We start from the raw sequence: 54971 nt of genomic DNA, 5'->3' as shown, positions 1-54971 counted from the left end.
CGACCTGCGCGTTGGTTTCGTTCTGCAGAACCAGAAGGTCCCCGGTATTGGCAGATGCCAGCGCCTGCCCGACCTGCGACACCTCAAGCGCATGGTTGGATCCAGGGAAGAGGACAATCAGGTTCTCACCCTGCGCATCCACGGCCACGATGGCATGGCCGGTGGGCACATCGACCTCGGCAATGAACCTTGTGTCGACGCCATATTCGGTCAGCCGATCCTTCGCCCAGCGCCCGTCGGCCCCGACCGCGCCAATATGGCTGACCTGCGACCCGGCCCGCGCCGCCGCGACCGACATATTGGCCCCTTTGCCGCCAAGAAACCGTTCCAGTCCACTGGCCGCCAGCGTCTCCCCCGGCGCGGGCAGATGCGGCAGGGCATAGACCATATCCGCATTGATCGAGCCGAGGTTCCAGATCGTCATGGCTTATCCAATATCGCAAGAGGCCAGAATGGCCATGTTCAGAATGTCATTCGCCGTCGAAACGGTCGAGCAGATCTGGATCGGCTTGTCGACACCGGACAGGATCGGGCCGATCACGGTGGCGCCGCCCATTTCCTGCATCAGCTTGGTCGAGATGCTGGCCGAATGGCGTGCAGGCACGATCAGGATATTTGCCGGGCCGGTCAGGCGCGAGAAGGGGTACGCCTCTTGCTGATCGAGGTTCAGCGCCACATCGACGGTCATCTCGCCTTCGTATTCGAAATCGACGCCGCGACGGTCCAGAACCTCGGGCGCGACATGCATCTTCTCGGCCCGCTCCGATACCGGATAGCCGAAGGTCGAGAAGCTGACGAAGGCCACGCGCGGCTCCAGACCCATGTGACGCGCCACAGCGGCCGAGCGTTCTGCGATATTGGCCAGATCGTTTTCGTCCGGCCATTCATGCACCAGCGTATCACCGATCAGCACGATCCGACCCTTGTGCAGCAACGCAGTCACACCTGCCGCGCCATGGGCGGCATCGGCGTCGAATACATGGTTGATCCGGTCCATCACATGCGCCGATTTGCGCGTGGCACCGGTAACCAGCCCGTCCCCATGCCCATGCGCCAGCATCAGCGACGAGAACACGTGCCGGTCGCGGGCCGCAAGGCGGTGGATGTCCTTGCGGTCGAACCCTTTGCGCTGCAAACGCTTGTAAAGAAAGTCCTTATAGGTCTCGAGATGCGTGGTGTTCGCAGCGTTGACCACGTCAAGTTCGCGCACGGCGTCGCCCAGACCTGCCTCTTCCAGCTTGGTTTTCACCTCGTCGGGCCGACCCACAACCAACGCCTTGCCAAAGCCCGAGCGCTGATACATCACCGCCGCTCGCAACACGCGGGGATCGTCGCCCTCGGCAAAGATCATTCGGCTTTGCGCCTGACGGGCACGGGCGTTCAGGCCACGCAGAATGCTGGCCGTCGGATCCATGCGAGATTTCAGGCTCAGCTCATAGGCGTCCATGTCGATGATCGGACGGCGGGCCGCGCCGGTATCCATCCCGGCCTTGGCGACCGCAGGTGGAATGCGGTGGATCAGGCGCGGATCGAACGGCGTCGGGATGATGTAATCGCGGCCAAAGGTCAGCGACTTGCCATAGGCCATTGCGACTTCATCCGGCACATCCTCGCGCGCCAGACGGGCCAGCGCATGGGCACAGGCGATCTTCATCTCGTCGTTGATGGCGCGGGCATGGATGTCCAGCGCGCCGCGGAACAGGTAGGGAAAGCCCAGAACGTTGTTCACCTGGTTCGGGTAGTCGCTGCGCCCGGTGGCGACGATGGCGTCAACGCGGACCTCGTGCGCCTCTTCCGGCGTAATCTCGGGATCAGGGTTGGCCATGGCGAAAATCACCGGGTTGTCGGCCATGCTGGCGACCATATCCTGCGTCACCGCACCTTTGACCGACACGCCCAGGAACACATCCGCGCCCTTCATGGCCTCTTCCAGCGTGCGCAATTCGGTGGTGATCGCGTGGGCCGACTTCCACTGGTTCATGCCCTCGGTCCGACCCTGATAGATCACGCCCTTGGTGTCACAAACGATGCAGTTTTCGTGCTTTGCACCCATCGCCTTGAGCAGTTCGATACAGGCAATCCCCGCAGCGCCGGCCCCGTTCAGAACGATCTTCACATCCTCAATCTTCTTGCCCGAGATATGCAGCGCATTCAGCAGACCCGCCGCACAGATCACCGCCGTACCGTGCTGGTCGTCATGGAAGACGGGAATGTCCATCTCTTCCTTCAGGCGCTGTTCGATGATGAAACACTCCGGCGCTTTGATGTCTTCCAGGTTGATCCCGCCGAATGTCGGCCCCATCAGCTTCACCGCGCGGCAGAATTCATCCGGGTCCTCGGTGTCCAGTTCGATATCGATCGAGTTCACGTCAGCAAACCGTTTGAACAGGACGGATTTCCCCTCCATCACCGGTTTCGAGCCCAGCGCGCCCAGATTACCCAGACCCAATACGGCGGTCCCGTTCGAGATCACGGCGACCAGATTGCCCTTGTTGGTATAGTCATACGCCGTCTCGGGCGCTTCGGCGATGGCTTCGCAGGGAACCGCCACGCCGGGGCTGTAGGCCAGCGACAGATCGCGCTGGGTGGTCATGGGAACGGTGGCCTGCACCTCCCACTTGCCGGGGGTGGGGTCCAGGTGAAAGGCCAGCGCCTCTTCTTTGGTGATCTTCGCTTTGGGCATTTTAAACGTCGGTTCCATGACTTCAGGGCTGATGCCTCATAGCGCAGGCGGGGCTGCGCCTCAACGGGAATACGTTTTCACCTTTCGTCGCGGGGGCCGCGTTTGTAAGGTCGCGCCCGGAATACGCCAGAAGGGGGCCGCTTTTGTCCACAGTCACGCCGATGATGGCGCAATATCTCGAGATCAAAGAGGCCCATGCCGATGCCCTGCTGTTCTACCGCATGGGCGATTTCTACGAGATGTTCTTCGAGGATGCGGTGAATGCCGCCGAGGCGCTGGATATCGCCCTGACCAAACGCGGCAAGCACAACGGCACCGATATTCCGATGTGCGGCGTGCCAGTTCATGCCGCAGAGGGCTATCTGCTGACCCTGATCCGCAAGGGGTTCCGCGTGGCCGTCTGCGAACAGATGGAAAGCCCGGCTGAGGCAAAGAAAAGAGGCTCTAAATCAGTGGTAAAGCGCGATGTCGTGCGTCTGGTGACGCCCGGCACCCTGACCGAAGATGCGCTGCTTGAGGCCCGCCGCCACAATTTTCTGGCCGCTTATGCCGAGGTCCGGGATGAGGCCGCGCTGGCCTGGGCCGACATCTCGACAGGCGCGTTTCACGTGATGCCTTTGACGTCCATACGCCTCAGCCCCGAACTGGCCCGGCTTGCCCCGTCCGAGTTGGTCGTGGCGGACGGATCGGAACAGCCCCTGCACGAACCCGTCCGCGATCTGGGCATTTCACTCACCCCCATCGGGCGCGCCAGTTTCGACAGCGCCGCGGCAGAAAAACGCATCTGCGGGTTGTTTCACGTGGGCGCTTTGGACGCGTTCGGAAATTTTGGGCGCGCCGAAGTTTCGGCCATGGGCGCACTGATCGACTATTTGGAAATCACGCAGAAGGGCAAATTGCCCTTACTGCAAACGCCCTTGAAGGAATCCGAGGACCGTGTGGTGCAAATCGACGCCGCCACGCGCCGCAATCTGGAGCTGACGCGATCCCTGTCCGGCGGTCGCGCCGGCTCTCTGTTGTCCGTTGTCGACCGGACCGTCACCCCCGGTGGCGCTCGGCTGCTGGAACAGCGCCTCTCCAGCCCGTCGCGAAATCTGGACTTGATCCACGCCCGTCTAGACGCGGTGAGTTTCGCCGCGGAGGACAGTTTGACTGCCTCGGACCTGCGCGAGGCGTTGCGCAAAACCCCCGATCTGGACCGCGCCCTGTCGCGGCTTTCGCTGGAACGCGGTGGCCCCCGCGATCTCGCCGCCATCCGCAACGGTCTGGCGCAGGCGGCGACCATCGCCGAACTCTGCGCCCCGCAAGACCTACCCGTCCTTCTGGCCACCGCCGTGCAGAACCTGACCGGTTTCGACGACCTGCTGACCCTGCTGGACGACGCCCTTGTCGCCGAACCACCCTTGCTGGCCCGCGACGGCGGCTTCATCGCCCCCGGTTTCGACACCGAACTGGACGAGGCCCGCACCCTGCGCGACGAAGGCCGATCCGTCATTGCAGGGTTTCAGCAGAAATACGCGGAACATACCGGCATCACCTCGCTGAAGATCAAGCACAACAACGTGCTGGGTTATTTCATCGAAACCACGGCCACCCATGCCGAAAAGATGCTGAACCCGCCGTTCTCCGAGACCTATATCCACCGCCAAACCACCGCCAATCAGGTCCGGTTCACGACCGTCGAACTCTCCGAGATCGAAACCCGCATCCTGAACGCCGGAAATCTGGCGTTGGAGATCGAAAAGCGGCTCTATCAAAGACTTTCTGGCGAGATTCTGACCAAAGCCGCGCGCTTGAACCAAGCAGCCCGAGGGCTGGCCGAACTCGACCTCACCACTGCTCTGGCCGATCTCGCGCGCGGAGAAGACTGGTGCCGCCCACAGGTCGACACCTCCCGCGCGTTCAACGTGCAGGGCGGCCGCCACCCGGTCGTCGAACACGCCCTGCGCCAGCAAGGCGGCGATGCCTTCATCGCTAATGACTGCAACCTCAGCGCCGACAAGGGTGCCGCCATCTGGCTGTTGACCGGCCCCAACATGGCGGGTAAATCAACCTTCCTGCGCCAGAACGCCCTGATCGCCCTGCTAGCACAAATGGGCAGCTATGTTCCGGCAGAGCAGGCCCATATCGGCGTCGTCAGCCAGTTGTTCAGCCGCGTCGGAGCTTCGGACGATCTGGCCCGAGGCCGCTCGACCTTCATGGTCGAAATGGTCGAAACCGCCGCCATCCTGAATCAGGCCGACGACCGCGCGCTGGTGATCCTCGATGAGATTGGCCGCGGCACCGCCACTTATGACGGGTTGTCGATCGCCTGGGCCACGCTGGAACATCTGCACGCCGCCAACCAATGCCGCGCCCTCTTTGCGACCCACTACCACGAACTCACCGCGCTGGCCGGTAAACTCGAAGGCGTCGACAACGCCACCGTTGCGGTCAAGGAATGGGAAGGCGAGGTCATCTTCCTGCACGAGGTCCACAAAGGCGCCGCCGACCGGTCCTACGGCGTGCAGGTCGCCCAGCTTGCAGGCCTGCCCGCCTCGGTGGTGGACCGGGCGCGTATCGTACTGGACCAGCTGGAAAAAACCGAACGCGAAGGCGGCAAGCAAAAGGCGCTGATCGATGACCTGCCCCTGTTCTCCGCCGCGCCGCCCCCGCCGCCGCCAGCCCCCAAGGCTTCCCCTGTCACCGACATGCTGGCCGAGATCCTACCGGACGAGCTTACCCCGCGCGAAGCGCTCGACCTGATCTACAAACTGAAAGAGGCGGCCAAATCCTAACCGCCCCTTCATCTTTTCAAAAATACTCTCGCCGAAGGCTTGGCCTCGCAGAGGCCAATCAGCTTGCCGGTGTCGAAGACACCCCAACCTGTGCAGGTCGCAGCAAACGGTCATGCAGCATGAACCCCTCGGCCGACACCTGAATGATATCGCCTGCGCGGGTTCCCGGCACCGGGGCCTCGAACATCGCCTCATGCACATTCGGATCGAAGCGGTCGCCTACTTCGGGCGTGATTACCTCGATCCCGTGCTTCTGGAACACGTCTTTAAGCGCGCGCATGGTAAGTTCAACACCTTCCAACAAACCGGCAGCCACTTCTTTCTGCTCATCGGTCGCCGCCTCAAGCGCGCGTTTCATGTTGTCGTAAACCGGCAGCATGTCGCGCGCCAATTTCGATCCACCATATTGCTCGGCATCACGGCGCGCCTTGTCGCCACGCTTGCGCGCGTTCTCGGCATCCGCCAGCGCGCGCATGAACTTGTCCTTGTAATCGTCCCGCTCGGCACGCAGCGCGTCGATCTCCAGCGCCTCTTCGCTGATATCCATCAGCTCTTCGGCCAGCTCTTCCGCCTCGGCGGTTGCGATATCGTCCAGAAAATCTTCGTTCTTGGGCTCTGCCATCTCTTACCCTCTAGCTCCGGTCGGATATCAGCTTGCCGACCAGTTGCGCCGTATAATCCACGATCGGCACGATCCGTCCATAGTTCAGACGCGTTGGCCCGATGACCCCGACCGCACCGATAATCTTTCGATCAGCGTTCATATATGGAGACACCACCAAAGAGGAACCCGAAAGTGAGAAAAGTTTGTTCTCGGACCCGATAAAAATGCGCACACCGTCGCCTTCTTCGGTCAATTCCAGAAATTCCGCGATGTCCCGCTTGCGTTCCAGATCGTCAAACAGGGTGCGGATACGGTCCAGCTCCTCGGCCTCGCCCGAGTCACCCAGCAGATTCGCCCGCCCCCGCACGATCAAACGGGCCGAGTCGCCCCCATCCCCGTCCCAGGCGGCCATGCCGCTTTCGACCATCTCGCGCGCCAGCACGTCTATTTCCTGTTTGCGCGCGTCAATCTGGCTTTGCATCTGACGGCGCACTTCGCTCAGCGTGCGCCCCTCGATCAGCGCGTTCAGGAAATTCGCCGCCTCGCGCATCGAACTGGGCGTCTGCCCCGGAGGCGGTGTGAACAGGCGGTTTTCCACATGCCCGTCCGAGAACACCAGGACCACCAGCGCGCGATCATGCGCCAGTGAGACAAACTCGATGTGTTTGATCTCGGTCTCATGTTTGGGGGTCAGAACCAGCGAGGCGCCATGTGTCACGTGTGACAAGACCGACCCCACTCGGTCCAGCATCCCGCCCACATCGCCCGCGTTAGAGCCTAATGTCTCATCCAGCTTCTGCCGGTCATCAGCCCCCAGATCGCCAACTTCAAGCAAGCCATCCACAAACATCCGCAGACCCTGCTGGGTCGGAATCCGCCCGGCGCTGACATGAGGACTGTCAAGCAGGCCGAGATATTCCAGATCCTGCATCACGTTGCGCACGGTTGCGGCGCTGACTTTTTCCGACAGGGTGCGGGTCAGCGTCCGACTGCCAACGGGCTCACCGCTGTCCAGATAGCTTTCGACGATCAGCCGAAACACCTCGCGCGACCGGTCGTTCATCTCGCTCAGAATTTTGCTTGCTTCGCTCATCCGCGTTCCTTTGCTGGATCGCCATTAAATCGCAGGCAAATGAAAGGTCAATCGGGGTTGCATCGTAACGCTGCGGGGCGTTATCCCCAACCCAGCAAACAAAGGATTTTCCATGCGACCCTCAGGACGTGATCTAAACGAAATGCGCGCGGTTTCAATCGAGACCGGCTTTACCAAACATGCCGAAGGTTCCTGCCTGATCAAGATGGGCGATACCCATGTACTGTGCACCGCCACCATCGAGGACCGCGTGCCGCCGTTCATCAAAGGCTCAGGCCTGGGTTGGGTCACTGCCGAATACGGTATGCTGCCCCGCGCGACCAACACAAGGATGCGACGTGAGGCGGCAAGCGGCAAGCAAGGCGGGCGCACCGTGGAAATCCAGCGCCTGATCGGCCGCGCCCTGCGTGCCGGTGTGGATCGGGTTGCCTTGGGTGAACGTCAGATCACAATAGACTGTGATGTGATCCAGGCCGATGGCGGCACCCGTTGCGCCTCGATCACCGGCGGTTGGGTGGCGCTGCGTCTGGCGGTGAACAAGCTGATGAAGGCGGGCGATGTGATTTCCGATCCGCTGGTGGACCCTGTTGCCGCCGTGTCCTGCGGGATTTACGCTGGTCAGCCGGTTCTGGATCTGGACTACCCCGAGGACAGCGAAGCGGGCGTCGATGGAAACTTCATCATGACCGGCTCGGGCAAACTGATCGAAGTGCAGATGAGCGCCGAAGGCTCGGTCTTCAGTCGCGCGCAGATGGATCAGCTGATGGATTTGGCCGAAAAAGGCGTCGGTGAACTGGCCGCCGCACAGAAAGCCGCCACCGCATGACCCGCAAGTTCGACGGCGACAGGCTTCTGGTCGCCACCCATAACACAGGCAAGCTTGAGGAGATGGCGCATCTGCTTGAGCCCTTTGGTGTGACCGTCGTGGGCGCAGGCGAGATGAACCTGCCGGAACCGGAAGAGACCGAGGATACCTTTGTCGGCAACGCCCGGATCAAAGCTCATGCCGCGGCAAAGGCCACCGGCCTGCCTGCCCTGTCGGACGATTCCGGGATCACCATCGACGCGCTGGACGGTGCGCCGGGCGTTTACACCGCCGATTGGGCCGAAACCGGCGAGGGCCGCGATTTCCTGATGGCGATGACCCGCGCCCATAACGAACTCGAGGCGAAAAACGCCCCTCATCCGCGCACCGCGCAATTCCGCTGCACGCTGGTTCTTGCCTGGCCCGACGGGCATGATGAGGTGTTCGAAGGCATCGCCCCCGGCCATCTGACCTGGCCAATCCGTGGCAAGGACGGGTTCGGCTATGATCCGATGTTTGTCCCCGAGGGCCATGACATTACCTTTGCCGAAATGGATCGCTGGGAAAAGAACAAGATCAGCCATCGCGGCCGCGCGGTGGAGATGTTCGTGAAAGGCTGCTTTGGCGGATGATTGGCGCAACGGGGGCTTTGGCCTGTATGTGCATTGGCCCTTTTGCGAGGCCAAATGCCCCTATTGCGACTTCAACAGTCACGTTTCCAGAAATATTGATCAAAAACAATGGCTTGTTGCGTATCTGGGCGAGTTGCACCGCAGCGCCGCCGAAACCCCGGATCGTGTCCTTGATACGATTTTCTTTGGCGGCGGCACGCCTTCCCTGATGGACCCCGAAACGGTCGCGGCGGTAATAGATACGGCCCGCGCCCTGTGGCGCCCGTCGAACGATATGGAAATCACGCTTGAGGCCAATCCCGGCTCGGTCGAGGCTGGCCGGTTCGCCGCTTATCGCGACGCGGGTGTGAACCGCATCTCGATGGGCGTGCAGGCGCTGAATGACGACGACCTGCGCCGGTTGGGCCGCATCCATACCGTGGCCGAGGCCCGCGCCGCCTATGACATCGCGCGCAATTGCTTTGACCGGGTCAGTTTCGATCTAATCTATGCCCGCCAACACCAGACGCTGGACGCGTGGCGCGCGGAACTGTCTGATGCATTGTCGATGGCTGTCGACCACCTGTCGCTGTACCAACTGACCATCGAGGACGGCACCGCCTTTGGCGACCGTTACGCCGTCGGCAAACTGCGCGGCCTGCCCGAAGATGACAGCGCCGCCGATATGTACTTGGCCACGCAGGACATCTGCGACGCCCACGGCCTGCCTGCCTATGAGGTCTCCAACCATGCCCGCCCCGGTGCGGAATCCCGGCACAATCTGATCTATTGGCGCTATGGCGATTACGTGGGGATCGGTCCCGGTGCCCATGGGCGGGTCACGTTGAACGGCCAGAAACACGCAACCGAGACCTACCTGAACCCGGACCGCTGGCTGAAAGCGGCCACACAAGGCAACGGGGAAAAAGAGCGCACAACGTTATCCCCGACGGATCAAGCCAAAGAATACCTTATGATGGGTATGCGCGTAGCTGAAGGACTAGATATTGATCGATACAGTCGGTTATCTGGCCTACCCCTGCCCTCGGACGCACTGGATCACCTGACCGATATTGGCATGATCTGCCATCAGAACGGGCGGCTTAGTGCAACAGCAGATGGGCGCGCGGTTTTGAATGCCGTGATCCGAGAGCTTTTGGAGTAGCGAATGCAGTTTCTCTGGGCCGGGCTGGGACTTGTTTGCGTTGCGCTTGCAATGGTCGGCGTCGTTCTGCCGTTGCTGCCTACGGTGCCTTTTCTGCTGCTGGCTGCGTTTTTCTTCGCCCGATCCTCCTCCCGCCTACATAACTGGCTGATCACGCACAGGCTGTTCGGGCCAATGATCCTGGACTGGCAGCGATCCGGCGCTATCCGCCCGGCTGCAAAAAAGGCGGCCACCTTGTCGGTCGCCGCCGTATTCAGCCTCGCAGTCATGTTATCTGCGCCGCCCCATGTCTTGATCATTCAAGCCGTCGTTCTGGGCGGCGTCATGGTCTTTATCTGGACCCGCCCTAACGGCTGAGTTTCGCACACAGATCGTCCAGCTGATCCAGATTCTCATAGGTCAGAACAACCTGCCCGGTCTCGGTTCCCGGCTTGTGATTAATCGACACTTTCATCGCCAGAATAGCCGAAAGATCCTTCTCAAGCGCCCGCGTATCCGCATCCTTGCCTGCATTCAGGTTTCGCGACTTCGGCGCGGGGCGGTCAGTATCACCCCGCTGTTGCTTCTTCACCAAAGCCTCGGTGGCGCGGACGGACAGACCTTCCTTAACAACCTGTTTGGCAAGTTCCGACGGATTCTCGGCCGTGATCAGCGCCCGCGCATGCCCTGCGGACAGTTTGCCTTCGATCACCAATGTCTGCACGTCCAACGGCAGGGACAAAAGACGCAGAAGGTTTGCAATATGGCTGCGGCTTTTGCCCAAGGCCTCGGCCAGTTTTTCCTGCGTGTGACCAAACCGGTCCATCAACTGTTTATATCCGGCGGCTTCTTCCACCGCGTTCAGATCGGCCCGCTGAATGTTTTCAATGATTGCAACTTCCAGAACCTCGGTATCGTCGAAATCCCGAACTATGACTGGAATATCATGTAGTTGCGCCATCTGAGCAGCGCGCCAGCGGCGCTCACCCGCGACGATTTCATAGGCGCCTTCGCCAATGGACCGCACGATCAGGGGCTGGATGATGCCCTTTTCCTTGACCGAGGCCGCGAGCTCATCCAACTGCTCTGGCGAAAACGTCCGGCGCGGCTGATTTGGGTTGGCTTGCAGCTTTTCAATCGGAACCGTCAGGTCAGGTCGACGCGGCTGAGTCGGTGCCAGACCATCAGCTTCCTGAGTTACATCCGCCATCAGGGCAGACAACCCGCGTCCCAGCCCCCTTGGTTTTGCTTTCTTGGCGCTCACGTCGCCCTCCTCACTCCCGCTTAAGCGGCGACTTTATTGTTCTTGTGCATGACTTCGCGGGCCAGATGCCGATACGCCATCGCCCCAAGCGAACCTGAATCATATTGCAAAACAGGCAACGCATAAGACGGGGCCTCACTGACCCGGACATTCCGCGGTATCTTGGTTTTAAAAACCATCTCACCCAGATTGTCACGCGCATCTTTTTCGACCTGACGGGACAAGTTGTTGCGGTTGTCATACATGGTCAACACAACACCTTCGATTCTCAGGTCCGGATTCGCGGTTTGCCGAACCTCTCTGATCGTCAGCATAAGCTGCGAAAGACCTTCCAGCGCGAAGAATTCGCTTTGCAATGGAACCAGCACCGAATGGGCGGCAACCATGGCGTTCACAGTCAACAAATTCAGGGATGGGGGACAGTCGATCAGAACAAAATCAAGCTCAAAACTGTCGATCGAGGTCTGACGCAGCGCATCATGCAACAGATAGCTGCGTTTTTCGTTGGAAATCAGTTCGATATCGGCAGAACTCAGGTCAACAGTGGCCGGAACGACAAACAGCCCATCAATCTCGGTCTCCTGCACAACCGCTTCCAAGGGCGCATCGTCAAGAATGAGGTCGTAGGTGGTCCAATCCCGATCTTCGACACCCAGCCCGGTTGAAGCATTACCCTGAGGATCCAAGTCAACCACCAAAACGCGGCATCCGGCCTCGGCCAACCCTGCTGCCAGATTGATCGCCGTGGTTGTCTTTCCAACTCCGCCCTTCTGATTGGCAACCGCAATTATCCGGGGCCCGGAAGGACGAGACAGATCAACCACGTGATACTCCTTTGATCTTAAGGATGACAGCCTGGGGTTCTGTTAAACTTGTAATCGGCTCGGCTTCGAATTTCCATTCTTCCTGTGCCTCGACCAGTTCTTTTTTCCAGTTCGCGCCTTTCGGCAACAAGGCCGTGCCGAACTCGCTTAAATGCCTGTCACAAAATGACAAAAGCGTATTCAAGTCTGCCAGGGCCCGGGCTGATAGGATGTCAGCGCCCAATGGATCAATCGCTTCGATCCTTTTGGAGATCACCTGGCAGGAAACTCCGCATTCCCGCGCAACATTCCGCAGAAAAGCGGATTTCCTTTGATCACTTTCGACAAACTGAAAATGAGCGCTCGGCGCCTCTTCCACCGCAATGATCGCACAGACCATCCCGGGGAAACCACCACCGCTACCCAGATCAGACCAGGTTTCAAAGGGTTCAGCGCACCGGAACACCTGTACTGAATCCAGAATGTGCCGATTCCAGATGTCATTCATGCTGTTACGCGATACCAGGTTGATCCTTGGATTCCAGCGCTTCACCAGGTCAACATAGAGGCTCAGCCGCTCGAATGTTTCACGTGAAACATCGAGCGCATCGAGTTTTGAATGGTCCAGAGTCATGCTTTTCGCGCTTTTTCGTCCCGACGCAACTTGGCCAGCACCAGTGTCAAAGCCGCCGGAGTCACGCCTTCAACCCTGCTGGCTTGGGCGATATTTGCTGGTTTGGCTTGCGAGAGTTTCTGTTTCATCTCTGATGACAACCCATCGAGCGAAAAGAAATCGAATTCGCGCGGAATAACATAGGATTCATCGCGCTTCATGGCTTCGACGTCACGCTGCTGTCGTGCGATGTAATTCGCATAGAGCGCATCTCGCGCAATCTGAAGCCGAATGTCAGGTTCGACCGAGGTCAACTGAGGGATGAGCGGCAACATATCTTCAAAAGAGACGTCAGGAAACGCCAGAATCGCCATCCCATTCCGGCGATTTCCGTCCTGATTGACGTTGATTCCAGCCTCTCGGACCTGTTTTGGGGTGTATGTCTGCTGGGTCAGCAGTGACTTGGCGGCATCCAACTTGTCCATTTTGGCTTCAAATTGCGCACGGCGTTCCTGACCAACACATCCAGTCTGCACCCCCAGCGGGGTCAAGCGTTGGTCCGCATTGTCCGCCCGCAGAGACAACCGAAACTCGGCGCGCGAGGTGAACATACGGTACGGCTCAGCCACCCCTCGGGTCGTCAGATCATCAATCATGACGCCGATATAGCTGTCGGCCCGCGTGAAATGCAGCGGATCTTTGCCCTGTACGTCCAATGCCGCGTTGAGGCCCGCGACCATGCCTTGGGCTGCGGCCTCCTCATATCCTGTGGTGCCATTAATCTGACCCGCAAGATATAGGCCGGGAACATCCGGCAGAGACAGTCTTGCCGTCAGCACACGCGGATCGACGTAATCATATTCAATCGCATATCCAGGCTGAAGAATCTCGGCCTGTTCCAACCCTTTGATCGACCGGACATAGTCCAGCTGCACGTCTTGCGGCAGCGAGGTTGAGATTCCGTTGGGGTAGATTGTATGATCATTCACGCCTTCCGGTTCCAGGAAGATCTGATGCGAGTCCTTATCCGCGAACCGAACAATCTTATCTTCGATTGACGGGCAATACCGAGGCCCAACACCGTCGATATGACCGCCATACATCGCCGACTTACTTAGGTTTTTCTCAATAATCTCATGCGTCCGCGCGTTCGTATGCGTGATCCCGCAAGAGATTTGGGGCGCGACAACCGAATTCGACAAGAACGAAAACAGGGTCGGTTCATCATCCCCGTCCTGCCGCTCTAACCCGGTCCAGTCGATGGTTCGCCCGTTCAGCCGAGGTGGCGTACCTGTTTTCAGGCGTCCGGTCGGCAGCTTGTAGCTATCCAGCCGCTCTGCCAGTTTGACAGAGGGGCGGTCGCCCATGCGACCTCCGGGCTTGGACACGTCACCGATATGAATAACGCCGCGCAGGAAGGTGCCGGATGTAAGGATGACAGCGCGCGCTTTGACCTCTGAACCGTCGCCGAGTTTCACTCCGGCTACGCGCTCCCCATCCATCAGAAAATCGATCACTTCACCGACAATGACTAACAGATTGCTCTGGCGTTCCGTCTCTTTCTGCATCGCCGCGCGGTACAGGGCGCGGTCGGCTTGGGTTCTGGGCCCTTGCACCGCCGGGCCTTTACGGCGGTTCAAAAGACGAAACTGGATACCTGCCTGATCCGCGACTCGGCCCATAACTCCATCCAGCGCATCGATTTCGCGCACAAGGTGGCCCTTCCCCAGCCCACCAATGGCCGGGTTGCAGGACATGACCCCGATGTCGGATGCGGACAACGTGACCAGTGCTGTCGCCGCTCCCATACGGGCTGCGGCGTGAGCGGCTTCGGTTCCGGCATGGCCGGCGCCTATGACTACAACATCGAAGTCCGAATGTTTCACGTGAAACACTCCTTATTTTCCAAGACAGAAGCTTGAGAAGATTTCGTCCAACAAATCTTCGACCCCAATTCTGCCGACCAAAACCTCAAGCGCGCGGATCGCGGTGCGCAGTTCTTCTGCTGCAATATCATACAGGTCCGGGCCTGATTCCAGAACCGACATGGTAACGGTCAACGCCTCTTTAGCGTTGATCAGCGCAATCCTGTGCCGTTCACGGGTAGATATACCATGGCTAGTGGTTCGTTCACTTAGAACACACGATATGTTGGAAATCAGCTCATCTATCCCTTGCCCGGTTTTACCCGAGACACCGAGCGTTACACCTTGCTGAAGATCCGCTTTCGGCCTGACCTGAATGTCATCGGACCGCATTTCGACGCCAAGCTCTGATGGATCGTCGGTGAGGAAAACACGCAAGTCAGCAGCTTCCGCGCGCTTTTTCGCCAGCGCAATACCCAGGTTTTCGACATGATCTTCGGTGTCGCGCAATCCGGCCGTATCCAACAGAGTGACCGGCAGCCCGGCCAGATCCATGCGCACTTCGATCACATCCCGCGTTGTACCCGCATATTCCGACGTGATTGCAGCCTCGCGCCCGGCCAAAGCGTTCAACAGAGTGGACTTGCCTGCATTGGGCAGGCCTACAATGGCAACTTCGAACCCGGTTCGTATGCGTTCTGCGATCCGAACACTGTCTGCTTCGCGTTGCAACTCTGTGCTCACGCCTAAGATCAACTGCCGGACTTCCGGGGTCACATCGGTGGGAACCTCTTCATCGGCGAAATCAATCACAGCCTCCAACAGGGATGCAGCCCGGATCAGATCGCGCCGCCAGCGTTCGGCCAGATTACCCAACTCTCCGGCCAGAATCGTCTGTGCCTGTTTGCGTTGCGCTTCGGTTTCGGCGTCGATCAGGTCTGCCAGACCCTCGACCTGAGTCAGGTCCATCTTGCCGTTTTCAAGGGCGCGACGGGTGAATTCTCCGGGTTCGGCCAGACGCAACCCGTCAGTCTCAGACAGGCATCGCATCACAGCATTGACGGCGGCGGTACTGCCGTGGATTTGCAACTCGGCGACGTCTTCACCGGTAAAGCTGGCCGGGGCCCGAAAGGTCAGGATCAGCCCATCATCCAGACGCGCGCCATCTGCGTCCCGCAGGGTGCGCAGGTTCATACCCCGCGGCGGAAGAGGGCCACCGGCTATCTTTTCCGCAGCGGTACGGGCGACAGGACCAGAGAGGCGGATGACCGCCACCCCTGCTTTGCCTTGCGCGCTGGCCAAGGCGAATATCGTATCCATTCGAAGGCCTCGCGTGGGTTAAGACCTGTGTCAGGTGTTCATCGAATCGAAGAACTCGCCGTTTGTCTTGGTCTGTTTCAACTTGGACAACAGGAACTCGATGGCGTCGGTCGTGCCCATCGGGTTGAGGATACGACGCAGAACGAAGGTCTTGGCCAGATCGCCCTTGTCGACCAGCAGGTCCTCTTTCCTTGTACCGGACTTGAGGATGTCGATCGCCGGGAACACGCGTTTGTCGGCAATCTTGCGGTCCAGGACGATTTCCGAGTTACCGGTGCCTTTGAATTCTTCGAAGATCACCTCGTCCATCCGGCTGCCAGTGTCGATCAGCGCCGTGGCGATGATGGTCAGCGAGCCACCCTCTTCGATGTTCCGTGCCGCGCCAAAGAACCGCTTGGGCCGTTGCAGGGCGTTTGCGTCCACACCGCCGGTCAGAACCTTACCCGAGGATGGCACCACGGTGTTGAACGCCCTACCAAGTCTTGTGATCGAGTCGAGAAGAATAACAACATCTCGTTTGTGTTCGACCAGACGCTTAGCTTTTTCGATCACCATCTCGGACACGGCCACGTGACGGGTCGCCGGTTCGTCAAAGGTCGAGGATACAACCTCACCCTTCACCGAGCGCTGCATGTCCGTCACCTCTTCGGGGCGTTCGTCAATCAGCAGGACGATCAGATAGCACTCCGGGTGGTTCTGTTCGATGGAATGGGCGATGTTCTGCAGGATCACTGTCTTACCGGTCCGCGGCGGGGCCACGATCAGCGACCGCTGACCCTTACCGATGGGCGAGACCAGATCGATCACGCGGGCCGATTTGTCCTTGATGGTCGGGTCTTCGATCTCCATCTTCAGCCGCTCATCTGGGTAGAGCGGCGTCAGGTTGTCGAACAGGATTTTGTGCTTGGCCTTTTCGGGGTCTTCAAAGTTGATTTTGGTGACCTTGGTCAGCGCAAAATACCGCTCGCTATCATCAGGCGCTTTGATTTCGCCTTCAACGGTGTCGCCGGTGCGCAGCGAATGCAGGCGGATCATGTCAGGCGAGACATAGATGTCATCGGGACCCGGCAGATAGTTCGCCTCGGGCGAGCGCAAGAAGCCGAAGCCGTCCTGCAGAACCTCAAGCACACCATCGCCGCCAACGGTCCAGCCCTCATCCGCGCGTTCGCGCAGGATCTGGAACATCATCTCGCCCTTGCGCATGGTCGAGGCGTTTTCGATTTCCAGCTCTTCGGCCATCGCCAGAAGGTCTTTGGGGCTTTTGGCCTTCAGGTCGGCCAGATTCAGAGAGTCAGTGGACATGATAAATACCTTCACCGCTGACAGCGCGGCACGAAGTGGAATTTCAGTACGGAAGATACGCCGCCCGGACGGGCGTGTTACGGCTTAGATAAGCGCTTACTTAAGCAGAGTCAAACGGTGCCTCAGAACTTCAAAACGACCGCCAGGACGATGATTACCATCAAAACGGTCGGAACCTCGTTCATCATGCGATACTGCCGCCCTGTGAGCGTATTTCGCCCCTCAACGAAGTCCTTGCGCCGCGCCATCAGCCAGTGATGGAACCAGGTCATCCCGATCACGGCTGCACCCTTGAGCCAGGGCCAGACAAAATCCCATCCGACGATGCCCGGCGTGAACACCATGATCAGGCCACACACCCAGGCCACGATCATCGCGGGACGCATGATCACGCGCAGCAGCTTTTCTTCCATTTCAAAGAAGATCTCTTGCGCGCCATCGACGGCCTGCGCCTTTTCAACGTGATAGACGAACAATCGGGGCAAATAGAACAGGCCAGCCATCCATGAGATCACGGCCATGATATGCAGTGCCTTCACCCATGGGTAGATCGTGAAAAGCAGATCAGTCATTCCGGCTCCGGTCGTTGCTCGGAACCCTCCCTAATAAAAAAATAAGAAAGAAGAAAGGAAGATGGTTTTGTAGGGTGCGTAATTTCCGTGGATTACTTTTTTACCCCTTGGTTTTCCCCAGGTGGACAGTTTTGACGAGACGCAGGCCGATTCTGTGAGTTTTATAAATAGATATTAAATAACAGATACTTATCACTATATCATCTAACACCCTCTGGGGATAACTGCCTGAATATCTATGGGGGATTCAGTTATCCCTTGGTTCCGAGTTATCCTTGTCCCGGATGGACAGTGTTCGGGCGACTCGGGGAAGTTTCGAGCAGATTTCCCGGGCTTGCGTGTCAATCGGAAAACCATACAAAGCGTCCAAGAACGCTCAACGATTTGCACACGGGGTTGTCCACATGTCTGTCCCCATCATCCTGGCCTCGGGCTCAAGCATTCGCGCGCAGCTGCTGGAAAATGCAGGCGTGCCCTTCACCGTGCAGGTGGCGCGCGTGGATGAGGATACCATAAAGCGCGCGCTGCTGGCTGAAGAGGCCTCGCCCCGCGATATTGCAGATGCGCTGGCCGAGATGAAGGCGCGCAAGATCAGCGACAAGTCCCCCGGCGCGATGGTGCTGGGTTGCGATCAGGTGCTGGATTTCGAGGGCCAGTTGCTGTCAAAACCGAAAACGCCCGAGGACGCGTTTGCGCAGCTTAAGGCGATGCGGGGTAAACGCCATATGCTGTTGTCAGCGGCCGTGATCTATCAGGATGGTGAGCCGATCTGGCGGCATATAGGACAGGTCCGCCTGCGGATGCGGATGAGTTCCGAAGCTTATCTGCGTGATTACATCGACCGCAATTGGGACAGCATTCGCCACTCGGTCGGGGGCTACAAGCTGGAAGAAGAAGGTGTGCGCCTGTTTGCAACCATTGACGGCGACTATTTTAACGTTTTGGGTATGCCCTTGTTGGAACTGCTCAACTATCTGGCTGTCAAAGGGGTGATCGATCAATGACGGACTATCGGGTACCTCTGGCCGGGGTGATCGGGCATCCGATCGGGCATTCCCGGTCGCCCAAGCTGCATGGGCATTGGCTGAAGACTTATGGCTTGTCCGGGCATTACATTCCGATGGACGTGGCCCCTGCGGATCTGGAGACTGTGCTGCGAACCCTGCCCAAGGCCGGGTTTGTAGGCGCAAACGTGACCGTGCCCCATAAAGAAGCCGCTTTACGGATTGCCGATCATGTCTCTGACCGGGCAACTGTGATCGGGGCCGCGAATACGCTGGTGTTCCGCGAGGATGGCTCGATCCATGCCGATAACACCGATGGGTACGGGTTCATGGAGAACCTGCGCAGCGGCGCACCGGACTGGAACGCTCAGGACGGGCCAGCCGTGGTGTTTGGGGCTGGTGGGGCGGCGCGCGCGGTTCTGCAGGCCTTGGCCGATGCTGGCGTGCCCGAGATTCTGCTGACCAACCGCACTCGTGCGCGTGCGGACCATCTGAAAGAAGAGTTCGGTCAACGCATCACCGTGGTCGATTGGGTTCAGGCCGGAAATGTCGTGGAAAATGCTGAGCTTGTGGTCAACACAACCTCGCTGGGCATGCAGGGTCAGCCGGAATTGCGCGTGCCGCTGGATGGGTTGCAGCCCGGAGCGGTGGTGACCGATCTGGTTTACGCGCCGCTAAAGACCAACCTTCTGAAAACAGCAGAAGAGGCCGGGTGCACCACGGTGGATGGCCTTGGCATGTTGCTGCATCAGGCGGTTCCTGGGTTCGAACGTTGGTTCGGTGTCCGCCCCGAGGTTGACGCCGACACCCGCGCGGCGGCCCTGGCATGAGCTTTGCGCTTGGCCTGACCGGCTCGATTGGCATGGGGAAAAGCACCACGGCGCAGATGTTTGTCGATGAAGGCTGCGCGCTGTGGGATGCGGATGCGGCGGTGCATCGGCTTTATGCGCCGGGTGGTGCGGCGGTTGCGCCGATGGGTGCGGCCTATCCTGACGCCATCATCGACGGATCGGTCAGCCGGGAGGCGTTGAAACAGATCATTTCACAGGACGGGTCCGCGCTGAAAGCCATTGAGGCCATTGTCCATCCTCTGGTCGCGGCGGACCGGGCGGCTTTTCGCGAAAGCGCGACGACAGACATTCTGGTGTTCGACATCCCCCTGCTGTTCGAAACCGGCGGAGATGCGGCAATGGACGCGGTCGCCTGTGTCTCGATCCCGGCCGAAGAACAAAAGCGCCGGGTCATGGCGCGCGGCACGATGACCGAGGCGCAGTTTGAGCAGATCAGAGCCAAACAAATGCCAAATGACGAAAAATGCGCCCGGTCGGATTATGTGATCGTGACCGACACTCTGGACCACGCCCGCGTGCAGGTGCAGGATGTGGTCAGGCAAATACGGGCGGGGTTGGCAGATGCGTGAGATTGTACTCGATACCGAAACCACGGGCTTTGATCCCGAAAGCGGCGACCGGATTGTCGAGATCGGCGCGGTCGAGCTGTGGAACCATGTGGCCACGGGTGAGACCTACCACGTCTATATCAACCCCGAACGGTCGATGCCCGAAGAGGCGTTTGGTGTGCATGGAATTGGCCCCGACCTGCTGGAATCCCCACGCCCGCCGGAAAAGGGTGAGGTGACGCTGAAAGACAAGCCCGTTTTTGCCAAGATCGGTCAAGGTTTCCTGGACTTCATCAGGGATTCAAAACTGGTGATCCACAACGCATCCTTCGATATGAAATTCCTGAATGCGGAACTCAGATGGATGAATCTGCCGCAGATTCCCATGGACCAGGCGCTGGATACGCTGGCCATAGCGCGCAAACGGTTTCCAGGCTCACCCGCGTCATTGGACGCGCTGTGCCGCCGGTTCAACATCGACAATACCAATCGGGTGCTGCACGGGGCGTTGCTGGACTCGGAAATTCTGGCCGAGGTCTATCTGGAACTGATCGGCGGTCGGCAGCCCGATTTCGGCCTGTCCACCTCGGCTGCATCAGGTGCAGGTGGTGCGGATGACTGGCGTCCGACGCCGCGCGCAACAGCCCTGCCCCCTCGGATCACCGATGAGGAACGCGCAGCGCATGAGGCTTTTGTTGAAAAACTGGGCGACAGCGCCCTGTGGACCCGCGCCTGAACCGGTCAGGCACGGGTCAAACCCTTAGGCGTCGGTCTTTTCGGCCTGAGCGGCCTGACGACGCATCAATTCGTTGCGGTAGAGTGCCACGAAATCGATATTGTCCAGGTTCACCGGCGGGAAGCCACCGTCGCGGGTGATGTCGCTGACGATGCGGCGCAGGAACGGGAACAGCATCCGCGGGCATTCGATCATCAGGAACGGATGGATCTGATCCTCTGGCACGCCTTCCACGTGGAACAGGCCGCAATAGTCCAGTTCGCACAGGAACAGGACATCGTCCATGCCCTTGGCTTTCGAGGTCAGTTTCAGCTTGACCGAAACCTCGTACTGATGCTCGGTCGGGCGCTTCTTCGCGTCCAGGTTCACCTGAACCTGAATCTCGGGCTGTACGTCACCCGACACGCCTTTTTGCGCCATGACGTTTTCAAAGGACATATCACGGATGAACTGTCCCAGAACACGCATCTGAACCTGCGGGGCAGCTTGGGCCGCAGTGTTTTCTGCAGCGTTTTCTTCGGCCATGGATCTACTCCAAAAATGAAATTCGACACTGCTTAGCAACTTGAGGGCGGTACCTCAATGCTGGGGCGGGCCTTCGACCCATTTTGAAGGCTTCGAGGGCTCTTTCCTTGGGCGCACCTCGGTAAATTCTCCGTCAATCACGTCGCCCTGATCGAAGGGGCTGCGCCCGGCCTGAAACCCGGCACCCGTGCCCATCTGGAACTGGGTGACTTTGACTTTGGACTTCAGATACCGGAACACGGCCACCCGAACGCCCGGAATAAGCAGGGCAAAACCAATGGCATCGGTGAAAAATCCGGGTGTCAGCAGCAATGCGCCGGATAACAGGATCATGGCCCCATGGGCCAAAGGCTCGGTCGGGTCGTCCAGCTTGGCAAAGGATTGCTGCAATTGTCCCAGCGCCATGCGACCTTGTGTCCGCACCAAAACAGTGCCCAAAACCGCTGTCAGGACCACAATTCCCAGCGTTGGCCATAGGCCGATCAGACCACCCACTTGAATAAACAGGGCGATTTCGATGATCGGAACCAACAAAAATGCCAAGAACAGATACATTTGCGTTATCCTTTCCATATGGCCGGGCTGTGGACTTGCCACCAACTGTCACCTACATAGTGGCAGGAGGCCGCGTACACAAAGTCTCGGTTCTGAAAAGAGGATGAAATGAACGAACCCATGATCCAGTTGCTGGTCCTGGCCGGAATTGCCATTTTCCTGATCCTGCGCTTGAAAAGCGTATTGGGTTCGCGTGAAGGTTTCGAGAAACCTCCTGTTCCGCATCAGCCCGATACGGGCGCATCCCGTCGTGATTTCGAGGTGATCGAAGGCGGCCCCGATCATGACATCACCGACCACGTCCCCGAAGACAGCGAACAGGCGCAGACCCTGGCCGCGATGAAGCGGGTCGAGCCCAGCTTTTCCGTCAGCGAGTTTGTTCAGGGCGCGCGCGGTGCTTATGAGATGATCGTGATGGGGTTCGAAAAGGGCAATCTGGACGAAATCCAGCCCTTCCTGGCGGAAGATGTGTTTGACACATTCGTCTCGGTTGTCGCGGCCCGCGAAGATCAGGGCCTGACCATCGAGGCCGAGTTCATCGGTGTGCGCGAAACCACGCTTGCGGATGTGTCCTTCGACAAGGACACCAATGAGGCCGAGATCACCATGAAATTCGTTGGTGAGCTGACCTCGGTCGTGCGCGATCGCGGGGGTGACATTATCGAAGGCAACCCGAACACCGTGAAACGCCAAAAGGACAGCTGGACCTTTGCCCGTGTGATGGGCAAGGACGATCCGAACTGGCTGCTTGTTGCCACGGACGCATGATTGCCACGCTCCGGTCGCTTTTACTGGTGGGCGTCATGACCACCGCCAGCGCCGCCGGAGCCGAGGCGACGCGATCTATCCTGTCGTTTGACGATCTGCAGGGCTGGGCCGAGGATGACCACGGCGCGGCCCTTTCCGTTTTTCTCAACACCTGCGGCGATCTGAAAGACCCCGATTGGCGCGCGTTATGTGGCGTGGCCCGGACCTACGACGCCGATGCCGCGCGGGCGTTCTTTGAGCTGTTCTTTCGCCCGGTTCTGGTCGAAGACGGTGAAGACGCACTGTTCACCGGGTATTTTGAACCCGAACTGGACGGGTCGAAAACCCGCTCCGACCGGTTCAAATACCCGATCTACAAGATGCCGCCCGAAGCGCGGGCCGAAGGTCCGTGGCTGAGCCGCAGGGACATCCTGACCGGCGATGTGATGCAGGGGCGCGGGCTTGAGATCGCCTGGGTCGATGATCCGGTCGAGCTGTTCTTTCTGCAAATTCAGGGCTCGGGGCGGGTTCGGTTGCCGGATGGTGGGGCATTGCGTGTTGGATACGGCGGCGCGAATGGTCATCCCTACCGGTCGATTGGCGTGGAATTGGTTCGGCGCGGGATTTTGGGCTCGCATGAGGTCAGCGCTCAGATGATCCGCGCCTGGGTGCGCAAGAACCCCGAAGCCGGGGCGGAACTGCTGTTTCACAACCCATCTTATGTGTTCTTCCGCGAAGTCAGCCGCGTTGCGCCCGAACTAGGGCCGCTGGGGGCCATGAACCGATCCATCACCACCATGCGCAGTATCGCCGCCGATCCGGCCTATACGCCGCTGGGTGCCCCTGTCTGGGTGGAAAAAGACGGGAAGAACCCGCTGCGTCGATTGATGATCGCGCAGGACACCGGCGCGGCGATCAAAGGCGCGCAGCGGGCGGATATTTTCTTTGGAACCGGGGATGATGCAGGTCAGGCGGCTGGGCGGTTGAAGGATCCCGGCCGCATGGTTGTACTGCTGCCGATCCAACGCGCCTACGCCCTGTTGCCGGATGAATTCTGATGACCCGGCGCAAACTGACCAGTGAAGAGATCGATCTGTGGCGCAAGGTCGCCAAGCAGGCTGAGCGGCTGCACCCCGAGATCCCTCAGACCGTGCACCCGACGACCTTGCCGAAACCAACGCCCAAGAAACTGCCGAAACCGCGGATCGAGGCGTTTGAACTGGGTCAGAGCCATCAGGGCAAGTCGTCCGGGAACACGCTGAAGCCGTCGATCACGGAAACGCTGCGGTCTGCACCGGTGCAGATGGACACCAAGGCGTTCGGTCGCATGAAGCGCGGCAAGTTGAAGCCCGAGGGCAAGCTGGACCTGCATGGCATGCGGATCGATACGGCGCATCCAGCGCTTGTGCGCTTCGTGCTGACCGCGCAGGCACAGGGAAAGCGGCTGGTGCTGGTGATCACCGGCAAGGGCAAAGACCGCGATGAGCCCGGGCCGATCCCAACACCACGTGGCGTGCTGCGCAATCAGGTGCCGCATTGGCTGTCGATCCCTCCGCTGGCGCAGGCGGTGATGCAGGTGACGCCCGCCCATATCAGCCATGGCGGGGATGGGGCGTATTACGTCTATCTGCGGCGCTCACGTTAGAAATCGGCCTTGGCACGGTGAATGCCCAGCCAGATCAGCGCGCAGACCAGCAGGAAAAACCCGGCGACCCACAGAAATTGCGCGCTGAGTGAAACACCAAGGTCGATCAGCACGCCGGTCAGAACCGGGCCGATGGCGGATCCCAGAACCATCAGCGCTGTTGCCAATGCCTTGATCGCGCCGATATGCCGGGTGCCGTAGAACTCGGCCCAGAAGGCGCTGGGCAGGGTGTTATGTGCCCCTGCGGTGATGCCCAGAAAGATCAATCCGATCATAGCATTGCCGATGGTGTCCGAATAGGCCAACACACCAAATCCGATGGCCATGGGGATCTGGTAAAACGGCATGATCCGCGCGGTGCCCCATTTGTCCAATGCCCAGCCTGCCGCAAACATGGACAGGATCGAAACCCCCGTGAATATCGGAAACAAGGCAACCAGCTGGATATGAGGCCAGTCCTTGACCTCGGCCAGATGTACCTGATGGAAGAAGAAGGCGGTGATGAAGGCGGACGGCCCCAGAATGGCCGGGGCCATGCACCAGAACAGCGGATGAAACAGCGCCTCATGTCGGGTCCAGTGACGCCCCTGCATACCGGTTGCCGCGTATTCGTCCGCAAGGGCTTGGGGCGTTCGTTCCTGACGCAGCAAACGGATCAGAACCGGGATGCCCAGCAGGATCAGACCCGCCGCAATGACCCAAAGCCAGCGCCAGTCCAGAAACGCCATCGTAGCGACAAAGGTCAAAGGCAGCAGCGATTCGCCAATCGAATAACCCAATGAGGCGATGGACAGGGCTTTGCCCCGCGATGCGGTGAACCAACGCGCCATCGCCACCTGCGCCAGATGGACGCTCATCCCCTGCCCGAACAGGCGCAGGAAAAAGACAACCAGCGGCAACAGAACGATCCAGCTGTTCAGCGCCATCGCCAGCGCGGCCAAGGCCAGACCTGCCAGAACGACGGGGCCCAGCGCCCGCACGCGGAAGACGTCGGTCAGCCCCCCGGCCCAGACCATCACGCCTGCCGCCACCAGCGTACCCAGCGAATAAAGCCCGCCCCAGGCCCCGTGGCTTAGCCCGTAATCCGCCCGGATTTCCCCTGCGAAGATCGAAATGAAGAAAGTCTGCCCAAAGCTGGACAGGAAGGTCAGCAATAATCCTGTGCCAAGCCAGGATGCGTTGTCGAAAAGAAACTGACGCAGGCTGAACCGCGTCACGGGGTCGACACCTCGGCCTGTCCGGATTCGGTCAGAACAATCTCGGTCGCGCCTGTTGGATTGCGCTCGCTGGGCGGAACCAGAATATCGATGCCCGGCCTCTCATCCGGCCCGAACGTGTTGCTGACCCGTCGCAGCGAACTGAGAATGGCCAACAGCGCCGGCGAGGTCGCGGCCACAAAATGCGAAGATTGCGCATCGCTGTTAAAGGCGGTCGTGTCGATCACGTTGATCGGAAACTCCTGCAAGGTCTCAATCGAACTGATATTGCCCAGCCGTTCGCCCTCGGCCGTGCCGCGCAGCCGGGCCGAGACGTTCAGGATCTTGTCCTTCTGCGATACCATCACGATGAACGGGTCAGGCGGGGTCGCGATCCGGCTCATCTGCGAGCGGAACAGATCCACATCCAGATCGGGTGAGATCAGGACAACCCCATCAAGGTTGCGTTTCGACCAGCCGGGCTCCTGAAGTTCGGCCTGTCGCATCATCTCCATCGACAAGGCGCTGCCCATGGAATGCGCCAGCAGGATCACGCGTTTGACCCCCATGGACTTCAACTCGCGAATGGTCTGTTCCAATCCGTCGCGGGCAAACAACATGCTGTCCAGATCATATGCATAACCATAGCCGGTCGCCCGGCTGGGCCAGGAATAGACCAGCGTCGTTCCGGGAATGCCGATGTCATGAGACAGCTGAGCCGCGCGAAATATGGTCTCGGTCTGGGTCGAGTTATAGCCGTGGACAAAGATCGTCACATCATCCTGACCCCGCAGATGCTGCCGCAACCCTTGGGCGCCGTTCAGCTGCTCGACTTCCGCCAGTACAAACTCCTTTTGCGGGTTCGGGTTGGCGTAAGAGAATTTCAGGCTGCCGGGCGTATGCGAGGGCGGGATGGACACGGTGGTCTCAAGAAATTGCAGCGCCTCGCCGCGCCGAAAGCCAAAGGATCCGTCAGGTTCACGCGCGCGGGTCGTGCTGGCAAAGACGGTCTTGGGCGTGCCAACCGACAGCGCGGTTGGAACGATTTCCGAAATCGTCCTGTCGACGCAGGCCCCCAGAGACAGGGATAGAAACAATAGGATGAAATAGCGCAACACGACCTGCCCCCGGAACGTTTGGCGCTAAGCTATCGAATTCTGGCCCCACGTCCAGCAACATGGGGCCTGTGCGACGGCAAGTTTCGGCTGAATCTGTTACAGAACGTAACGGCTGAGGTCGGTGGATCTGGTCAACTCGCCCAGATTGTCTTCCACGAATTGTGCGTTCACGGTGATCTCGGCCCCGGCTTGATCCGGTGCATTGAACGAAAGTTCCTCGAACACCCGCTCCATCACCGTGTAAAGCCGCCGCGCGCCGATGTTTTCGACGCTTTGGTTCACATCCGCCGCAATCCGCGCCAGTGCCGCGATCCCGTCTTCGGTAAAGCTGACCGTGACCTCTTCGGTGCCCATCAGGGCGGTGTATTGGCGGGTCAGTGCGTTGTCGGTTTCGGTCAGGATGCGAACGAAATCCTCTTCGGTCAGGGCGCGCAGTTCGACGCGGATCGGCAGACGGCCCTGCAATTCCGGCAACAGGTCGGATGGTTTGGCGATGTGGAACGCGCCTGACGCGATGAACAGGATATGGTCGGTTTTCACCGGGCCATGTTTGGTGCTGACTGTGGTGCCTTCGATCAGAGGCAGCAGGTCGCGCTGCACCCCCTCGCGGCTGACGTCGCCGCCGCGCGCGTCCGAGCGGGCGCAGACCTTGTCGATTTCATCCAGAAACACGATGCCGTTCTGTTCGACCGAGTCCAGCGCAGTCTTGGTGACGGTTTCATCGTCCAGCAGCTTGTCTGCCTCTTCCCCGATCAGCGCGTCATAGCTTTCGGCCACGGTCATGCGCTTTCTGACGGTGCGCCCGCCAAAGGCCTTGCCGAAAATGTCACCCAGATTCATCATCCCCATCTGGCCGCTTGGCTGGCCGGGAATGTCCAGCATGGGCATCGGGTTCGAGGTATCGGACAGCTCCAATTCGATCACCGTATCGTCCAGCTCGCCCGCTTTCAGCTTCTTGCGGAACATCTCACGCGTGCCCTCGCGGGCGTCTTCGCCTGCAATGGCGGTGATGACGCGATCCTCGGCGGCCTCATGGGCACGGGCCTTTACATCCTCGCGCATATATTCGCGGGTCTGGACAATGGCCGCATCGGCCAGATCGCGCACGATCTGTTCGACGTCACGACCCACATAACCGACTTCGGTGAACTTGGTGGCCTCGACCTTGATGAAGGGCGCGCGGGCGAGCTTGGCCAGACGGCGGCTGATCTCGGTCTTGCCGACGCCGGTGGGGCCGATCATCAGGATGTTCTTTGGATAGACCTCATCCCGGATATCGTCGGCCAGTTGCTTGCGCCGCCAGCGGTTGCGCAGCGCCACGGCCACGGCGCGTTTGGCGTCTTTCTGCCCGATGATAAAGCGGTCCAGTTCCGAGACGATCTCGCGCGGGGTCAGGTCGGTCATATGCGTTCTATCCGTTTGTTTCGCAGCGGAACCTAATCATACCGGGCGAAAACACAAGCCGATCACGAAAACATCACGCCAACTCACAGAAAGCACACGGATTTTCGTGGTGATAGGAATCGCCATACCGGCATGGGCTGCGGCATAACCATGCGCGACGGGCAAGCCAGCCCGCGTCAATCTTATGGAGATACCTCATCATGATGACTCGTCGTTCGCTTTTTGTGAAAGCTTAAGCCACCGGCGCGGCCCTGACCCTGGCCGGCACCACCACTGCCCTGGCCGGCGGCGCCAAAAAGAAAGGCAATTTCGAAGGCCGCTCGAACCACATCACAAGCGGTTCGGTGAAACTGGTCAAGGATGGCGACCGTTACATCGTTGAGCTGGGCGACGACTTCTCGCTGGATGGTGGCCCCGATCCGCGCGTTGCCTTTGGTAAAGACGGCACCTACGCCCCCGACAGCAAACTGGGCGCGCTGCTGAACCTGACCGGCAAGCAATCCTATGCCGTACCGCCGACCATGGATGTGTCGGGCTACAACGAAGTCTACATCTGGTGCGAGGTTGCCGGTGTACCGCTGGGCGTTGCTTCGCTGAAGTAATCACTCTGGTCGGAGGTCGGGTTTTCCGGCCTCTGACACGCCGTTAGGTAACAGGACAACTGTCTGTTACACTCGCCCCAAGGTATTGGAACCGGGGGCGTTTTTATGACCAAGATTGCCAAGATCACCTTGCTGTTCGTGGTGTTTGTCGACCTGATCGGGCAAGGGCTGGTCTTTCCGATCATCAATTCCCTGATCATGGAAACCAAATCCGGCTTCCTGCCGGACAGCACCCCCGAAGGCCGGAGGCATTTCTACTATGGGCTCGTGATCGGGTGTTTCTTTCTGTCCTGGTTTCTTGGGGTCGTTTACGTCTCGAAAGTCTCGGATTCCATCGGGCGCAAGAATGCGTTGTTGGTCTGTCTGGGCGGAGCACTTGTCGGCTACGCCCTGACCATCGCGGCGCTGTATATGAACAGCCTGCTGATGCTGATCATCGGGCGCTCGATCACCGGGTTCACGGCGGGCAACCAACCCATCGCGCAGGCGGCGATGATTGATGGCAGCACCGATGCCGCCGACCGCGACCGAAACATGGGCTATATCGTGACCGGTGTCAGCTTTGGCCTTGTCGGTGGCCCGATTATCGGAGCGGTCCTGTCCGATGCCGCCCTGCTGGGCAGTTATGCCACCCTGAAAACCCCGTTCTACGGGGCCTTCGTTCTGGTACTGGTCGCCATCTTCCTCGTGACGACATTCTTCAAGGACACCCGCACAGACCGCGAACCCTTTGTCTTCCGCCCGCGCGACATCACCGACAGCCTGATTGCCGTGCGCGGTCATCCGATGGTTCTGAAAATCCTGCCGGTCTATTCATTCTTCATGATCGCCAATGTGACCTTCTATGTCTTTGTCGACAATTTCCTGACCAGCCGCTTTGGCTATGGCGTGATCGGGGGCAGCATGGCCATGGTGGTAATCGGCGTCGCGCTGGCGTTCTCCAGCACCTTCCTCGTCAAACCCGCGCAAGAGAGGTTCAGCAAGCATTCGATCATCTACACATCACTGATCGCCATGGTGATCTGCGGGCTGGCATTTGCCTTCAGCCCCAGCGGAGTACTCAGCTATGTGCCGGTTTTCCTGTTCTATTTCCTGTTCGGCGTCGCCTATCCGACCCTGCTGGGCCTGTTCTCATCCAGCGTCAGCGAGGCGGATCAGGGCTGGGTCATGGGCGTGACCACCGCCGTTTTCTGTCTGGCGGGTGGCATCATGTCCCTGATCGGCGGTGGGTTGATGAGCATCGATATCCGTGTGCCCTATTACATCGTGGTCATTGCCGCGATTTTCGGGCTGATCGGAATGCACCGCCGCTGGAAAGGGAAAGAGATCAAAGCGCTGTTAGCCTGATATTTTCTCGACCGTCAGATTGCCGTTGGTATAGACGCAAATATCTGCGGCAATCGCCATCGCCTCACGCGCCACTTGCTCTGCCTCTTTGTCGCTGTCCATCATCGCGCGGGCTGCAGCCAAGGCGAAGTTTCCACCCGATCCAATCGCGGCCACGTTATGCTCGGGCTCCAGCACGTCCCCTGCCCCGGTGATCACCAGCAGGTCCTTGCCGTCGGTGACGATCAGCATCGCCTCAAGCTTTTGCAGGTATTTGTCGGTGCGCCAGTCCTTGGCCAGCTCGACCGAGGCGCGGGCCAGTTGGCCGGGCGTGGCCTCAAGCTTGGCCTCCAGACGTTCCAGCAGCGTAAACGCATCGGCGGTCGAACCGGCAAACCCGGCGACCACTTCAAACCCGCCTGGTGTCAGGCGACGCACCTTGCGGGCGGTGCCTTTGATCACGGTCTGGCCCAGGCTGACCTGCCCGTCCCCGGCAATGACGACCTGCCCGCCTTTTTTGACGCCGATGATCGTTGTGCCATGCCAACCGGGAAAATCGCTGTCTGCCATGAAAGCCTCCGTTCTTGTCGGCGTTATATATGGGCCGGGCGCGGGATCGGCGCAACCCGTTGCGAAACTGCCCAAAAGATATGCAGAAAATGCAAATCAGGACTGCCAAACCAGCAATTGTGAGTCTCAGATGAAGACCCTACATGGGCCTCACAACCGACAACGGGTCGGCTGTTTCACATCAAAGGACTGCGCACATGGCAACCACTGCAAACATTCATGCGCCGCTCGGAGCAGCTACCATCCTGCACGTAGTGGACGCGTTCACCAACGCTTTCGAAACCGTTGTCGAATGGAACGAGAGCCGTAAGACCCGCAAGCTTCTGTCGGAACTGAGCGACACACAGCTGGAAGATATCGGTCTGGTTCGCGCGGATATCGCGAAGCTCTGATCCATCGACCGGATCGTCAAATCGGAACAGCCGCCCGGATCCCCGAGCGGCTTTTTCTTTGTCATTTCAAGGCGTATTTACCGACCTGAGACGGCACAAATGCCTCAATTGCAGCCGTTGCCACGACGTGACGGGTGCCAGCCGCCTGATCCACCACGTCCTGTCCCCCCAGCACTGCATGTACTTCGGCCTGTCCGCGCGGAAGGTCGGCCGCCACCTGGGCACAATCGACCTGATCGGGGTTTTGCACGCCGATTGTCACCTGCACCCGCATCTCGCCGTGATCGACGCCAAGATTCGAGAACAGCGTGATCGAGGAGTGATGCAGCGCGTCCTGCACCGCACGCCGCGCGGCCTTGGTATAGTCCTGACCATAGAGGTCATTGCCCATCCCCATTTCCAGAATGATGCGCTGTTCGCTCATTGCACCGCCTCCATGTCGAACGAAACCGCAAGCGCGGCATTGGCAATGACCGTGTGCCCGGTGCCGCCGGGCTTGTCGATGTCCAGACCGCCCTTGGTGACGGTGACACTGGGTGAGCCATAGGGAAATACCTCGACCAGCTTGCTGGTATCCACCTGATCGGGCTGCTGCACCCCGATCTCGACATCGATGATCATCGCCTCTTTCGGAAAGCCGAACAGCTCGGCCATGTTGATCGAGTTATGCCACAACGCATCCTTTATCGCGCGCAGCGCGGCTTCGGTGTAATCCATCCGGCGCAGCGATGTGCCCATGCCGAATTCCACCAATACCCGTGTTTTGGCCATCTGCCCCCTCCGGTTTCTCAATAAAAAAGGCGCCCGGTTGCAGGCGCCTTTGATCTTTCATCAATCCCAACCGGATCAGATGGATTCTTCGATCCAGCTTTGCAGCGCCGCCTTCGGTGCCGCGCCCGCGCGGTTCGAAACGACCTGACCGTCCTTGAAGATGAACAGCGCCGGGATGCCACGGACGCCCATGGCTGCGGCGGCGTTGGGGTTGCTGTCCACGTCCACCTTGGCGATTTTCACCTTGTCGCCATATTCGGCAGCCAGTTCTTCTAGCGCGGGGCCGATCTGTTTGCAGGGGCCGCACCATTCGGCCCAAAAGTCCACAACTACGGGAACGGCCGAGTTCTTGACTTCGGCATCAAAGGTATCGTCGGTAACGGCAACGGTCGACATATTCTGTCTCCTGAATGGGGTAAACTCGGGAACAGAACGTAGGTGCCGGTTCGGGTAAGGTCAAGATATCTGGGTGCGGGCCAGTGCATCCGTCACAAGATCGTGTGGCAACCACATCAGGTCCGCCGTGCGGGTCCACAGGATCGCCGTGCGAATGGTCTTGTCGGGATAGATCTGCGCCAGCGCCTGCGCATAGGCCCCCATCTGGCGCAGCAGGCCTTCGGGGCAGGTCTCGGCACTATCCGGAACGGTGGCATTTGATTTGAAATCAATCACATGCACTTCTTCTTCCGTCACGATCAGCCGGTCAATAACACCGTGCATCCGCTGCCCGTTCAGGTCGGCGGATACCGGCACCTCGGCCAGCGTATCCGGGGCGAACACGGGGCTGAGGGGGGGCGCCGTCAGAACGGCCATGGCTTCGTTCAGCAACTCGGTTCGATCCGCGTCGTGCATATCGGGCAGAAGCCGGGCGCAAAGCTGTGCCCAGGTGTCCTGTGCGCTGCCGGGCAGGTGCTCCAGCAACAGATGCAGCCGAGTGCCGCGCAGCTTTGCGGCCTCTTCATCCTGACCGGCATCACCGGGCAGCGCCTTTGCCCCGCCAAGTTCCGACGGGCTGATGGTTTCCTCGATCTGCGGTGCATCTGGGGCAGCTTGCGCGCAGAACGCGGGCAGATCATACGCCGTTTCCGGCGCGGCGTGGTGTTCAACGCATGGCAGGGCATCCCAATCCCCATGCGCCAATCGCCGCTTGCCCGAACCTTCAAGCTGGGTCGCCCCTGCCCGTTCCATCGCGGTCTCGACCATCTGGTACCAACTGGTCCCATCCTTGCCGACATCCCCCGCGGCCGCCACGATCAACCACTTTTCAGCCCGTGTTAGAGCCACATAGAGCAGGCGTAGCCGTTCGTTTTCCTCGCGGCTTCGGGCCTCATCCCGTGCCTGAGAGATCAGCTTGGTCGACACATCCGCAGGCACCTTCCACAACGGCGTTCCATCCGCGACCATGATCTCGGCATCGCGCGGGGCCTGCCGTTTTCCGGTATCTGGCAGGATCACGATGGGCGCTTCCAACCCTTTTGAGCCATGCACCGTCATCACCCGGATCATGTCGCCCACACCGCTCATCTGCCGTTTGATTTCCAGATCGTCGGTCTGCATCCAGACCAGAAACCCGGTCAGGCTGGGAATATCCGTGCGCTCATAAGCCAAAGCCTGCGATAGCAGCGCGTTGATCCCATCCTCGGCCTCGGCCCCCAACCGCCCCAACAGCTTTCGCCGCCCGTCATGGCGGGTCAGAATGCGTTCGATCAGGTCATAAGGGCGCAGGAAATCGATCTGCCCGCGCAGGTCGTTGAGCACGGCCAGCGTTTCAGGAAATTCCTCGGCCCGGTTGCGCAGCGCGGCCCACAGGAATTTCTCTTGCCGCCGATGGGCCAGATCGAACAACGCCTGTTCGCTCCATCCGAACATCGGTGATTTCAGGACGGTGGCCAGCGACAAGCTGTCCTCGGGTGTGGCAAGGAAACTCAGCAGCGCGGCCAGGTCCTTGACCGCCAGCTCAGCGCCGACTTTCAGGCGATCAGCCCCGGCAATGGGCAGGCCCTGGGCCTTGCAGGCGCGAATGATCTCGGCAAACAGGTCTGAGCGGCGCTGGACCAGGATCAGGAAATCACCCGGCCGTACTTTGCGGCGGACAAACGTACCGGGCGTTTCGCCATCTTCGGGGACCGTCTCACCCTGCTCGATCATGCGCTTGATCGACCCTGCCACCTGCTCGGCCAGAATGACGGTGTGGTGGCGCGAACTGGGCCGGTCAACGGGGTCGGTCCAGTCGCCATCCTCGTCATCTTCGACCTTTTCGACCACTGGCCACAGATCGACGCGCCCCGGCAGATCCGCCTTGAACGCGCGGTGCTGGCTGTCCTTGTGAAACCCCGCATCGGTGCGGTTTTCGAACAGAATATCGACCAGAGACAGGATCGCGCTGGAGGATCGGAACGAGTATTCCAGCGTCGAATCCCACAGTTTAGAGCCAGATTCTGTCAGCTTTCGCCCAAACTCAGCTTGCATCCGATCAAAGGCTTGCGGGTCCGCGCCCTGAAACGAGTAGATCGACTGTTTCTTGTCCCCGACCACAAAAATCGTGCGTTCGACTCCGGATCGGGCCCCCTCTCCGCTGGTGAATTCCTGCGCCAGCTTCTCGACCACATCCCACTGATCCGGGCTGGTATCCTGCGCCTCATCCACCAGAATGTGGTCGATACCGCCATCGAGTCGGTACAGCACCCATTCGGCCACTGCCGGGTCGTTCAAAACCTGCCGCGCGCGCAGGATCAGGTCGTCGAAATCCAGCCAGCCGCATAGTTGCTTGCGCCGCTCGTATTCCGGCAGGAAGGCGGCGGCAAAGCGGTGCAGAACGGCCGTTTTTTGCGCAGCAACCAGTGCGAGGCGTTGTTCGCGCGCAGCCTCGACCCGTAACATCAACGCTTCGAGTTGCGGCATCCGGTCAGCCAGCGCGCCTTCGCGCAGGGCCTTGGTCGGGAAGCCGTTAACCTTGGCGGTAAAGGGTTCTTTTGCGCTTTTGCCGGTCAGAAACACAGCCTCAAGCATGGGCAGATGTGCCAACCGCGCCTCGGTGAATCCGGCCAGTTTTGCCGCCGCCTTGGCGTTGTTGCCGCCACTTTCGATCAGCGCGGGCAGCATGGATTGAATCAACTCGACCTCGCCACCCAGAAACACCCGGGCCAGCAACTGGTCTTCGTCGAACCCTTCGGACAGCCCAAAACGCTGCAACAGGTCGGTGTGTTGTAACGGCTGTGCGAACAGGTTGCGCCGTTGCGCAACCGCTGCTGTCACCTTGTCAAAATCTGTATCGGTGACGAACCGTACAACATCCTCGATCAACCCGGCTTGGGGGCCTTCGGCGAAATCCTCAATGATTTCTTCGCGCAACAAGGCGGCGGCCCGGTCTTCCATCTCGGCGAATTGCGGGCTGACCCCGGCTTCCAACGGGAAACGGCGCAGCAGCGAGGCGCAGAACGAGTGAATGGTCTGGATTTTCAGCCCGCCCGGCGTTTCAATCGCGCGCGCAAAAAGCGTGCGTGCCTGCGCCAGCCGGTTGGGATCGATGATACCTTTGACCCCCAAATCGGTCAGTTGTTGCAACAGCGATGCGTCGCCCAGCATCGCCCATTCGCCCAGCCGTTTGAACAACCGGTTCTGCATCTCGCTGGCGGCGGCTTTGGTATAGGTCAGACACAGGATGTGTTGGGGCTGCACCCCGTCCAGTAACAACCGCGCCACGCGGTCGGTCAACACCCGCGTTTTGCCCGACCCCGCATTGGCCGCCAGCCAGGTCGAAGCATCGGGGCGCGCGGCCTGCACCTGCCGCTCGGTCGCGTCGTTGCGAGGGGTCATGTCAAGTCCTCGGGGCGGGTTTCGGCGGTGCGATCCCATTCGCCGAACCGGGCCAGATGGTCATAGTCGCCAATGTCGGTGTCCTTGTGCAGCATCCGGCGAGAGGAAAAGCCCTGATCAGGCTCTAAATAGGCCGAAACAAGCTCTTTCAACTCAGCCAACACCTTGTCTGCGGGTTCCTTGTTCAGCGGTGCGGCGACCTCTTTGTAACTGCCGCCCATGCCGATAAAGATCGCCTCGGCCACGCTGACGGGGTCGATCCCTTCGATGGCACCCTGCTCGGCCATGGCGGACTCGATCAACAGCTGTTTGTCGAACTTGGCCTGCTGGCTTTCGCTCGGTGGCGCGCCGGTTTTGTAATCGATAATCCGCAGCGCGCCCCGGCTGTTGCGGTCGATCCGATCGGCGCGCCCGACAATGGTGAAATCCAACGGCGCAAGCACCAGCTTCATCGCGGCCTCAAAGGCCACCGGCCCGCCATCGCCCCGGCGCGCGGTTTCGGCGGACAGGAAAGCGTCGGCAATCCGTTCCAGCCGCGCCAGCCATAATTTGCGGGCGGTCGGCCAGGCGACATGGGTTTCCAGCAGATCATGTGCGCGTTTCAGGAAATTCTCGCGGGTCAGCAAGGCGGTATCCAACACGCTGTCTTTGACAAAATGTTCGAGGATTTCGTGGATCACGATCCCGCGCAACAAAGCATCGGGGGCCTGAACCAACGGGTCCAGCGGTTTCAGGCGCAGCACATGCTTGGCGTAGATCGCGTACGGATCGCGGATCAGGCGCTTGATTTCAGTCACCGACAGACGACGAGGCCGCGCCGCGACCGGAGGGCGCGGGGACGGGCGGTGCGCCGCATCGATCCGGGGGGCCTGTTCCAGCGCTTTCGCCCAACTCAGGTACGTTTGACCGCGCGCGCGCATGTCTTTCAGAGCCTCTCGGCCTCCCTGATCGGGCAAACCCTGCAGCAGGTTGGTCAGGCGGTTCAGCCACCGCGACGGGACAGTTTCCGCATCGTCCGAACGAGTGGCGCGGGTCAGGCAGACCTCGGGCGCGCCGATAGCCTGCTGGAAATCATGCGCCGAAAGGCCGATCCGGCGCTCGGGCAGCAACAGCCCCGCCTTGTCGCGCATCTGACGGTTCAGCCAGGGGTCGGGCGCGGGGGCCTCGGGCCAGCTGCCTTCATTCAGACCGCCCAGAATCAGCAGATCGGCCCCCTGCACGCGGGCCTCAAGCGTTCCCCAGATCATGATGTTGGGATGCGGCGCATCGCGGTCGCGGACCTCTTCCCCGGCCAGAAGCGCGCCCATAAGATCGGCGAAATCATGGGCGGTCATGGGCCCGCCATGGTGCGCTTCATCCTGCAGGGAGGTCAGAACGGCCAGCGCCTTTTGCCCCGCGTTCTTGTCCCAGAGCGTGCCTTGTTCGCCTGCGCCGCCGGCTGAAATGGCCTCGGCCAACTTCCGCAAGCGATCAACCCAGTCGGTCAGGGGCAGTTCACCTGTGATTTGCTGATCGCAGAAATGCGTTCCGACCCAATTCAGCCAATCCGCAGGCGCTTCGGTGCGAATGGCCGAGGCCGTCAGGCTGGCATGATCGGGAAACGGGGGGCCATTGCGGCGCAGATCCAGTTCCAGATCGCGGGTGTGCAGCAGATGCGCGCCACGCTCGGCTCCGTCATGGCAAAGCGGGTGTTTCAGCAGGGTCAGCAAAGCCTCACCATCCAGCCGACGGGCAAACAACCCCGCGACATGGCGCAGAAACCGGCCCGGAGGCGACAGTTGCAAGGGCAGGCCTGCGCTGTCATCGGGCAGGATGTTCCAACGGTCCAGCGCCGCGCTGACTTGTCGGGTCAGCATCCGATCCGGCGTGATCAGGGCGGCGGTCTGGCCGGTTTCCGCCGCTTGTCGCAGGCGCAGGGCGATGGCCAACGCCTCGGACCGGGGCGAGTCCGCCTCGATCAGTGTCAGGTCCTTGGTCGCACGGTCCAGATCCGCCAGTTGCGGGCCTTCGGACATCCAGGCATCGGTGATCGGGGCAGGGCGCAAAGCCAGCGAAACCAACCTGTTACGCGCGGGTGACGGTGGTTGCTTGCCCGTCCAGGGCTGGATCTGATCGGGGGTCAGTTCCAGCGCGTGCATCAGCTTGCGGAAGCGGTATTGCGGATGATCCTCTGAGGTCAGCGCCTCATCCAGGCGATCCCAAACGGCATCCGGCTGGTCAAAATCATAACCCGGCAGGATCAACGCGCCCTGCGGCAAGCGCGCAACGGCCTGCATCAGCATCAGCGTTGTACCGCGCGATCCCGTCGATCCGGCCAGGATTACGGGATGCTCAGGCGGTGCGTCCTGCCAGCGGGCAATCAGGTTCTCGACCACCCGACGTTGGCGGGCCTGCGCATCCATCGCCTGAACGCCTGCATCGACAAAATGATCTGCGATGCCGATAAACGCCTGTGCCCGCGCCCAATGGCCAGACATGTCGCTGACATCCAATTGCCGGATCGCGTCGGGTGAGACACCTTCGCCCTGCATCTCATCAATCAGCGCTGCCAGACTGTTGGACAGATCAAACAGTGAGGCGCGCGCAGCCAGATCGGGCTGTTGCTTTAACAGTTTCGAGATCAGCTGCGTCAGCTCCAACCGTCGCCGCAGGGGCGGAATGGCAGGCGGGATCTGCGCCAGATCGACGCTTTCCCCCAGATCGGTCACCAGAGACAGGCGGGGCAGCAGGCAGGGCGGGCCCTGATCGAACAGGTCCCGCACGCGGCGCGCCATGCGGCGGGTATTGACCACCAGTTGCACCCGCGCCAGCGCCTCGGGCGGGCCATCGCTGCGTTGGTGCAGCCCGTCGACCAGCGCCTTGGGAAAGTCGGTGCCGGGCGGAACGGCGAATACGCGGGGCAGGGCGCTGGGTTTAAACATCGGCCAGCAACCCTTCGGCCAGGGCAATCCCCTCGGGTCGTCCGACATCGCACCATCGACCGGGGTATTCGGTTGCAAACAGCCGATTTTGGTCCTGCATCCGGTTCCAAAGCAGGTTGAGAGAGAACGCCTGTTCCGAAAATTCTGCCAAGCGATCCGTTTTGATGATCTGCGCGCCACCATAAACCAGGCCCGGCCCGCGCGTGATCCGGCCTTCGGCATCTGCAGTGAAATCGCCGGTGCCGCTGTGACCCACCGTGTGGGCAATGGGGATGCACATCAGCAGGGCATCCATCCTTTGCGGATCCCACACGTTTTGCAGCAAGGTCAACGGGTTCGGCCCGGCCCAGATCGCGTCGGTGTTCAAGGTGAAGACCGGGTTTGACGCCAGCAGGGGCAGGGCGGCACGCAACCCGCCACCGGTTTCCAGAATCTCAGGCTCTTCCCGCGATAGCAGCACCCCCTTGGGCGCCAGATTTGCAGCAAGCTGATCGGCATGATAATGCAGGTTTGCGACCACGCGTTCGGGATTCAGACCCTCCACATGGTCCAAAGCGTGATCGATCAGAGGTTTCCCGGCCACTTCGATCAAGGGTTTGGGCCGGTCTTTGGTCAACGCGCCCATGCGGGTTCCAAACCCGGCGGCAAACATCATGACCGCGGTCGGAGTGTTGGTCATACCGCCCTCAGCCTCGCCAGATTTTCAGGGGTCGGCTCGGGCAGCGCCTCCCGCACCACATCTGCCACGGAAAGCAGGGCAGGATGTTCCAGATCGCGCATCAGATGCGACCATGTCGCAGGGATCAGATCAATATAATGTGGTTTTCCATAATCCGTGGCCAGCCGTGCAAACCCCCCCAGAATACGCAGATTCCGCTGCGCGCCCAGAACGCTGTAAGCGGTTCGGAAATCGTGATCATTCATGCCCGAGGCCGCAACATAGCGGTTGATCATCTGCATCTCGGTCCCCACCGAAACCGACCGGCGGACATCCTGCAGCAAGGACACCAGATCATAGGCTGGATGCCCCAGCATCGCGAGTTGGAAGTCCAGCAACCCGACCCGCTGCACCCCATCACGATCCGGCATCCAGATCAGGTTCTCGGCGTGGTAATCGCGCAGAACCACCACCTTTTTTCCGGACGTTTCGCGGTGCAGAATATCGGAAAACCGGCTTTCGAACCGGGCCAGCGCGTCCGTGTCGTAGCGCCCCAGAATGCCCTGGGCATATTTCGTGAAGGACAGCGATGACAGCTCGGTCATCAGCGCCGGGTCGTAGGACGGTAAAGACAGCGAGGGCGCATTGTGCAGGTGAAGCAGCACATCGGTCGCGGCCTCATACAGCGCGCGTTCCTTGCCGGGGTCTTTGTCCAGAACGCGGGCGAACAGGTCATCGCCCAGATCCTCCAGCAGCAGAATGCCAAATTCGGCATCTTCGGCGTAGATCTCGGGGGCGTTCAACCCGACCGAGCGCAGGTATTCTGCAACCCGCACAAACGCGTTGACGTCTTCGCCCTTTTCGGGCGGCGCATCCATCAGAACGGCGGTGCGGCCGGTCGCGTGATCGGTCAGACGCTCATAGCTGCGGTTCGACGCGTCCCCGGCCAGAGGCGCGCGGCGGGCCCCGGCCCATGGGGTCTGCGCGATCAGCGCCTCGGTCAGTATGGCCCGGTTGGTCATGTGGTCGTCTCCAGTTTTTGCGACCATTTCGGGTCGGACCATTTAAGCGTCAGGTGGCGGGTTTCTTCCGCGTTAGGGTCTGTTTCGAACACAAGGTTTAACGCGGATTGCGGCGTCAGAGGGCCCAGTTTATCGGGCCATTCAACCAAGCAGATCGCGGTTTCAAACGCGTCGATCAGGCCCAGTTCTTCGACCTCTTCGACCATGCTCAGCCGGTAGAGATCGCAATGCCAGACCTCACCGGCCTGCGTGTCATAGGCCTGAATCAGAGTGAATGTGGGTGAGGGCACATCCTCGGGCACCTGCATCAGCGACTGGATCAGGCTGCGGGCGAAATGCGTCTTACCGCTGCCGATGGGCCCTTCAAGCAGCACAATATCGCCGGGGCCGAGGGTGTTGCCCAATCGGGTGGCAAAATCGGCGGTGTCGTCCGGGGATGTCAGGGTAAGGGAAACAGGCGGCATCGTCATGGCGCCACAATGGCCTCGCGCCCGCGCGGCTGCAACCCGGTTCAGGCGCTGATTTGCTGGATTGGAGTTCGGTCCAGCACGGCGGCGTCACAGGCAAAGCGCACAATGGTCGCGCCGTTCTGCATTGGGGTCACCGTGCACTCTAGTTTGGTGCCGTCGCGCATCCCGATCTCAGCTGACCATTCGGCCCGGTTGTCGCGCATTTCAACGAAATCGCGGATCTCGCCCAGAATGGGCGTGGCAACACAACGCTCCTGCCATTTGCGGGTCACATCCATGACCGAGTCGCTGTGGAATCCTGCATCATCGGCATCGCCCCAAAGCTTTTGATAGGCGTAGTTGGTCAGCGCCAGCGTGCCATCATCCGCAAAGACGGCAATGGCGTCTGCCAGCTTGTCCAGAATCGATTGCATCAGGTCCATTTCCGCACGGAACCGGCGGGTCAGGGTAATCTCGGCCGTGATATCTTCGAACAGAAAGGCGACGGCCCCATCGGGATGCGGACGACCGCTGACAGAATAGACCGAGCCGGACGGCAGAGACCATGTTTCCTGATAATTCCCATCCTCTGCCGCCTCGAGCAGATCGTTCATCTGCTTGCGCCACGACCGGTAATTCTTGGGTTCCGGCATCATATGCTGATCCCGCAGCCGGTCAAAGAAACTGGACAGGCTGGGACGGCAGCTTAGGAAATCCGGGGGCAGGGTGGTCAGGTCGATCAGGGCCGGGTTGAATAGGGCCAGCTGACGGTTGCGGTCAAAGATGGCCAGACCGATGGAGAGCTGTGCAAAGGTCTTGGTCATCGTCTGCACGAATTTGCGCTGGGCGGTTTCCGCCTCGACAATCGCGTTGACGTCCATGGCATAGCACAGGCAGCCCTCGTCATGTTCGATCTGGGTCAGGTCGAACCATAACTGACTGTCGCTGCCGACAACATCAATCGGGATGCGGGTTTTCCCGGCAGGTCTTGGGTCACCCTTTTGGGTCGGAAACAGTGGCGCAGTCAGATCCACGTCCTGACCGCGCGCCTTGCGGGCCAGCGCGATATAAGCGGCGTTGCACCACGTAACCCGGTTTTTGTGGCCCCAAAGCCAGACCGGATAGGGGGCCTGATCCATCGCCAGACGGATCGGATCGTTCGGATCGCGCAGTTGGCTTTCGGATGATTTCGCAGGTTCGTGCAATTGCACCCGTACGATTCCGTCGATCCATTCGCACAGAACCTCTCGTTCAACCGTGCAATCGATGGCAGAGACCACCAGACTTCCCTGATCGCGCACGATATCCGGCGTTTCCGGAAAGTTGGGGAAGTCCCGCTGCAACAAGCGGCGCAGCCCGTCCCAATCTCCCACCTGCTCGAACCCTGCCAGCGCGATATCGGAATGGCTGATCAGCCGGTCCCCGTCGAACAGAAACACCGCGTCAAACAGCGAGGCGTTCGAAAACATCCCATAGCTGTCATCCCGGCGCGCGCGGCGCGGAAGCAGCCATTGAATGGCCAGACAGCACGATACAAGGCTGATTGTGGCCAGGATGATCCAGTCAGCCATAGAAAACCCCATGCCGGAACAAATGCTGGGATCAGACTATGGCTCTGATTGGTTAACGGTCTGTTAATTCAGACCTGGATGTGCTGGTTGCTGCCCGAGGGCACCGGCGTGTCGCCCTTTTGCGCGTCAATCAGCTTGCGCGGCCAGGACACTCGCACAATCGCACCCTTGTGGGCTGGGTTGTCGGACAGGTGCTGATAGGGGTCCGATCCGTTGGCAAATTCCAGTTCGGCCCCGCTGCGTTCCAGCAGGGTTTTGGCGATGAACAGGCCCAGCCCCATCCCTTCGTATTCCGGGCGGGCGCGCTGATCGGTCTCGGCCCGGCGACGGCGCATGAACGGATCTCCGATCCGCCCAATCAGGTGCGAGGGGTAGCCGCGACCGTCATCCATGATGCTGACAGTGATCTGATCCGTGGTCCAATGCGCCTCGACCCAGACATTGGCGCGCGAGAAATCCACCGCGTTCTGGATCAGGTTGCGCAGGCCGTGAATGATCTCGGGTTTGCGCAGGATCGAGGGCTGTTGCACGTCCCCATCCTGTGCCGGGCCTTCGGCGAAGTGAACCATCTTGCCGCGCTCGATATGCGGTTCCGCGGCCTCATGCACCACGGTCGAGATCGGGGCCTGCCGCAGATGCAGGTCATCCTTCCCTGCCCGGCCCATATCGCGCAGGATATCGCGGCAGCGGTCGGCCTGTTCGCGGATCAACGCGGCGTCTTCTTTCAGATCGGGTCGGTCATCCAGCTCTTCGATCAGCTCGGAACTGGTCAGTTTGATCGTGGCCAGTGGCGTGCCCAGTTCGTGTGCGGCAGCGGCAACCACACCGCCCAGATCGGTCAGTTTCTGCTCACGCGCCAGGGCCATATGGGTGGCCGACAGCGCCTCGGACATGGATTGCACCTCGGAACTGACGCGGTGCGAATAAGCGCCGATGAACACGATGGCGATCAGGATCGCGGCCCAGTTGCCGAACAGAAGAATATCCGGAATGCGCAGAATCAGCCCGATATCGGTGCGCAGGGGCAGGTGAAATTCGGCCAGCAGGGTGGCCAGAATGATGGCAACGCCACCAACGATCAAAGTGGACCGCGTGCTCATGACATTGGCCGAGATGGTGACGGGCCCCAGCAACAGCAGGGCAAACGGATTGTTCAGACCGCCGGTCAGGTACAGCAGAAACGCCAGTTGCATCAGGTCGAACAGCACCATCAGGAAGTTTTCGAATTCGGTCAGGCGCTTGTTCTGCGGGAACAGGAAAATCGCGGTCAGATTGCCCATGACCGAAACACCGATGGCCAGATAGCACAGCCCGACCTCAAGCTGCACGTGATAGGTTTGCTGGGCCACGGTGATCGCGGTGATCTGCCCCACGATGGCCACCCAGCGCAACAGGATCAGCGTGCGCAGCCGGATCCAGCTGCTGCGCTCCTGGCCGCGCCAAAACGTCTGGTTGGAATCTGCCATCGGTCGATTATGTCCTGTTGCATCGGCTGTTCATCTTGATAGGTGTCCCGGCCGAAACGATCAACAACCCCTTGCGCACGGATAATCGCCATGACCCGCCTGTATGCTGTTCTCGCAACCGTTGTTCTGGCTATTGGCCTTGGGGCCATGTGGCTTTTGACGCAAGGGTCGGGTTCGGACGACAAGTTCGCGCAATGCCGATCCAGCCAGATCGCCGGGGGTACAGCGGCCATTGGCGGGCCGTTCGAGCTGATCAACGGCAAGGGCGAGACGGTGACTGACGCAGATGTGATCACCGAACCGACGCTGGTTTATTTCGGCTATACCTTCTGCCCCGATGTCTGCCCGTTCGATATGTCCCGCAACGCCGAGGCGGTCGATATTCTGGCCGGGCGCGGGTATTCCACGACGCCCCTGTTCATCTCGATCGATCCGGATCGGGACACGCCAGAGGTGGTCGGCGACTATGCCTTCAACCTGGGTGGCAAAACCATCGCACTCACGGGATCGCCCGAACAGGTCAAGGCCGCCAGTCAGGCCTACAAGACCTATTACAAGGCCCATGACAAAAGCGATGAATACTATCTGGTCGATCATTCGACATTCACCTATCTGGTGACGCCCGAGGATGGGTTTCTGGAGTTCTTCAAGCGCGACGACACCGCCCAGCAGATGGCCGACAAGGTTGGCTGTTTCCTCGATCAAGGCGCGTCCTGACAAGGTTGTTTGACCTTTGTTCCCGCGCTGCTATTACTCTTGTTCAAGCCAACGGCATGACATAGCGGAAAGACCCAAGAATGGCAGACAGTTCTCAGCTTGATATCGGCCCTGACAAATCCCTGCTTCTGGTGGATGATGACGAGCCGTTTCTGAGACGTCTGGCCAAGGCCATGGAAAAGCGCGGGTTCGAGGTTGAAACCGCCGGTTCCGTCGCCGCAGGTCGCGCGATCTCTACCGCCCGTCCGCCCGCCTATGCAGTTGTCGATCTGCGGCTCGAGGATGGCAATGGTCTGGATGTGGTCGAGGTTTTGCGTGAAAAGCGCCCCGACAGCCGGGTTGTTGTGCTGACCGGCTACGGCGCGATTGCAACCGCCGTGGCGGCTGTGAAGATCGGCGCAACCGACTACCTATCAAAGCCCGCCGACGCCACCGATATCACCAACGCGCTGCTGGCCAAGGGTGATGAACTGCCCCCGCCGCCGGAAAACCCCATGAGCGCCGACCGCGTGCGGTGGGAGCATATCCAGCGGGTCTATGAGCTGTGCGACCGGAATGTCTCGGAAACCGCACGGCGGCTGAATATGCACCGTCGGACGTTGCAGCGGATTTTGGCGAAGCGTAGCCCGCGGTAAAAAGCAGAGCCTTGACTGGTCTGTTCAAAGGGTAGTCTTTGAGACTACTCGCCAGACTTCGGATAGATGAACCCGTTCACCGGGTACAAACTGCCATACTGACCCGGAAGGCTTTCGACCCGAACCAGCGTCCAGTCGTTGTTTTTGGACACATCCCTCACGCCCATCTTCAACGACACCTTGTTGCGGTGCCAGTTGGCGTGGTTCACGATGACTTCCCGCTCGGTGACAACGTCGGACACGACCGCCACATGGCCCAGTGGCATCCCGCGGGTTGCCCGAAACGACATGACCGAACCGACAACCGGTTCATTGCCCCGCGCAAAACCACTGCGCGCCTTGCCCCACCAATCCTTGGCGTTGCCGCGAATTTCGATACCGCTGAGGTTGCGCGCATAGGGCACGCACCACACCCTCTGCCCCCGAGCCTGCTTTTGCGAGACCTCGCGCAGCGCCATTGACTGACGTTCCGGATCGAGTCCCAGTTCGGTTGGACCTTGGGCGCAGGCAGAGACCAGACTCAAAAGCCCCACCGCAATTGCGGTACGGATTGTGCCGGACAAGCGCGGCCAAGTCGTGTCTGTTTTGCGTGTGCCGGTGCTCAAGAATCTTCACTGTCCATTCGAAGACACGTGAGTTTTAGGGGGATCAGATGTGTTGTGAAAAGAGGTCTGTCAGCTCGTGGCAAGATTTCGCCGGTTCTTTGTTGCACCGTTCAGACAATAACGGGTTCAGGAGGGGGTTAAGAAACCGAAGTGTTGATGACTGGGCTCACGCATTTTGTCCGTAGCGGCACGGCGTTTGAACATGCACCGCAGGACGTTGCCGCGGATATTGGTGAAACGTTGTCATAGGTAGTTGGTTGGTTGGCAACCTGTGTTTTGCTTCAAAAACTAATTTAGCGCTTGCTTTACTTTCTCAATCATTTTTCGCTTTTCGATTGGATTTGAAAAGGAGACAATTCCACGGGCGTTGAAGGCCTCTAACATAAAGGGTGCAAAAATAGTTGGTTCGATGTTCGGGTAACTCAAATGCGCAGTAGCCGCGGACATCCCTACAAACAGTGCCAGATCTGACTTGTTTTCCTCGTACAACCTCGCAGTATCACTGCTGTAGTAATCTTTGAATTGCTGGAATTGTTTTTCTGAAAGAATGTCTTGTACTTTACTTTCATCGTATCCCGGTTCTGTAGGAACAAAAACAAGCCTTTCGCTGGACGGAATATTTTTTTCGACTTGTTCACGCGAAAACCGGCTCAAAGTTCGGGCAGCATCTGATTTATGAAATTTTACAATTTCGGAAAGCTGTGCCGCGTTGAAAGTCTCCATTATCGCACGAGTGCTTCTGATGTGAAAACCATGGATTCCGATATCTGTAATCGAATCCGGGATAAGCGCTTCGAAGCGATCAAAATCCACGACCTTCACATTGTGAGCGCTCAACTCTCTGGCAAGTGCTTTCACATAGAGCTCGGCTGCATTTTTGCGAACTTTCAGGTAAATCGTTTCATCGGCATAAAGGGATACAAGATACACCGCATCATCCTTTGGCGATGCAAGTGCCATCGACGAAGTATAGCAGAAGACCAGCACTACTTTCATGATCGACTTAATCATTTGTGTTTCCAACCTTATTGTTCATCCAAAAGCTGTTGGTGCCTAGTCATGTAAGCCTCCCTCACCTCAACCGGCGGTCTTAGCGTAATCGTCAGCCCCTCTATCACCCCCCGATCCGGACGACCAAAGAACTTCGTCGCCTCAGCCTCGGAGAACCCCGCGATCTGCGTGGCCTCCATCCAGGCGCTGATTTTGTCGGCTTTCTTGATCTGCCGCTTCACCGTCTTCGGTACCTCAGCAGGCAACCCGAACCGGATGTGGATGGCTGCTGCCAACCGATCATCCAGCGCACCATAGTCCGGGCCGACGGCGGATTTGACGGGTGAGATCATGTCGCCGATCACATATTCCGGCGCGTCGTGTAACAGGGCAGCAAGTCGCCATTTCGCGGGCGCTTTGGGGGCGATACGGCCAAAAATCTCTTCGACCAGCAGGGAATGTTCGGCCACGGAATAGGCAAAATCGCCGTTTGTCTGCCCGTTCCAACGCGCCACAAAGGCCAGACCATGCGCGATGTCTTCGATCTCGATATCCACCGGGGTCGGGTCCAGCAGGTCCAGCCTGCGGCCTGACAGCATCCTCTGCCATGCTCGGGGTTGTGTTGCCATTCTGCCATGCCTTGTGAAGTGGGACACATTAAAATCGTATTTTTCTGCTATGATGTACCTGTCAGGATCACTTGCTGCCAACGTTTTCTTGAGCGTTCGTGCTTTGAAACATCACCACTCGATCCCGACATAAAAACCGAGGGGGGCACACGCTTCTCCCGGTGTGCGCCTCTCACAAATGCAACGCGAAGTGAAAGGAGCAAGTTATGTTCAAGCGTTTATTTGCAATTGCCCTGACTTTTGGCATGGCCGCCACGGCCCCGCCCGCCTTTGCCCGCACCTGTGCAGAGCGCGAGCATGTGATTGACAGATTGCAGAAGAGTTACTCGGAAGAGCTGGCTTTTGGCGGTTTGCAGAAAACACGCGGCGCGCAGTCGGTCATGGAGGTTTGGACCTCAAAAGAAACGGGCAGTTATACCGTTTTGGTGACCCAGGCGAACGGCATTTCCTGTATTGTCGCCGTTGGCACCGATTTTTTCGAAGCGATCCCGAAAGTCAAAGTTGACGGCACGCCAAGCTGATAAAACTGGCGTAACACTCCGTTTTCGGACATCCACATTGCCACCTGCCCCAAGGGATGTTAGGGGCAGCCAAGTGTGATTGACCGGAAAAATGGAGCGCCAGATGGCCGGGGACTATATCGTTAAAGACATTTCGCTGGCCGGGTTTGGCCGCAAGGAACTGGATATCGCCGAAACCGAAATGCCGGGGCTGATGTCCTTGCGTGCGGAATATGGCGACAGCAAGCCTTTGTCGGGCGCGCGCATCGTCGGTTCGCTGCACATGACCATCCAGACAGCCGTTCTGATCGAAACGCTGACAGCACTTGGCGCGGATGTGCGCTGGGCCTCGTGCAACATCTTCTCGACCCAGGACCATGCGGCGGCAGCGATTGCCGAGGCTGGTGTTCCGGTCTTTGCCATCAAGGGTCAAACGCTGGAAGAACACTGGGATTATCTGGACAAATCCTTCCTGTTCGAAGACGGCCCCAACATGATCCTGGACGATGGCGGCGACGCGACGCTTTATATCCTGCTGGGCGCCCGCGCCGAAGCGGGTGAGGACATCATCCCCGTTCCGGGTTCGGAAGAGGAAGAGGTGATCAAGAAGCAGATCGCCAAGCGTATGGCGGCAAGCCCCGGCTGGTTCACCAAGATGCGCGACCAGATTCAGGGCGTCTCTGAGGAAACCACTACCGGCGTGAATCGTCTGTACCAGCTGGTGAAAGACGGCCACCTGCCGTTCCCGGCGATCAACGTGAATGACAGTGTCACCAAGTCGAAGTTCGACAACAAATATGGCTGCAAGGAATCGCTGGTTGACGGCATCCGCCGCGCCACCGACACCATGATGGCTGGTAAGGTTGCTGTTGTGTGCGGCTATGGCGACGTGGGCAAAGGCTCGGCGGCTTCGCTGCGTGGCGCAGGTGCCCGTGTGAAAGTCACCGAAGTTGATCCGATCTGCGCGCTGCAAGCCGCGATGGACGGGTTCGAAGTGACCCTGCTGGAAGACGAAGTCGAAAGCGCGGATATCTTCATCACCACCACCGGCAACAAGGACGTGATCCGCATCGAGCATATGCGCGCGATGAAGGATATGGCCATCGTCGGCAATATCGGCCACTTCGACAACGAAATTCAGGTGGCCAGCCTGAAGAACCACAAATGGACCAACATCAAGGAACAGGTGGACATGATCGAGATGCCCTCGGGCAATCGCATCATCCTGCTGTCCGAAGGTCGCCTGCTGAACCTCGGCAACGCCACCGGGCACCCGTCTTTCGTGATGTCGGCGTCTTTCACCAACCAGGTTCTGGCGCAGATCGAGCTGTTCACCAAAGGCGATCAGTACGAAAACAAGGTCTACATCCTGCCCAAGCATCTGGATGAGAAAGTCGCGCGCCTGCATCTGGACCGCATCGGTGTGAAACTGACCAAGATGGATAATGAACAAGCGGCCTATATCGGTGTTGCGCCGGAAGGCCCCTATAAGCCCGAGCATTACCGCTACTGATCGCGGATCGGGTATGAGCAAACGCACAGGACGCCGCCGGATTTCGTATCTGGCGGCGTCTTTCTTTTCGATCATCGTATTTCTATTTCTTGTTGGTTCGGGCGGGTATCTGTTGCTGTCCCATCCGCAATCGCCTGTTCCATCGCATTGGAATCCGATGCGGGATCTGACCGTGAAAGCCCGGGTCACACCAGTTACCAGATACCAATTGAACCGGGCGCTGGCGGATGAGGCGCAGTGCCGGGCGGCCCTGTCCGACGCGGGTGTGGCGTTTGAACCGATGGAGGATCTGGTCGTTGATCAGAACTGCGGCATTGCTGGTCGGGGCGCGTTGTCGCAACTGACCTCAGCCAAAGTCGCGGCTGTTGAGACACGCTGCACCATCGCCCTGCGTCTGGCGATGTGGGAACATCACGTGGTCCAGCCAGCCGCGCAGGAGATTCTGGGCACTACGGTCCGGTCCCTGCGCCATCTGGGCAGCTATAACTGCCGCCGCATGCGCACGGCCCAAGGTGAAAACAATGGTTGGAGCAGCCATGCCACGGCGGATTCGATAGACATCATAGGCGTTACCCTGGCCGACGGGCGGGTGCTGAACCTGTTGGACGACTGGATCGAACCCGGCCCTGAGGCCGATTTTCTGCGTCAGATCTGGCGCGGCGCATGCGATTGGTTCCGCGTGGTACTCGGCCCTGATTTCAACCGCTTACATGCCGATCATTTTCACCTTCAGGGGCCCGGCTGGGGCTATTGCCGCTAGCCCTCCCGCCGTCTTAGCGCAGGGAGGGCATGAAATCTCCGCGGCCGTGTGGTGTGAAATCCAGAACATTCCACAACGGCCACGCCGCATCCACATGCCGGGGATGCCAATCGCTGGGTTCAAAGAACAGCTCGGAACTCCAGAAATGGTGAATTCCGTCCGAAAGGCGCTGAAAGACATTCAGGATGGGAAGCTGGTCACCCCCGTCGGTCTCGGCCAGATAGTCGCTCTGGTACCGCGTCCCCAGCGCGGAATATAGCAGGAGTGCATTCCAACCCATCTTGTCCTTGAGGGACGACAGTTTTTCGGGCGTGTTCTGCGCCACCACCGCAACCGATGCCTTTTGCGCCAGATGATGGATCTGAGAGTTCAGCCCATCCAGAAAGGCCGAACACATCGGGCAGGGGCGTTCCGCATCCGGTCCGTACATCAGCGAATAGATGATCAGCGTATCCTTGTCGCCAAACAGCGACGACATCGGTGCGGCCTCGCCGGCAAGATTTCGGAACGCGTAATCGGTTGGGATCTTGCCCCCGACAGGCAGAGCACGGCGCAAGGCCGCGACCTCTTCAACCTTTGCTCTCAGGTCCCGCTCGGCGGAAAGAAGCGCGTTACGAGCGGATCGATATGCGGTGGTTTCATTGGGTAGGGAAACGGGCATCGGGACCTCCGGGATTCGTAATTAACAAAAAGGTTAAATAAAAAATCCACGAAAATCAATTCGCGGCGTTCCGCAAAGTTCGGCCTAGGGGGAAACCTTGTGATTTTTCCCTTTTGGGAAATCTCATTGCAAGGCTAGTCTCTCGGGCATCGGTGAAAAGTGCCGTGACAACGGATTAAGGAGAATGGGACATGGGCAAACGCGACGATTTGATCGCCAAATACGCTGAAGATCTGAAAGGCAAATGTGGGATGGACCCCGATATGGACCTGCTGACAAAGGTCACCATCGGTTGCGGTCCGGCGATCTATGACGCGGATGCGTCGACAGTGGCGGCCAGCCAGGAAGGTGAACTTGAGACCGTCAAGAACAACTTCCTGATCAAGAAACTGGGCCTGTCCGACGGTCCCGAGCTGATGGAAGCGATCAACAAGGCCATGGAAACCTATGGCATGTCCGAGCGCAACAAATACCGCGCGGTCGTCTATTACATGCTGACCAAGCATTTCGGGAAAGAATCCGTTTACGGTTGATCCCCGCACAATACGATTACAAACGCCCGCCTGTCCCCAAGGCGGGCGTTTTGCATTTGAATTGGATTCTAAGGACTTGCCGTTTGAAACGCGGTCGCGGATCGGGCTATGGTCAATTCAGAGACCAGGACGGTCAGAACCAGATTTTCGATACACGTGTGGTGAGTAGGGAGCACGTGGGGTAGGGAAGGTTCTGCGCCGTGCAGGGCCTTCCCTTTTTTACCTTCAATCCGCTTGGGTTTCGCCCAGAGCACAGATTGTAACCCATTCCATATCGCTGACAGGCTGCACGGACAGGCGTGAGTTTTTGACCAGCACCATCTCGGCCAACCGCTCATCCGCTTTGATCTGATCCAGCGTCACGGGCTTGGCGAACGGGCGCACCACCTTGATGTCCACACATTCCCAGCGTTCGTCATCGGTGGTGCTGTCGGGATGGGCTGCGGCGCAGACCTCGACAATGCCGACAATCGCCTTGTCCTTTTGCGAATGATAGAAAAAGCCGCGATCCCCCACGGCCATCTGCCGCATGAAATTGCGTGCCTGATAGTTGCGTACGCCATCCCATTCTTCGCCCGCATCGCCCTTGGCGACCTGTTGATCCCAGCTCCAGGTCGAAGGTTCGGATTTGAACAGCCAATACGCCATCAGCCGATCACCCGTTTCCAGGGGATCAACTCGACCGACTCGAACAGCCCCGCCAAAGCATAGGGATCGTTTTCGGCCCAAGTTTTGGCCTCGGCCATGTCCTCGACATCCAGAATGACCAGAGACCCGATCATGTCCTCTTGCTCCAACAGTGGCCCGGCTTGCGAGACGACGCCGGTTTCCTCGATATAGGCCAGGTGGGCCGCGCGGTTGTCCAGACGGGTTTGCAGCGCGCCAGCTTTGTCTTTGGCGATCAGGGCGATGAGCATTCTATTCCTCCTTAAGCGGCCGACCCAGCAGGGACTGAATCGCCTGAGCTACACTGTAGGCACCGTCGCTGAGTTCCGCCACCGTTGTGCTGATTGGCATGTCCAGCCCCTCGGCCTTGGCGATCTTGGCCATGGCGCGGGCCGTGGCGACACCTTCGACTGTTGTGGTCTTGTCGAACGGCTGATTCAGACCCAAACACAGGCCAAAACGATAGTTTCGCGACAGTTCGGATGAACAGGTCAGCACCAGATCGCCCAACCCGGACAGCCCCATCAACGTATCCGGTTGCGCCCCGCGCTGGGCGGCAAAGCGTTGCATCTCGGCAAAACCGCGGGTGATCAGGGCAGCCCGTGCGCTATCGCCCAACCCTGCCCCGATAGCAGCGCCGCAGCCGATGGCCATGACGTTTTTCAACGCGCCGCCCAACTCGGCCCCGGTGGTGTCAGTGGTGCGGTAAAGGCGCAGATTCGCAGTGGTCAGCCGGGCTTGCAGGTATTCGCCCGCAGCGGCGTCTGCACAGGCCAATGTCAGCGCCGTAGGCAGGCCGCGCGCGATGTCATCGGCAAAGCTGGGCCCGGTCAGCAGAGCTGGTTGGGCATCCGGGACGGTTTCACGGATCACCGCCACCGGGCCAAGACCAGTGGACAGTTCAATCCCCTTGCAGCAGGCGACCAGAGTTTTGCCCGTCAATGCCGTTCGGTGCTGGGTCAAGGCCGCACGCAATTGCTGCATGGGCACCGAGACCAACAGCAAATCCGATTGGCACGCCTGATCGATCTGCGCCGTCACCGTGATCTGGGGCGGCAAAGGCACACCGGGCAGGCGTTGTGCGTTCTCGGCCGTCTCCTGCATGGCGCGGGCTTGCACTGCGTCGCGCGACCACAAGGTGACAGGCCCGTTGCCTGCCAGAGAAATCGCAAGGGCGGTTCCGAATGCGCCAGAGCCCAGTACTGAAACGCTCATGCCTTGGCCCCTTTCTTGCCGCTGCCCAGCATCGCCGGGCTGGTTTGATCCAAGGGCCAGCGTGGACGTGCGGTCAGGTCCAGACCATCCTGCGCGCCGGTGCGAAAGCGTTCAAGCCCGGCATAGGCGATCATCGCCGCGTTGTCGGTACACAAGGCCAGCGGTGGGGCAGTGAACGAAACGCCTTGTTCGGAAGAAACAGTCTCTAACGCGGCCCGAATGGCGGAATTTGCGGCCACACCCCCGGCCACTGCGATCACAGGATTGGCAGGGTTTTGTTCCAAATACAGACCGATCGCGCGACGGGTTTTCTCGGCCAGCGTATCCACAACCGCCTGTTGGAACCCGGCGCACAGATCAGCGCGGTCCTGCCGGGTCAGCCCGCCTTTTTCCGCCACGATCTGATCGCGCATCCGCATCAGCGCCGTTTTGAGCCCCGAGAAAGACAGGTCACATCCGGGCCGATCCAACAGGGGGCGCGGAAACCGGAACCGCTTGGGATCGCCCGAGCGCGCCTCGGCCTCGACCGAAGGACCACCGGGCTGCGGCAGGCCCAGCAAGCGGGCGGTTTTGTCGAATGCCTCTCCCGGAGCGTCGTCGATGGTGCCGCCAAGGCGGGTAAACGCCTCGGGGCCATGGGCGATCAGGTATTGGCAATGACCGCCCGAGACCAGCAGCATCAGATAGGGGAATGATACGCCATCGGTCAGGCGCGGGGTCAGCGCATGCCCGGCCAGGTGATTGACGCCGATCAGCGGCAGACCGGTGGCCGCACTGATTCCTTTTGCGCACATCACGCCGGACATGACCCCGCCGATCAGACCCGGCCCAGCGGTCACGGCAATGGCGTCCATGTCGCCCAGACCCAATCCCGCAGCCGAAAGCGCCTGCACCAAACAGGTGTCCAGCTTCTCGGCATGGGCTCGTGCCGCGATCTCGGGCACGACGCCTCCATAGGCGCTGTGCAGCTCGGTCTGGCCATGCACGACCGAGGACAGAATCTCGGCCTGTGCGCCCTCTGTCTGGCGCACCACGGCGGCGGCAGTATCGTCACAGCTGCTTTCCAATCCAAGGACGGTAAGTGTTTGCACCATTGGCACGATCCGTTGCATCATAATTGGCAAGCGGGGTATCACCCTGCGCGGATGCAAACAATCCCAAGGCCAAAGGCGCCGATCGTTGTATTTGTTGATGACACGCCCGCGCGCTGCCTCGGAGAGGTTTGTGGCGCAGCTGCCGACCCGCACCAGATCACGGGTGACCGTCATCCATTCCTCCATTCTGGAAATCAAACCGCTGCCGGTGCAGGTTTCAACATCCGACGTGCGGGGGCTTATCTTCTCGTCAGCCAATGCGGTGAACGCGGCGGCATCGATGGGGGTGAGCCGCGATCTGCCCGCTTATTGTGTGGGTCCGACCACGACCGGCACCGCCAAAGGTGCAGGCTGGGCGGCGCAGATGGTTGGCGGCACGGCCGAGGAACTGGTGGCCGCCCTGCTACAGATCCGGCCGCACAGCCCGCTGTTGCATCTGCGCGGCGAACACAGCCGTGGAAACGTGGCCGAGCGTTTGACGGAACTGGGTGTCACAACGCGGGAACAGGCGGTTTACCAGCAACATCTGCGACCGCTGAGCGCCGAGGCTTTGGCGGTTTGCAACGCAGATCGGCCAATCATCGCGCCGATATTCTCACCCCGGACCGCGCGACAATTTGCCGACATCTGGGCCGGAACCGCGCCCCTTTGGCTGGCCGCGATCAGCCAGGCAACGGCGGAACCCCTTAAATCCTTGGGCTACACGCGCCTGAAGATCGCCAAAGAGCCGACGCCCGTAAAAATGCGCAAAGCCGTTAAAAAGCTTGTGAAACATGCGATGCGGGTTGAGGGCGAGCCGGGTGCAGATTAACTTGAACCAGTCTGTAGTTCTGGTGATTTTAGAATCGATAAGGGGAATGTGACGGTGGCGGGCAAAAAGAAAACCGATCAGGAACCGGTGGAAACCCCGAAATCGGACGACGTAGCCGAAGGCGCAACTGTCGATCCAACTGTCGAATCTGATGACGCGGCTGTTGACCAGAACGACGCCAGCGAAGACCTGACTTCCGAAGCCGAAGCCGAAGCCGAAGCCGAAGCCGAAGCCGAAGCCGAAGCCGAAGCCGAAGCCGAAGCCGAAGCCGAAGCCGAAGCCGAAGCCGAAGC

At 59.6% G+C, this 54971-nt stretch carries 56 protein-coding genes and 2 pseudogenes (1 of these 58 running past the window's edge); 23 read left to right on the top strand and 35 right to left on the bottom strand.

Annotated elements, in window-relative coordinates; genetic code table 11:
* Together ACR0KJ_RS08910 and ACR0KJ_RS08905 are read right to left on the bottom strand one after the other, a co-directional pair.
* Positions 1 to 424: the 5' portion of a ribokinase gene (locus ACR0KJ_RS08910; RefSeq protein ID WP_170520909.1), read on the bottom strand. 449 nt of this gene lie to the left of the window's left edge; the window shows 424 of its 873 coding nt (coding positions 1-424); it begins with the start codon at positions 422 to 424; its stop codon lies off the left edge, out of view.
* A 3-nt stretch (positions 425 to 427) separates the two neighbouring features.
* A complete protein-coding gene (locus tag ACR0KJ_RS08905) occupies positions 428 to 2683 on the bottom strand; it encodes an NADP-dependent malic enzyme (RefSeq protein WP_170520907.1) in 2256 nt (751 codons plus the stop codon).
* A 161-nt stretch (positions 2684 to 2844) separates the two neighbouring features.
* Between ACR0KJ_RS08905 and mutS the strand changes: the two genes are divergently transcribed.
* Positions 2845 to 5460: a DNA mismatch repair protein MutS gene (gene mutS / locus ACR0KJ_RS08900; protein WP_480626605.1), complete on the top strand. Its 2616-nt coding sequence runs from the start codon at positions 2845 to 2847 to the stop codon at positions 5458 to 5460.
* A gap of 58 nt (positions 5461 to 5518) precedes the next feature.
* Here mutS and ACR0KJ_RS08895 read toward each other — a convergent pair whose 3' ends face one another.
* Together ACR0KJ_RS08895 and hrcA are read right to left on the bottom strand one after the other, a co-directional pair.
* A complete protein-coding gene (locus tag ACR0KJ_RS08895; RefSeq protein WP_170453361.1) occupies positions 5519 to 6082 on the bottom strand; it encodes a nucleotide exchange factor GrpE in 564 nt (187 codons plus the stop codon).
* A 10-nt stretch (positions 6083 to 6092) separates the two neighbouring features.
* Positions 6093 to 7157, bottom strand: a complete 1065-nt coding sequence (hrcA, locus tag ACR0KJ_RS08890) for a heat-inducible transcriptional repressor HrcA (RefSeq protein ID WP_170453360.1) — start codon at positions 7155 to 7157, stop codon at positions 6093 to 6095.
* Between the two features lie 112 nt (positions 7158 to 7269).
* Here hrcA and rph point away from each other — a divergent pair, with 112 nt between their 5' ends.
* The 4 genes from rph to ACR0KJ_RS08870 are packed head-to-tail and all read left to right on the top strand — an operon-like array spanning position 7270 to position 10095.
* Positions 7270 to 7983: a ribonuclease PH gene (gene rph, locus ACR0KJ_RS08885; RefSeq protein ID WP_170453359.1), complete on the top strand. Its 714-nt coding sequence runs from the start codon at positions 7270 to 7272 to the stop codon at positions 7981 to 7983.
* The gene (gene rdgB / locus ACR0KJ_RS08880; RefSeq protein ID WP_170453358.1) at positions 7980 to 8594 is read left to right on the top strand and encodes an RdgB/HAM1 family non-canonical purine NTP pyrophosphatase; all 615 of its coding nucleotides are present in this window, start codon (positions 7980 to 7982) and stop codon (positions 8592 to 8594) included. The genes rph and rdgB overlap by 4 nt, the downstream gene beginning before the upstream one ends.
* On the top strand, positions 8584 to 9738 hold the full coding sequence (gene hemW / locus ACR0KJ_RS08875) for a radical SAM family heme chaperone HemW (RefSeq protein WP_170453357.1): 1155 nt from the start codon (positions 8584 to 8586) through the stop codon (positions 9736 to 9738). Before rdgB ends, hemW begins: the two co-directional genes overlap by 11 nt.
* Before the next feature lie 3 nt (positions 9739 to 9741).
* Positions 9742 to 10095 carry a YbaN family protein gene (locus ACR0KJ_RS08870; protein ID WP_170453356.1) on the top strand — a complete coding sequence of 118 codons (354 nt, stop codon included), beginning with the start codon at positions 9742 to 9744 and terminating at the stop codon, positions 10093 to 10095.
* On the opposite strand, the gene ACR0KJ_RS08865 is transcribed toward ACR0KJ_RS08870, so the two are convergent.
* From ACR0KJ_RS08865 to ACR0KJ_RS08835, 7 genes are all read right to left on the bottom strand, one after another.
* Positions 10085 to 10981, bottom strand: coding sequence for a ParB/RepB/Spo0J family partition protein (locus ACR0KJ_RS08865; RefSeq protein WP_170520895.1), 897 nt, complete (start codon positions 10979 to 10981; stop codon positions 10085 to 10087). The two genes, ACR0KJ_RS08870 and ACR0KJ_RS08865, sit on opposite strands and share 11 nt — an antisense overlap.
* A 20-nt stretch (positions 10982 to 11001) precedes the next feature.
* Positions 11002 to 11805, bottom strand: a complete 804-nt coding sequence (locus ACR0KJ_RS08860; protein ID WP_170453354.1) for an AAA family ATPase — start codon at positions 11803 to 11805, stop codon at positions 11002 to 11004.
* Positions 11798 to 12418, bottom strand: a complete 621-nt coding sequence (rsmG, locus tag ACR0KJ_RS08855) for a 16S rRNA (guanine(527)-N(7))-methyltransferase RsmG (RefSeq protein WP_480626478.1) — start codon at positions 12416 to 12418, stop codon at positions 11798 to 11800. The genes ACR0KJ_RS08860 and rsmG overlap by 8 nt, the downstream gene beginning before the upstream one ends.
* Complete coding sequence (gene mnmG / locus ACR0KJ_RS08850; protein WP_480626477.1) at positions 12415 to 14283, bottom strand: tRNA uridine-5-carboxymethylaminomethyl(34) synthesis enzyme MnmG; 1869 nt, start codon at positions 14281 to 14283, stop codon at positions 12415 to 12417. The genes rsmG and mnmG overlap by 4 nt, the downstream gene beginning before the upstream one ends.
* 12 nt (positions 14284 to 14295) lie before the next feature.
* Entirely contained in the window at positions 14296 to 15582 is a 1287-nt protein-coding gene (gene mnmE / locus ACR0KJ_RS08845; RefSeq protein ID WP_480626476.1) for a tRNA uridine-5-carboxymethylaminomethyl(34) synthesis GTPase MnmE, read from the bottom strand.
* A 30-nt stretch (positions 15583 to 15612) separates the two neighbouring features.
* Positions 15613 to 16884 (bottom strand): transcription termination factor Rho, encoded by a 1272-nt coding sequence (rho, locus tag ACR0KJ_RS08840; RefSeq protein ID WP_170520887.1) that lies wholly within the window; start codon positions 16882 to 16884, stop codon positions 15613 to 15615.
* 122 nt (positions 16885 to 17006) lie between these two features.
* Positions 17007 to 17456, bottom strand: a complete 450-nt coding sequence (locus tag ACR0KJ_RS08835; RefSeq protein ID WP_480626475.1) for a CopD family protein — start codon at positions 17454 to 17456, stop codon at positions 17007 to 17009.
* A gap of 404 nt (positions 17457 to 17860) precedes the next feature.
* On the opposite strand from ACR0KJ_RS08835, the gene ACR0KJ_RS08830 reads away from it, so the two are divergent.
* Genes ACR0KJ_RS08830 through dnaQ form a run of 4 tightly spaced genes read left to right on the top strand, consistent with a single transcriptional unit; the run spans position 17861 to position 20595 of the window.
* The gene (locus tag ACR0KJ_RS08830) at positions 17861 to 18460 is read left to right on the top strand and encodes a Maf family protein (RefSeq protein WP_480626474.1); all 600 of its coding nucleotides are present in this window, start codon (positions 17861 to 17863) and stop codon (positions 18458 to 18460) included.
* On the top strand, positions 18457 to 19290 hold the full coding sequence (locus tag ACR0KJ_RS08825; protein ID WP_480626473.1) for a shikimate dehydrogenase: 834 nt from the start codon (positions 18457 to 18459) through the stop codon (positions 19288 to 19290). Before ACR0KJ_RS08830 ends, ACR0KJ_RS08825 begins: the two co-directional genes overlap by 4 nt.
* On the top strand, positions 19287 to 19880 hold the full coding sequence (gene coaE, locus ACR0KJ_RS08820; protein WP_480626472.1) for a dephospho-CoA kinase: 594 nt from the start codon (positions 19287 to 19289) through the stop codon (positions 19878 to 19880). The genes ACR0KJ_RS08825 and coaE overlap by 4 nt, the downstream gene beginning before the upstream one ends.
* Entirely contained in the window at positions 19873 to 20595 is a 723-nt protein-coding gene (gene dnaQ, locus ACR0KJ_RS08815) for a DNA polymerase III subunit epsilon (protein WP_480583245.1), read from the top strand. Before coaE ends, dnaQ begins: the two co-directional genes overlap by 8 nt.
* 24 nt (positions 20596 to 20619) lie before the next feature.
* Here dnaQ and secB read toward each other — a convergent pair whose 3' ends face one another.
* The gene (secB, locus tag ACR0KJ_RS08810; protein ID WP_170453344.1) at positions 20620 to 21120 is read right to left on the bottom strand and encodes a protein-export chaperone SecB; all 501 of its coding nucleotides are present in this window, start codon (positions 21118 to 21120) and stop codon (positions 20620 to 20622) included.
* Between the two features lie 54 nt (positions 21121 to 21174).
* Entirely contained in the window at positions 21175 to 21675 is a 501-nt protein-coding gene (locus tag ACR0KJ_RS08805; RefSeq protein WP_480626471.1) for an FxsA family protein, read from the bottom strand.
* 108 nt (positions 21676 to 21783) lie between these two features.
* Between ACR0KJ_RS08805 and ACR0KJ_RS08800 the strand changes: the two genes are divergently transcribed.
* Genes ACR0KJ_RS08800 through ACR0KJ_RS08790 form a run of 3 tightly spaced genes read left to right on the top strand, consistent with a single transcriptional unit; the run spans position 21784 to position 24067 of the window.
* On the top strand, positions 21784 to 22443 hold the full coding sequence (locus tag ACR0KJ_RS08800; RefSeq protein WP_480626470.1) for a Tim44/TimA family putative adaptor protein: 660 nt from the start codon (positions 21784 to 21786) through the stop codon (positions 22441 to 22443).
* Positions 22440 to 23480, top strand: coding sequence for a murein transglycosylase A (mltA, locus tag ACR0KJ_RS08795; protein WP_480626469.1), 1041 nt, complete (start codon positions 22440 to 22442; stop codon positions 23478 to 23480). The genes ACR0KJ_RS08800 and mltA overlap by 4 nt, the downstream gene beginning before the upstream one ends.
* Positions 23480 to 24067, top strand: a complete 588-nt coding sequence (locus ACR0KJ_RS08790; RefSeq protein WP_480626468.1) for a Smr/MutS family protein — start codon at positions 23480 to 23482, stop codon at positions 24065 to 24067. Before mltA ends, ACR0KJ_RS08790 begins: the two co-directional genes overlap by 1 nt.
* On the opposite strand, the gene ACR0KJ_RS08785 is transcribed toward ACR0KJ_RS08790, so the two are convergent.
* The 3 genes from ACR0KJ_RS08785 to hslU all read right to left on the bottom strand — a co-directional run bounded on the left by ACR0KJ_RS08785 (position 24064) and on the right by hslU (position 27785).
* Positions 24064 to 25284: an MFS transporter gene (locus tag ACR0KJ_RS08785; RefSeq protein ID WP_480626467.1), complete on the bottom strand. Its 1221-nt coding sequence runs from the start codon at positions 25282 to 25284 to the stop codon at positions 24064 to 24066. The two genes, ACR0KJ_RS08790 and ACR0KJ_RS08785, sit on opposite strands and share 4 nt — an antisense overlap.
* Positions 25281 to 26381 (bottom strand): alpha/beta fold hydrolase, encoded by a 1101-nt coding sequence (locus tag ACR0KJ_RS08780; RefSeq protein ID WP_170520864.1) that lies wholly within the window; start codon positions 26379 to 26381, stop codon positions 25281 to 25283. The genes ACR0KJ_RS08785 and ACR0KJ_RS08780 overlap by 4 nt, the downstream gene beginning before the upstream one ends.
* 96 nt (positions 26382 to 26477) lie before the next feature.
* Positions 26478 to 27785 carry an ATP-dependent protease ATPase subunit HslU gene (hslU, locus tag ACR0KJ_RS08775; protein ID WP_170453337.1) on the bottom strand — a complete coding sequence of 436 codons (1308 nt, stop codon included), beginning with the start codon at positions 27783 to 27785 and terminating at the stop codon, positions 26478 to 26480.
* Positions 27786 to 28036: 251 nt separating this feature from the next.
* Here hslU and ACR0KJ_RS08770 point away from each other — a divergent pair, with 251 nt between their 5' ends.
* Positions 28037 to 28387, top strand: coding sequence for a DM13 domain-containing protein (locus ACR0KJ_RS08770; RefSeq protein ID WP_480626604.1), 351 nt, complete (start codon positions 28037 to 28039; stop codon positions 28385 to 28387).
* Positions 28388 to 28492: 105 nt separating this feature from the next.
* A complete protein-coding gene (locus ACR0KJ_RS08765) occupies positions 28493 to 29734 on the top strand; it encodes an MFS transporter (RefSeq protein WP_170520860.1) in 1242 nt (413 codons plus the stop codon).
* On the opposite strand, the gene hslV is transcribed toward ACR0KJ_RS08765, so the two are convergent.
* Entirely contained in the window at positions 29726 to 30283 is a 558-nt protein-coding gene (gene hslV / locus ACR0KJ_RS08760; protein WP_480626466.1) for an ATP-dependent protease subunit HslV, read from the bottom strand. The two genes, ACR0KJ_RS08765 and hslV, sit on opposite strands and share 9 nt — an antisense overlap.
* Positions 30284 to 30480: 197 nt before the next feature.
* Here hslV and ACR0KJ_RS08755 point away from each other — a divergent pair, with 197 nt between their 5' ends.
* Positions 30481 to 30675: a DUF1127 domain-containing protein gene (locus ACR0KJ_RS08755; protein WP_170453333.1), complete on the top strand. Its 195-nt coding sequence runs from the start codon at positions 30481 to 30483 to the stop codon at positions 30673 to 30675.
* A gap of 61 nt (positions 30676 to 30736) precedes the next feature.
* Here the strand turns inward: ACR0KJ_RS08755 and ACR0KJ_RS08750 are convergent, their stop codons facing one another.
* The 10 genes and pseudogenes from ACR0KJ_RS08750 to regB form a co-directional block, all read right to left on the bottom strand.
* Entirely contained in the window at positions 30737 to 31099 is a 363-nt protein-coding gene (locus ACR0KJ_RS08750) for a Lin0512 family protein (protein WP_480626465.1), read from the bottom strand.
* On the bottom strand, positions 31096 to 31446 hold the full coding sequence (locus ACR0KJ_RS08745) for a Lin0512 family protein (RefSeq protein WP_170623541.1): 351 nt from the start codon (positions 31444 to 31446) through the stop codon (positions 31096 to 31098). The genes ACR0KJ_RS08750 and ACR0KJ_RS08745 overlap by 4 nt, the downstream gene beginning before the upstream one ends.
* A 75-nt stretch (positions 31447 to 31521) precedes the next feature.
* Positions 31522 to 31860, bottom strand: a pseudogene (gene trxA, locus ACR0KJ_RS08740) (thioredoxin); the annotation flags it as partial.
* Positions 31861 to 31902: 42 nt separating this feature from the next.
* Positions 31903 to 35262, bottom strand: a complete 3360-nt coding sequence (gene addA, locus ACR0KJ_RS08735) for a double-strand break repair helicase AddA (protein WP_480626464.1) — start codon at positions 35260 to 35262, stop codon at positions 31903 to 31905.
* A complete protein-coding gene (gene addB, locus ACR0KJ_RS08730; protein ID WP_480626463.1) occupies positions 35259 to 38183 on the bottom strand; it encodes a double-strand break repair protein AddB in 2925 nt (974 codons plus the stop codon). The genes addA and addB overlap by 4 nt, the downstream gene beginning before the upstream one ends.
* Positions 38176 to 38862: a nucleotidyltransferase family protein gene (locus ACR0KJ_RS08725; protein WP_480626462.1), complete on the bottom strand. Its 687-nt coding sequence runs from the start codon at positions 38860 to 38862 to the stop codon at positions 38176 to 38178. The genes addB and ACR0KJ_RS08725 overlap by 8 nt, the downstream gene beginning before the upstream one ends.
* The gene (locus ACR0KJ_RS08720; RefSeq protein ID WP_480626461.1) at positions 38859 to 39863 is read right to left on the bottom strand and encodes an aminoglycoside phosphotransferase family protein; all 1005 of its coding nucleotides are present in this window, start codon (positions 39861 to 39863) and stop codon (positions 38859 to 38861) included. The genes ACR0KJ_RS08725 and ACR0KJ_RS08720 overlap by 4 nt, the downstream gene beginning before the upstream one ends.
* A complete protein-coding gene (gene tsaE, locus ACR0KJ_RS08715; RefSeq protein WP_480626460.1) occupies positions 39860 to 40333 on the bottom strand; it encodes a tRNA (adenosine(37)-N6)-threonylcarbamoyltransferase complex ATPase subunit type 1 TsaE in 474 nt (157 codons plus the stop codon). The genes ACR0KJ_RS08720 and tsaE overlap by 4 nt, the downstream gene beginning before the upstream one ends.
* A gap of 41 nt (positions 40334 to 40374) precedes the next feature.
* Entirely contained in the window at positions 40375 to 41883 is a 1509-nt protein-coding gene (locus ACR0KJ_RS08710; protein WP_480626459.1) for a PAS-domain containing protein, read from the bottom strand.
* A 68-nt stretch (positions 41884 to 41951) separates the two neighbouring features.
* On the bottom strand, positions 41952 to 43349 hold the full coding sequence (regB, locus tag ACR0KJ_RS08705) for a sensor histidine kinase RegB (protein ID WP_170453323.1): 1398 nt from the start codon (positions 43347 to 43349) through the stop codon (positions 41952 to 41954).
* Positions 43350 to 43439: 90 nt separating this feature from the next.
* Here regB and ACR0KJ_RS08700 point away from each other — a divergent pair, with 90 nt between their 5' ends.
* Both ACR0KJ_RS08700 and ACR0KJ_RS08695 read left to right on the top strand, forming a co-directional pair.
* Entirely contained in the window at positions 43440 to 44066 is a 627-nt protein-coding gene (locus ACR0KJ_RS08700) for an SCO family protein (RefSeq protein ID WP_170453322.1), read from the top strand.
* 80 nt (positions 44067 to 44146) lie between these two features.
* A complete protein-coding gene (locus ACR0KJ_RS08695; protein WP_050604676.1) occupies positions 44147 to 44701 on the top strand; it encodes an ActR/PrrA/RegA family redox response regulator transcription factor in 555 nt (184 codons plus the stop codon).
* A 44-nt stretch (positions 44702 to 44745) separates the two neighbouring features.
* Here ACR0KJ_RS08695 and ACR0KJ_RS08690 read toward each other — a convergent pair whose 3' ends face one another.
* From ACR0KJ_RS08690 to ACR0KJ_RS08680, 3 genes are all read right to left on the bottom strand, one after another.
* Positions 44746 to 45234, bottom strand: a complete 489-nt coding sequence (locus ACR0KJ_RS08690; RefSeq protein WP_480626603.1) for a CHAP domain-containing protein — start codon at positions 45232 to 45234, stop codon at positions 44746 to 44748.
* 360 nt (positions 45235 to 45594) lie between these two features.
* Positions 45595 to 46302 (bottom strand): hypothetical protein, encoded by a 708-nt coding sequence (locus tag ACR0KJ_RS08685; RefSeq protein ID WP_480626458.1) that lies wholly within the window; start codon positions 46300 to 46302, stop codon positions 45595 to 45597.
* A 29-nt stretch (positions 46303 to 46331) separates the two neighbouring features.
* Positions 46332 to 46925: an HD domain-containing protein gene (locus ACR0KJ_RS08680; protein ID WP_480626457.1), complete on the bottom strand. Its 594-nt coding sequence runs from the start codon at positions 46923 to 46925 to the stop codon at positions 46332 to 46334.
* A gap of 206 nt (positions 46926 to 47131) precedes the next feature.
* Between ACR0KJ_RS08680 and ACR0KJ_RS08675 the strand changes: the two genes are divergently transcribed.
* The 3 genes from ACR0KJ_RS08675 (at position 47132) to ACR0KJ_RS08665 (ending at position 49698) form a co-directional block, all read left to right on the top strand.
* Positions 47132 to 47446 carry a hypothetical protein gene (locus ACR0KJ_RS08675; protein ID WP_170453319.1) on the top strand — a complete coding sequence of 105 codons (315 nt, stop codon included), beginning with the start codon at positions 47132 to 47134 and terminating at the stop codon, positions 47444 to 47446.
* A 103-nt stretch (positions 47447 to 47549) separates the two neighbouring features.
* Complete coding sequence (gene ahcY / locus ACR0KJ_RS08670) at positions 47550 to 48938, top strand: adenosylhomocysteinase (protein WP_170623557.1); 1389 nt, start codon at positions 47550 to 47552, stop codon at positions 48936 to 48938.
* Positions 48939 to 48951: 13 nt separating this feature from the next.
* Positions 48952 to 49698 (top strand): extensin-like domain-containing protein, encoded by a 747-nt coding sequence (locus ACR0KJ_RS08665; protein ID WP_480626456.1) that lies wholly within the window; start codon positions 48952 to 48954, stop codon positions 49696 to 49698.
* Positions 49699 to 49711: 13 nt separating this feature from the next.
* Here the strand turns inward: ACR0KJ_RS08665 and ACR0KJ_RS08660 are convergent, their stop codons facing one another.
* Positions 49712 to 50359, bottom strand: a complete 648-nt coding sequence (locus ACR0KJ_RS08660) for a DUF899 family protein (RefSeq protein WP_480626455.1) — start codon at positions 50357 to 50359, stop codon at positions 49712 to 49714.
* Positions 50360 to 50550: 191 nt separating this feature from the next.
* On the opposite strand from ACR0KJ_RS08660, the gene ACR0KJ_RS08655 reads away from it, so the two are divergent.
* A complete protein-coding gene (locus ACR0KJ_RS08655; protein WP_170453316.1) occupies positions 50551 to 50892 on the top strand; it encodes a DUF2853 family protein in 342 nt (113 codons plus the stop codon).
* Between the two features lie 225 nt (positions 50893 to 51117).
* Here ACR0KJ_RS08655 and ACR0KJ_RS08650 read toward each other — a convergent pair whose 3' ends face one another.
* From ACR0KJ_RS08650 to tsaD, 4 genes are read right to left on the bottom strand one after another with little or no spacing between them, the layout of a single operon-like run.
* On the bottom strand, positions 51118 to 51540 hold the full coding sequence (locus tag ACR0KJ_RS08650; protein WP_480626454.1) for an EVE domain-containing protein: 423 nt from the start codon (positions 51538 to 51540) through the stop codon (positions 51118 to 51120).
* Entirely contained in the window at positions 51540 to 51809 is a 270-nt protein-coding gene (locus ACR0KJ_RS08645) for a YciI family protein (protein ID WP_170453314.1), read from the bottom strand. The genes ACR0KJ_RS08650 and ACR0KJ_RS08645 overlap by 1 nt, the downstream gene beginning before the upstream one ends.
* 1 nt (position 51810) lies before the next feature.
* Positions 51811 to 52773: an NAD(P)H-dependent glycerol-3-phosphate dehydrogenase gene (locus ACR0KJ_RS08640; RefSeq protein WP_480626453.1), complete on the bottom strand. Its 963-nt coding sequence runs from the start codon at positions 52771 to 52773 to the stop codon at positions 51811 to 51813.
* Positions 52770 to 53867 carry a tRNA (adenosine(37)-N6)-threonylcarbamoyltransferase complex transferase subunit TsaD gene (gene tsaD / locus ACR0KJ_RS08635; protein ID WP_480626452.1) on the bottom strand — a complete coding sequence of 366 codons (1098 nt, stop codon included), beginning with the start codon at positions 53865 to 53867 and terminating at the stop codon, positions 52770 to 52772. Before tsaD ends, ACR0KJ_RS08640 begins: the two co-directional genes overlap by 4 nt.
* Positions 53868 to 53997: 130 nt before the next feature.
* Between tsaD and ACR0KJ_RS08630 the strand changes: the two genes are divergently transcribed.
* On the top strand, positions 53998 to 54678 hold the full coding sequence (locus ACR0KJ_RS08630) for a uroporphyrinogen-III synthase (protein WP_480626451.1): 681 nt from the start codon (positions 53998 to 54000) through the stop codon (positions 54676 to 54678).
* Positions 54679 to 54732: 54 nt separating this feature from the next.
* Positions 54733 to 54971, top strand: a pseudogene (locus ACR0KJ_RS08625) (hypothetical protein); the annotation flags it as partial.

This window comes from Ruegeria sp. AD6, assembly GCF_056542325.1.
Note: the sequence above shows the minus strand (reverse complement) of the source record. Positions and strands in the feature narration are given on the sequence as shown.

Excerpts from the sequence above, each read along its gene's own strand:
- ACR0KJ_RS08905 (WP_170520907.1), bottom strand. The coding sequence starts at position 2,683 with ATGCCCAAAGCGAAGATCACCAAAGAAGAGGCGCTGGCCTTTCACCTG.
- mutS (WP_480626605.1), top strand. The coding sequence starts at position 2,845 with ATGATGGCGCAATATCTCGAGATCAAAGAGGCCCATGCCGATGCCCTG.
- ACR0KJ_RS08895 (WP_170453361.1), bottom strand. The coding sequence starts at position 6,082 with ATGGCAGAGCCCAAGAACGAAGATTTTCTGGACGATATCGCAACCGCC.
- hrcA (WP_170453360.1), bottom strand. The coding sequence starts at position 7,157 with ATGAGCGAAGCAAGCAAAATTCTGAGCGAGATGAACGACCGGTCGCGC.
- rph (WP_170453359.1), top strand. The coding sequence starts at position 7,270 with ATGCGACCCTCAGGACGTGATCTAAACGAAATGCGCGCGGTTTCAATC.
- rdgB (WP_170453358.1), top strand. The coding sequence starts at position 7,980 with ATGACCCGCAAGTTCGACGGCGACAGGCTTCTGGTCGCCACCCATAAC.
- ACR0KJ_RS08870 (WP_170453356.1), top strand. The coding sequence starts at position 9,742 with ATGCAGTTTCTCTGGGCCGGGCTGGGACTTGTTTGCGTTGCGCTTGCA.
- rsmG (WP_480626478.1), bottom strand. The coding sequence starts at position 12,418 with ATGACTCTGGACCATTCAAAACTCGATGCGCTCGATGTTTCACGTGAA.
- mnmE (WP_480626476.1), bottom strand. The coding sequence starts at position 15,582 with ATGGATACGATATTCGCCTTGGCCAGCGCGCAAGGCAAAGCAGGGGTG.
- rho (WP_170520887.1), bottom strand. The coding sequence starts at position 16,884 with ATGTCCACTGACTCTCTGAATCTGGCCGACCTGAAGGCCAAAAGCCCC.
- ACR0KJ_RS08835 (WP_480626475.1), bottom strand. The coding sequence starts at position 17,456 with ATGACTGATCTGCTTTTCACGATCTACCCATGGGTGAAGGCACTGCAT.
- ACR0KJ_RS08830 (WP_480626474.1), top strand. The coding sequence starts at position 17,861 with ATGTCTGTCCCCATCATCCTGGCCTCGGGCTCAAGCATTCGCGCGCAG.
- ACR0KJ_RS08825 (WP_480626473.1), top strand. The coding sequence starts at position 18,457 with ATGACGGACTATCGGGTACCTCTGGCCGGGGTGATCGGGCATCCGATC.
- coaE (WP_480626472.1), top strand. The coding sequence starts at position 19,287 with ATGAGCTTTGCGCTTGGCCTGACCGGCTCGATTGGCATGGGGAAAAGC.
- dnaQ (WP_480583245.1), top strand. The coding sequence starts at position 19,873 with ATGCGTGAGATTGTACTCGATACCGAAACCACGGGCTTTGATCCCGAA.
- secB (WP_170453344.1), bottom strand. The coding sequence starts at position 21,120 with ATGGCCGAAGAAAACGCTGCAGAAAACACTGCGGCCCAAGCTGCCCCG.
- ACR0KJ_RS08805 (WP_480626471.1), bottom strand. The coding sequence starts at position 21,675 with ATGTATCTGTTCTTGGCATTTTTGTTGGTTCCGATCATCGAAATCGCC.
- ACR0KJ_RS08800 (WP_480626470.1), top strand. The coding sequence starts at position 21,784 with ATGAACGAACCCATGATCCAGTTGCTGGTCCTGGCCGGAATTGCCATT.
- mltA (WP_480626469.1), top strand. The coding sequence starts at position 22,440 with ATGATTGCCACGCTCCGGTCGCTTTTACTGGTGGGCGTCATGACCACC.
- ACR0KJ_RS08790 (WP_480626468.1), top strand. The coding sequence starts at position 23,480 with ATGACCCGGCGCAAACTGACCAGTGAAGAGATCGATCTGTGGCGCAAG.
- hslU (WP_170453337.1), bottom strand. The coding sequence starts at position 27,785 with ATGACCGACCTGACCCCGCGCGAGATCGTCTCGGAACTGGACCGCTTT.
- ACR0KJ_RS08765 (WP_170520860.1), top strand. The coding sequence starts at position 28,493 with ATGACCAAGATTGCCAAGATCACCTTGCTGTTCGTGGTGTTTGTCGAC.
- hslV (WP_480626466.1), bottom strand. The coding sequence starts at position 30,283 with ATGGCAGACAGCGATTTTCCCGGTTGGCATGGCACAACGATCATCGGC.
- ACR0KJ_RS08755 (WP_170453333.1), top strand. The coding sequence starts at position 30,481 with ATGGCAACCACTGCAAACATTCATGCGCCGCTCGGAGCAGCTACCATC.
- ACR0KJ_RS08750 (WP_480626465.1), bottom strand. The coding sequence starts at position 31,099 with ATGAGCGAACAGCGCATCATTCTGGAAATGGGGATGGGCAATGACCTC.
- ACR0KJ_RS08745 (WP_170623541.1), bottom strand. The coding sequence starts at position 31,446 with ATGGCCAAAACACGGGTATTGGTGGAATTCGGCATGGGCACATCGCTG.
- addA (WP_480626464.1), bottom strand. The coding sequence starts at position 35,262 with ATGACCCCTCGCAACGACGCGACCGAGCGGCAGGTGCAGGCCGCGCGC.
- addB (WP_480626463.1), bottom strand. The coding sequence starts at position 38,183 with ATGTTTAAACCCAGCGCCCTGCCCCGCGTATTCGCCGTTCCGCCCGGC.
- ACR0KJ_RS08725 (WP_480626462.1), bottom strand. The coding sequence starts at position 38,862 with ATGACCAACACTCCGACCGCGGTCATGATGTTTGCCGCCGGGTTTGGA.
- ACR0KJ_RS08720 (WP_480626461.1), bottom strand. The coding sequence starts at position 39,863 with ATGACCAACCGGGCCATACTGACCGAGGCGCTGATCGCGCAGACCCCA.
- tsaE (WP_480626460.1), bottom strand. The coding sequence starts at position 40,333 with ATGACGATGCCGCCTGTTTCCCTTACCCTGACATCCCCGGACGACACC.
- ACR0KJ_RS08710 (WP_480626459.1), bottom strand. The coding sequence starts at position 41,883 with ATGGCTGACTGGATCATCCTGGCCACAATCAGCCTTGTATCGTGCTGT.
- regB (WP_170453323.1), bottom strand. The coding sequence starts at position 43,349 with ATGGCAGATTCCAACCAGACGTTTTGGCGCGGCCAGGAGCGCAGCAGC.
- ACR0KJ_RS08700 (WP_170453322.1), top strand. The coding sequence starts at position 43,440 with ATGACCCGCCTGTATGCTGTTCTCGCAACCGTTGTTCTGGCTATTGGC.
- ACR0KJ_RS08695 (WP_050604676.1), top strand. The coding sequence starts at position 44,147 with ATGGCAGACAGTTCTCAGCTTGATATCGGCCCTGACAAATCCCTGCTT.
- ACR0KJ_RS08685 (WP_480626458.1), bottom strand. The coding sequence starts at position 46,302 with ATGAAAGTAGTGCTGGTCTTCTGCTATACTTCGTCGATGGCACTTGCA.
- ACR0KJ_RS08680 (WP_480626457.1), bottom strand. The coding sequence starts at position 46,925 with ATGGCAACACAACCCCGAGCATGGCAGAGGATGCTGTCAGGCCGCAGG.
- ACR0KJ_RS08675 (WP_170453319.1), top strand. The coding sequence starts at position 47,132 with ATGTTCAAGCGTTTATTTGCAATTGCCCTGACTTTTGGCATGGCCGCC.
- ahcY (WP_170623557.1), top strand. The coding sequence starts at position 47,550 with ATGGCCGGGGACTATATCGTTAAAGACATTTCGCTGGCCGGGTTTGGC.
- ACR0KJ_RS08665 (WP_480626456.1), top strand. The coding sequence starts at position 48,952 with ATGAGCAAACGCACAGGACGCCGCCGGATTTCGTATCTGGCGGCGTCT.
- ACR0KJ_RS08660 (WP_480626455.1), bottom strand. The coding sequence starts at position 50,359 with ATGCCCGTTTCCCTACCCAATGAAACCACCGCATATCGATCCGCTCGT.
- ACR0KJ_RS08655 (WP_170453316.1), top strand. The coding sequence starts at position 50,551 with ATGGGCAAACGCGACGATTTGATCGCCAAATACGCTGAAGATCTGAAA.
- ACR0KJ_RS08650 (WP_480626454.1), bottom strand. The coding sequence starts at position 51,540 with ATGGCGTATTGGCTGTTCAAATCCGAACCTTCGACCTGGAGCTGGGAT.
- ACR0KJ_RS08645 (WP_170453314.1), bottom strand. The coding sequence starts at position 51,809 with ATGCTCATCGCCCTGATCGCCAAAGACAAAGCTGGCGCGCTGCAAACC.
- ACR0KJ_RS08640 (WP_480626453.1), bottom strand. The coding sequence starts at position 52,773 with ATGAGCGTTTCAGTACTGGGCTCTGGCGCATTCGGAACCGCCCTTGCG.
- tsaD (WP_480626452.1), bottom strand. The coding sequence starts at position 53,867 with ATGGTGCAAACACTTACCGTCCTTGGATTGGAAAGCAGCTGTGACGAT.